The sequence below is a fragment of the Rhizobium sp. BR 314 genome (genome assembly GCF_047445805.1).
Taxonomy (GTDB): domain Bacteria; phylum Pseudomonadota; class Alphaproteobacteria; order Rhizobiales; family Rhizobiaceae; genus Rhizobium; species Rhizobium lusitanum_B.
The window spans coordinates 288,357-346,027 of sequence record NZ_JARWLA010000005.1; the positions used below are offsets into that span (position 1 = coordinate 288,357).

Genomic DNA, 57,671 nt, shown 5'->3' on the forward strand with positions numbered 1-57,671 from the left:
TGCCAACTCCCCATTTCTGCTTGTTAAATATATAACTTGATTAATCGCGCGTTCATTTTGAAGCCGCTATTGAGAAGCGTTAACGGTTTCCACTATCTCATGTCTGAACACAGCTATTTTCCCTACAAGCCTATGAAGAGCCCGAACATGCAACTCTAGCGCCGTCAGCGCATTTTGTTTGGTTAGGATACTCAGTCGGATATGAATTCAACAGAAGAGCAGATGCCATGGTGTCTCAGAATTTAGCGGGCGGTTCGACCGCACAGGCCAAGTCGCCCCTTTCGGATCCGGATTTCGGAATCCGAGCCACTCTTTTGTCGAATGATCAGTTGCGAGCAAAGGCCGCTGGATTTGCGGAGAGCCGGCAGCTTGACGTCACGAGCTTTGAAAATTTCGATTTTTTTCAACGGCATCGCGAGAACGAAGGCGAGATCCTCCGGGTCTATAAATCCGCAGCGGCAGATGTCGATGCAGGCGAAAGCATCACTCCGGCAACGGAATGGCTGCTCGACAACCATTACATCGTCGAGGAGGCGATCCAGGAAGTCCGTCGTGACTTCCCGAGGAAGTTCTATCGCGAGCTGCGCACCATCAAGCTGAACGGGGTCGATATTCCCCGCACCCTGGCGCTCGCCTGGCTCTATATGGCCCATGCCCACAGCAATATCAGCAATCCCGGCATGGCGGCGGTGACGGAAGGTTTTCAGGACGTTCAGACCCTGCATATCGGCGAGCTTTGGGCTATGCCGTCGCTCGTTCGCTACGTGCTGATCGACAATCTCAGGCGCGTTGCAACGCGGATCGACAAGAGCCGCGAGATGCGCGGCATCGCCAACGACGCCGCCGGTAAGGCAATTGCGCTCGGCGACGCCAAATCGGTCGAATTCCTTGAGACGTTGGCGGCGAATCTCGGCGATTCGACCTTCGTTACCCAGCTGCACTATCGCCTGCGCAACGCCCTTGAGCCGACGGAGGCCGCGCTCGGCTGGCTGGAAGCAAAGCTCGCCGCAAATGGCGCCGACGCTGAAACCGTCATGTCCATCGAGCAGAGCCGGCTTGCGGCCGCCAATACGCTGATGGGCAGCATCATCAAGAGCCTCAGGGAGATCAACGATACCGATTGGTCTACCTGGGTCGAAGAGGTCAGCAAGATCGACAAGCTTCTGTGGAAGCAGACCGATTATGCCGAACTCGACTCCGGCTCGCGCAATTCCTATCGCCGCCAGATCGAAAAGCTGGCAAAGCGCAGCGAGAAGACCGAACTTGATATCGCCGAAGCAGCGATCAAGCTCGCCGAGCGCGCTAGCGCCGGTGGCAAGGACGCGTCGGCTGCCGCCACCAATGTCGGCTATTTTCTGGTTGGCGCAGGGCGCCCCGCGCTCGAGGCGGAGATTGGCTTCCGCAAGCCGCTCGGCGTGCGGTTCATGCGGGCGATGCGCCGGTTGAACTGGCTCGCGATCGCCGTACCTGTCCTGGCCCTCACGCTGCTAGCGCTCGTCGCTGTCGGCGCTGTTTTCGTCAGCACGGGAATTCCTCTTTTTGCGACGATCGTTCTGCTGCTGGCATTCGCGCTTCCGGCCTCGGAAGGTGCCACAGGCCTCTTCAACTTTTTCGCCACCTTCTTCATCGCTCCCGATCGCCTGATCGGCTACGAATTCAAGAAGGGCTTGCCGGCTGAGGCTCGCACGCTCGTGACGATTCCAAGCCTCATCGGCAAGCGCGAGCATGTGGATGAACTGCTCCGCAATCTCGAAGTTCACTATCTCGCTAATCCGCGCGGCGAAGTTTACTACGCGCTGCTCACCGACTGGCCCGATAGTCAGGAAGAGCAGAATGCGCGCGATCTCGAAGTTCTCGATTACGCACGTCGACAGATGGCCAATCTGGATGCGCGCTACGCCGAGAACGGCAAGCAACGCTTCTACCTCCTGCACCGTCGTCGCCTTTATAATGAGGCCGAAGGTGCCTGGATGGGCTGGGAGCGCAAGCGCGGCAAGCTGCATGAGCTGAACATGCTGCTGCGCGGCGATCCGAATACCACCTTCCTTCCCGGCGCCGACACCGTGCCGCAGGACGTGAAATACGTCATGACCTTGGACAGTGATACGCGCATTATTCGCGACACCGTGACCAAGCTTGTCGGCAAGCTTCATCATCCCATCAACCGCCCGGTCTTCAATGAGAAGAGCCAGCGCGTGGTCGACGGCTACAGCGTCCTGCAGCCGCGCGTCACACCGTCGCTGACAACGGGCAAGGATGCATCCGCCTTCCAGCGCATCTTCTCGGTCAATCGCGGTCTCGACCCTTATGTCTTCGCCGTCTCCGACGTCTATCAGGACATCACGGGCGAAGGCACCTTCACGGGCAAAGGTCTCTATCACGTCGACGCTTTCGAAGCCTCGCTCAAGGGCAGGATCGCGGAAAACTCGGTGCTGAGCCATGATTTGCTCGAAGGCTCAATGGCGCGCTGCGCCCTGGTAACCGACTGCGAGCTCGTCGAGGATTTCCCGATCCGCTACGAAGTGGAAGTCTCGCGGCAGCATCGCTGGGCCCGAGGCGACTGGCAGCTGCTTCCCTATATTTTCGATCCGAAGCGTGGCGTGACGGCGCTCGGCCGCTGGAAGATGGCCGACAATCTTCGTCGTTCCCTGACGCCGATCGCCTGGTTCCTGGCGTCCGCCCTCGGCTGGTACTGGATGAGCCCGCTCGGCGCGCTGCTCTGGCAGATCGTGTTGATCTTCAGCCTGTTTGTGGCGCCGACATTGTCGTTGATCAACGGCATCATCCCGCGCACGAGCGACATCATCCTGGGCGCGCATCTGCATATGGTCTGGACCGATATCCAGAATGCGAACGCCCAGGTCGCGTTGCGCGTCGTCTTCATTGCCGACAGCGCATGCGTCATGGCCGATGCCATCCTTCGCTCGCTCTATCGTCTTTTCGTCAGCCACAAGCTGATGCTGCAATGGCGCACCGCCGCAAGCGCCCAGGCTTCGGCGCAGACCACCGTCCTTGGCCACTACAAGGTCATGTGGCGCGCTCCAGTGCTTGCCATCCTTGCGTTGCTCTTCGCCATGTATTCCGGCGACAGCGCCTATCTGGTCGGCGTACCCTTCGTCATTCTCTGGGTGCTTTCGCCCATGATCGCCTGGATCGTCAGCCAGACGGCGGAGACCGAAGACCGACTGGTCGTTCCCGACAAGGTCAGAAGCGAGCTTCGCAAGATCGCGCGGCGGACCTGGCGCTACTTCGACAATTTCGTCGTGCCCGGCCAGCATTACCTGCCGCCCGATAACGTCCAGCAGACGCCGCATGCGGTCGTCGCCATGCGTACTTCGCCGACGAATATCGGCGTCTATCTCCTGTCGGTGATTTCGGCGCGCCAGTTCGGCTGGATTTCGTTCGAGGAGGCGGTCAAGCGCATCGAACAGACGATCGACACCACCGAGAAGCTTGAAAAATATCGCGGCCACCTGTTCAACTGGTATCACACGGATACTCTGAAGCCGCTCGGCCGCAAATACGTCTCGTCGGTCGATAGCGGCAACCTCGCCGGCCACCTGATCGCGGTGGGTTCCGCCTGCCGTAGTTGGGCACAGTCGCCTACGGCTCAGCTTCACGGCAGTCTCGATGGTATCGGCGACATTGTCGGCATTCTCCGCGAAGTCCTTGCCGAACTTGCGGATGACAACAAGACGAGCCGCGACCTTCGGGATCGCGTCGACGAACGGATTGCCGCTCTCGAAAACACGCTCGCCAGTACCAAGCAGAAGAAGGAATTCTCGCTGGCCGCCATCGAGCGGCTGGTAGAGGATGCCCGTGAGATCGGCAAAGCTGCCGGCAATCTCGACCAGGAGGTCAAGACCGCCCGGAGTGAGGAAGTCGTTTATTGGGCCGGCAGGCTCGTTGCGACCTGCGAGCTTCATCTGGTCGACAATGCGCTCGATCAGGCGAAGATCGATGGCATCTCCGAAAGACTGATCGCGGTCGGCGCTCGCGCTCGCGACATCGCCTTCGCCATGGACTTCAGCTTCCTGTTCCGTCCGGAGCGTCGCCTGCTGTCGATCGGCTTCCGGGTCGAAACCGAAGAGGTCGACGCCGCCTGCTACGATTTGCTGGCATCCGAAGCGCGCCTGACCAGCCTCTTTGCCGTCGCCAAGGGCGACCTGCCGACCGAGCACTGGTACAAGCTTGGACGTCACGTCGTTCCGGTGGGACCGCGCGGTGCGCTGGTCTCCTGGTCGGGCTCGATGTTCGAATATCTCATGCCGCCGCTTGTCATGCAGGAGCGTCAGGGCGGTATCCTCAATCAGACCAACAATCTGATCGTCCAGGAGCAGATGAACTACGCCAAGCGCCTCGGCGTCGGCATCCCCTGGGGTATCTCGGAAGCGGCCTTCAATGCCCGCGACCACCAGATGAACTATCAATACAGCAATTTCGGCGTGCCGACACTCGGTCTGAAGCGCGGCCTTGGCCAGAATGCCGTTATCGCGCCCTATGCTTCACTGCTCGCAAGCCAGTACAATCCAGTGGCCGCACTCGAGAACCTCGACAAGCTTAGAGCTGTTGGCGCACTCGGCATGTACGGCTTCCACGATGCCGTCGATTTCACGCCGAGCCGCGTGCCCGAAGGCAAGAAGTGCGCGGTCGTCTACAACTACTACGCCCACCACCATGGCATGTCGATCGCAGCCGTCGCCAACGTCGCTTTCGACGGGCTGCTGCGCGAGCTCTTCCATGCCGACCCGGTGATCGAGGCGGCCGAGCTGCTGCTGCAGGAAAAGGCGCCGCGCGACATCCCGGTCATGGCCTCCAAACACGAGACGGATGCTCCGGCAACCATTCAAGGCGATCTGATGCGTCCCGAAGTGCGTCGCGTCGAGGATCCCGCATCGCGCGAGCGGGAATTACTGCTGCTGTCCAACGGTCGTTATTCGACGATGCTGACCGCGACCGGCGCCGGCTATACGCGCTGGAACAACCTGTCCATCAACCGGTGGCGTGCCGATCCGACCGAAGATCGTTGGGGCTCCTTCGTCTTCCTGCGGGACACGGCATCGCACGAATGGTGGTCCGCCACCGCTGAGCCGCGCTCCATCGCAAACGAGCACGTTCGCGTCACCTTCAGCGACGACAAGGCCGAGTTCGTCAAGACCGTCGGTGAATTGACGAGCGAAATGGAAGTCTTCATCGCGAGCGATCACGATGCGGAAGGCCGTCGCCTGACGATCACCAATTCCGGTACGGAAGACCGGGTGATCGAAGTCACCTCCTATATGGAGCCGGTTGCCACGCTCGATATCGTCGATACCGGGCATCCTGTCTTCGCCCGCATGTTCGTGCATACCGAGATTGCTAGCCGCGGCGACGCCATCTTCGTCGAGCGCCGAAAGCGCGGCGTCACCGATCCGGAAGTTGCGATCGCGCAGCTTGTCGTCGACGGCAGCGGTGGCGACGGCCCGACCCAGTTCGAAACCGACCGCATGCGCTTCCTCGGAAGAGGTCGCACGCTGACGGAAGCTGCCGCCTTCGACGAAGGCGCCACGCTCTCGGGCACGGACGGTTTCACCATGGATGCCTGCGTCTCGCTGCGCCGCGTCGTGCGCATTCCGGCGGGCAAGAAGGTCAGCCTGGTCTTTTGGACCATCGCGGCCGGAAATAGGGCGGAACTCGAGACGGCGGTGGAGCACTATCGTCAGCCCGACAGCTTTGCCCAGGGCCTCGTTCAGGCCTGGACGCGCACCCAGAAGCAGCTGCGTCAGATCGGTGTCAACTCGAAGGAAGCGGCGGCCTATCAGCGCTTTGCGCGCTATATCGTCTATCCCGAGATGTCGCTGCGTGCGGACAAGCAGACGGTTCGTGCCGGCCTGCGGTCTCAGTCGGTTCTTTGGGGAGCAACGCTCTCCGGCGACGCGCCGATCATGACCTTGCGCATTACCGACGAGCTTGGCACCGATCTCGTCAAGGAGCTGCTGCGCGCGCAGGGCTTCCTGCAATCGCGCGGCGTCGAGGTCGATCTCGTGATCTTCAACGAGCGTACCGGCGAGGACGCCTCGGAGATGCAACGTACGATCGACCAACTTTGCGATGGCGCGCGCCATGCAAGCGAGGCGGCCGGCATTCAGCGCAACATCTATGTGATCCGCAAGGATATGACCGCTCCGGAAGTCTATGATGCCATCATCGCGACCTCGCGCATCGTGCTGCGTGGCCGGGACGGCAGCCTGAACGATCAGCTGGAACGGGCCCGCTCCGTTGCAGGATCGCCGGCGCTGCTTGGCCAGTGGGGCGATTCCACGCTCGTGCCGAGGATGACGCGCAGCAAGGCTGCGCCGACGAATGGCGACGGCAGCGATCTGATGTTCTGGAACGGCTATGGCGGCTTTGCAGCCGATGGCAGCGAGTACGTCGTGCGCCTTTCGGGCGGAGAACAGACGCCGCATCCGTGGGTCAACATCATGGCCAATGAGAACTTCGGTTTCCATGTCTCGGCCGAAGGTGCGGCCTTCACCTGGAGCCAGAACTCCCGTGACCATCAGCTGACGCCCTGGACCAACGACATGGTCATCAACAGGCCTGGCGAAGCTTTCTATATCAAGGACCTCGATCGCGGTTCGATCATCGTTCCCTATGCTGCCCTGGCTCAGACTTCGGATACGAACTTCGAGGTTCGCCACGGCCTGGGCTATTCGGTCTTCTCCACGACCCAGGACGAAATCTCGCTGGAAGTCACCCAGACGCTCCATATGCAGAAGTCGGTCAAGCTGACGCAGCTGCGCATTCGCAACACCGCAAGCGAAGCACGCAAGCTTCGTCTCTACGGCTATGCCGAATGGATTCTCGGCAACAACCCGACCAAGAGCAAACCATACATCGTCTCCGAATTCGATCGGGAGAGCGGTGTGATCTTCGCGAACAATCCGTTCAGCGTCGATTTCGGCGGGCGCGTGGCGTCGTTTGCGGCGAGCGAAAAGCCCTCAAGTGTTTCCGGCAGCCGCCGCGAATTCATCGGCCGCCACGGAACGATCCAGCAGCCTCGCAAGGTTTCCGCGGGCTCGCGTCTCTCTGACGTGATCGAACTTGATGGCGATCCGGCAGCAGCCATGGCCTTCGATCTGACGATCGAGCCGGGCGAGGAGCGCGCCATCTACTTCTATATGGGCGATGCCGGCTCGCGCGAGGAATCGGCAGCGCTCATGGCCGACATCCGCTCTGTCAGCTTCGAGGAAGTGCTCGGCAAGACCAAGGGCTACTGGAAGACGTTCACGGGCAAGGCACGCGTCTCGACCCCGGATCAGCGCTTCGACTTCATGGTCAACAACTGGCTGCCTTATCAGACGCTTAGCTGCCGCATCATGGCGCGCACCGCCTTCTACCAGTCGAGCGGCGCCTGGGGCCTGCGCGATCAGCTGCAGGATTCTCTGGCCTTCCTCCTGCATTCGCCTGACATTGCCCGCAAGCAAATCCTCAACACCGGCCGTCGCCAGTTTGCCAAGGGCGACTTCCAGCACTGGTGGCTGGCAGACAGCGGCGCCGGCGTCAGGACGAACATTTCGGACGATCCGGTCTGGCTCGCCTACGCGGTCGAGCAATATTGCACGGCGACGGGCGATACGGCGATCTTCGACGAAATGCTGCCCTTCGTCGAAGGGGCAGAGCTTAGCCCGGGCCAGTACGACGCATTCCTCGTGCCGCGTGTCTCCGCCGAGAACGCATCGCTCTATGAGCATGCTGCCCTTGGCCTTGATCTGGCAATCAAGCGCACCGGCGTAAAGGGCCTGCCGCTGATGATGAGCGGCGACTGGTGCGACAAGATGGACCGCGTCGGCATCGATGGCCGTGGCGAAAGCGTGTGGCTCGGCTGGTTCTTGGCGGGCGCCCTGCGCCGGTTCATCGGCTATGCCGAGGCGCGTGGCGACACGCAGCGCGTCAGCCGCTGGTCGGAACATCTGACCAAGCTGAAGGAAGCGCTCGAAACCTCCGGCTGGGATGGTGATTACTACCGCCGCGGCTATTTCGACAACGGCGCGCCGCTCGGCTCCAGCCAGTCCGATCAGGCAAAGATCGACTCCATCGCCCAGTCGTGGAGCGTTCTGTCGGGCGAGGGCAATCCGGAGCGCAGCGAGATGGCGATGAACGCCGTCCTCGAAAAGCTCGCGGACAAGGAAGACGGGTTCATCCGCTTGCTGACGCCTCCCTTTACCAACCCGGCCAACGACCCCGGTGCCATCAAGGCATATCCTCCGGGCGTTCGCGAAAATGGCGGTCAGTACACCCACGCCGCGGTGTGGACAACGCTCGCCTTTGCGCGCATGGGCCGCTCGGAAGATGCATGGCGCTGCTTCGAGATGCTCAACCCGATCAATCACTCGCTCGATAAGTCTGCGGCGGATGTCTACCGCGTTGAGCCCTATGTGATTGCCGGCGACGTCTATGGCGAAGGCGCCCTCAAGGGTCGTGGCGGCTGGAGCTGGTACACCGGCTCGGGCGGTTGGCTCTATCGCACGGCGATCGAGGGCATCCTCGGTGTGCGCGTCGAGAACGGTCATCTCCATGTGAAGCCGGCGCTGCCGGCAAAGTGGGATAATTTCTCGGCGGATCTCGACTTGCCAAGCGGAAAGTACCAGGTGTCCGTCTCTAAGGACGCTGCCGGAGATCGCTATGCTGTGACTGTTAACGGCGTTGCGCTCGACTATCTTAACGAGGGGTATCGGCTCGGCGGGCACTAACGCATGTCGAGCAAAAGCGCACAGCGGTTCTTGAAGGGATCGTAGCGCACTTTAACAAAACACTACGCAAAAGGCCGCCAGGCTTTAGTCTGGCGGCCTTTTGCGTTAGAGGGCGGCAAATCGACGAACACAGCAATTGCGAATGAGCGTGATTGCTCGCCACCGGCCTCCCGCTGTTCACATGTCACGGCGTCATGCCGAAGCGCGAGGCGAAGAGCGATTTCAGCCGTGTGACATCCTGCGGCGCGATTGAGGCGTCGGTCAGCGATATCCAGCCGTCTATGTAGTGCTGCGGTGCATAGATATGCCCGTAGCCAACCGGTGAGGTGGTGGCGATCATCATGTCGAAAAGCAGCTGCAGCATCGTCACCACGGGTATCCAGGTGAGCTGAGGCGAAACATCCGGTCCACGCGGCGCCTTCATCCATTCAGGCTCGCGGAAGGCGGACGATGCGTCGAAGAAGACGACCGGGTCGCTGGCGTACTGGAGATAGATCACGCGAAGAGGCCCCCAGGGCGCGGCGTATTGCTCTGGCGGATGCTCTTGATTGGCAAACCGGATTACCGATCCGTTGCGGAATTTCGGCAACCATTCCGGCGTGCCGGGATTTCGTGCCGCGGTCGCCGCCATCCACCGGGCGCTGCGGAAGGGAGGTCCGCTCCACAAGGCGCCATTCACCGGGTCGCCGATGACATTGTAGATATCGAGCGATAGTTGCGAATTCAGCGCTCCAAGGCTTAATCCATGCAGATAGAGCTTCGGGCGCTTGTCGTGTGGGAGTTTTGACCAGTAGCCATAAACGGCATCGAAGAGGTCGACGGCCGTTTCCTCGCCTTCCCGTGGTTCGAATAGAAGCGACATCCAGCTCGTGAGGTATGAATATTGAACGGCGACGCTGGCGACATCGCCCTGTTGCAGATATTCCAGCGTGTCCATGGCTGCGGGGTATATCCAGCCTGTCCCGGTCGGTACGATCACGACCAGAAGCGAGCGCTCGAAAGCTCCCTGCCGTATCAACTCCTTCAGGGCAAGAGCAGCACGCTCCTTGCTCGTTTCGGCATTGTTCAGTCCGACATAGATGCGAAGCGGCTCCTGTGATTTGGTGTTCCAGAAGCTGGAGATTTCATTCGCCGTCGGGCCGGATACGATGAAGTGCCGCCCTTGCCGGCCGAGGCCTTGCCATTCGACGAGCGAGGCGTAGCTGCCGGTTTTCGTCGCCTCCTGCGGGCTTGGCTGATCAGTTTCCATCAGTGCGTCTGCCTGCTGAAAGGAGGCATCCGCCGCGTCAAGCGCAAGGCGAAGCAATATTCCCTGGCCGATCGACCAGAACAACGCGATAGCCAATAAGGACCCCATGACTTTTGACAGCCGACTTGGCACCATACGCGAAAGCCATTTTGAAAAGATCAGGCAGACCAGGCGAAACAAGCGTCCCAAGATTAGTGCCGCCAGAAAGGTCACAGCGGCCACTGCCGCAAGCCAATAGGGCTCTGCGGTGGCGATCGGCGGCATTTTCCACAAAAGACGGATCGAGTTTTGCCAGAATGTGGCATGCCAGAGCGCGGCAAGGCAGAGGGCGAGACATGCCATCCCTATTGCCCATCGCACCGGTTTCAACGAACTGTCCGGGGCGGGCAGCTGAAGGTAGAACCAAAGCCAGGTCAGCGCGGTGCCGATCATATAGCCGATGCCCGCACTGATGCCGGAGAGTGCACCCTGGACGAGATAGGAGCGCGGCATGAGGCTTGGCGTCAGCGATGCTGCGAAAAACACAAGCCCCATGACCATGCCGAGGAGCGAAAGGGAGTAGAATATCTCCTTGTCCAGACGACGCATGGCGTTCCTTTGCGCTACGTTACAAATATGCGGGCAGCAATTGCCTGACGGATGGGCGCGGCTGTGGGGGATGCTACGCAATCATGCCGGGAATGCCAAGAAATGTCGGCGACAAGATCGGGCAGCCGATGGTTTACATACGTTCGCCGGGCAGCTCGCTCGCCTGTCTTACCCAAGTGACAAATTGGGTTTCATCGATGATGTCGCCTTCGCGGATATTGAGGTAGCGCGTATCTTGGGCTTTGGATTCACCGGGTGGGATCGGTTGCAGCGATGCTCCGCGAAAGAAGGCGATCTTGATGTATTTTGCAAAGCAATGAATGCCGAGGAACCAGCCATCATCTTCGATGCCGTAGAGTGGTGAATTCCATTTCACCGCTTTTCGGACATTGGGAACGGTTTGCTTGATCAAGGCGTCGAGCTTTCGGCCGACCTCGCTCTTCCAACCTGGCATGGCAGCGATATAGGCCTGCACCGGTTCATCGCCATACCCCTTGGCGATTTGCGGGTTGCCGCCCGACAGCAACTTTGGCTCCGCCATAGTCGAACCCGGTTCTGACTTTGTCGCCGGTTTGGAAGTTTTGTTCGTCATTGCATTTCCCCGCAGTCGCCATCCGGTCTATTGTGTCAGGCATATTTGGTATTTGATCCCCGTCGTTCCAGAGATGCAACATGCTTTCTGATCGGCGGGGCGCTCGACCCGGGTGATGCCGGGGCGTCGTGCGCGAGATGGAGTTTGAAATTGAGCACCGCGTTCATGAAGGAAGAAAGTGCGGAAACGGCAGCGGAAACCCTGCTGCCCGACCGGACCATTTCTGAGCATCCGAACCTCGTAACCGAGGCGGGGTTGAAGGCGCTGGAGCAGCAGCTTCAGCAGGCGCGGGAAGCCTACGAGGCGACCACCGGAATTGAGGATGTCAACGAGCGTCGCCGGCAGGGCGCTATCCCGTTGCGCGATGTGCGCTATCTCGTCGAACGTGTTCGGACTGCCGAGATCATGCCCGCTCCGGCGTCTTCTGACCTTGTCGCCTTCGGAAGCACGGTCACCTATAGCCGCGAAGACGGGCGGGTGCAGCGATATCGTATCGTTGGTGAGGACGAGGCGAATCCGAAGGCCGGATCGATATCCTATGTCTCCCCCGTGGCACGGCTCCTGATGGGCAAGGCCGTTGGCGATTTCGTCAGCCTCGGCAATGAGGAACTGGAGATCACTGCGATCGAATAGGCTTCCGTCGCAAAGCCTTTCGTACGGAGCGAGGCAAGAGGGAGAAGGGCGGCCGAGTGGATGGTTCGGCCATCCATGGAGGCTTGCGCACTTCATCGAACTGCGAACGCCCTACCCCATTGTTGTTGCACATTCCGGGCGTAGAACCGCCGCTCCTTTCTGGATTTGCTTAGGCCCCGGTTCCGCGCAGAGGGGTCTGATAGACCACAATTCGGGCGTGATACGGGATGCGCTCATAGAGGTCGATTGCGTCCTGATTGATCAATCTGACGCAGCCGGAAGAGGTTGCCTTGCCGATCGATCTCCAGTCGGGTGTGCCGTGCAGGCGGTAGAGCGTGTCCTTGCCATCCTGGAAAATATAGAGCGCGCGGGCGCCGAGCGGATTCTTCAATCCAGGCGCCATGCCGCCATTGGCGACGGAGAATTTTGCAAGGCCGGGCTGACGGGCAATCATGTCGGTCGGCGGCTTCCAGCGCGGCCAATGCTGACGCCAGTGAATGGTGCCTTCACCCTTCCAGGCGAAGCCTTCGCGTCCGATCCCCACGCCGTAACGCAATGCCTTGCCGCCGGGCTGTACGAGGTAGAGGAAGCGCGACGCCGTGTCGACGACGACAGTGCCGGCCGGCTCGCCGGTGGGGTCGACGACCTGCTGGCGATAATATTTCGGATCGATCTTCTCATAGGGGATGGCGGGAATGGTGAATCCGCCATCCTGGAGTTGAGCGTATCGGGTGGCAACTTCCGGTGAGGTCGCGGGGGCGGGCGCAGGAGCAACGACTTCCGGCTCGACCACCGGTTTGATCGTTGGCAACGGCGTTTTAAGCTGCGCCTGATCGCCGGGACCTGTCTGCGGCACGGTGGAGCAGCCGGCCAGCGTTGCTGATGCGGCCAGCGAACCAAAAATGAAAGTTCGGCGGGAAAGGGTAGATGAAATGCGGCTCATGAGAATCGTGATGACTTGTTAACAAATAAGGCGGAGGGGTGAATTTCGCTCGACCGGTAGGTTCGATTTGTGGCTGGATTAGACCGGCAGGAGATGGAATAGCAAGTCGCGGACAACTTTTACGCAGCGTGTGACATTGTTAACACTTGTGCGATGCGTGGGATCTTCGCCCCTTTGTTGAAAGCTGAGCCTTATCCCATGATAATCGGTCGGATCTCTGCTTGCGCACCATTTCGGATGTCGACATGTAATGTATCTGCAATCTTTGGCATGTCAGTGGGGAAAGGGATGGCAGGACGCTGTCTCTTTTAGGGGAAGCGATTGCGGATCTTGCTACTTGAGGACGAGCCTGAAATGGCTCAGGCTTTGCTTGAGGCGCTACGGCGTCGCGACGTGCTGGCCGATCATGTCCGCACAATCGCGGATGCCGACGCGATGGCTCGTGTCGGCACCTATGACGTTCTGGTGCTGGACCGCCGCCTACCTGACGGCGAAGGCCTGGATCTCGTCGCCGCACTTCGTCAGCGCAAGCATCCGGTGCCGATTCTCGTTTTGACTGCGCTCGGTAGTGTCGATCATCGCGTCGATGGCCTCGACAGCGGTGCCGATGATTACCTCGCCAAGCCTTTCGCGATCGAGGAATTGCTCGCCCGGCTGCGGGCGCTCCAGCGGCGTGGTCCCACCATTTCCGACAAGTATCTCGATTTCCACAATCTGAGCGTCGATCCCCGCAGCAATGAAGTCTCTATAGCAGGTTCGATAATCGAATTTCCGAGACGGGAATATCTGGTACTGGAGGCATTGATGCGTCGCCCAAACCGGATCGTGACAAGATCGAATTTGATCGAAGCGGTCTATGCGTTGGAAGACGAAATCGGATCGAACGCTCTGGATGCGCATATCTCGCGAATTCGAAAGAAGCTTGTTCAGGCTGGAGCCGAGGTTGAGATAAGGGCCGTACGAAATATCGGCTACCTTGTCCGGGCTAAGGCATGAAAATAGAGCGCAGTCGCTCCTTGCGATGGGGCCTCATAAAGCGCCTGATTCCGTTGCAGGCGTTTCTTCTCGTCCTCTTCGTCGTCCTTCTCGTCGGCTGGGTCTGGATCATCAACCCGGAGCTGGAAGACACCAACGAACAAGCCGTTCGCATCGTTGCAGAGCATGTGACAAGAGATGCCGATGGTCGGCTACAGATGATTGACTCGGCTGCGCTCAAGGAGTTGAAGCGTCGGTCTCCCGATCTATGGTTCATCATCCGCGATGCTGACGGAGCTATATATCAGTATGGAGAGGCACCCGCGTTCCAGCTGAAGGAAGTTTTTCCTCGAGGCGTCGATCATGCAAGGCTGGAGGTCGGCAACGGGACCCATGCCGCGCTGGAAAACCGGGATACGTCGATTGGCAAACTTCAGTTTGTGGCAGCGACCGAACGCGGCTTTCCCAACGAAGGCCTTAACGTATGGATCAATATTCGTGTCGAGGTCGCGAAGGATGCTAACGGGCAGACCCCTTGGCTGAGCGTCTTACCGGCGATGGGGTTTGTCATTCTCATTGCCGTCGTTCCCATGCTGGCGCTCACCGGCGTGGCGACCTTGCTCGTAACGCCGCGAGCGGTTGGTCGCTCGCTGAGCGGCCTTGTTGAAACGGCAAGGCAAGCGCAGACGATCGACTTTGAGACCCGCGCGGCTAGGCTCGATCGCTCGAAGGTGCCAAATGAGATCATCCCCCTGGTGGATGCATTCAATCATGCTCTTGCCAAGCTGGATGAAGGCTATAACCGCCACAATCGCTTCCTGGCCGATGCAGCCCACGAGCTGAGGACGCCCATTGCGATCGCGCGAACGCGAGCCGATCTGCTTCCGGAGGCTGAAGTCAGCCAGCAGCTTCGCGGCGATATCGATCGTCTCTCGCGCGTGGCCCATCAGCTTCTGGAGATGCAGGCCATCGGCGCGGTCGAGCTGCGTGCGGAACGCGTGGACCTGAACATGCTGGTCGAGAACATCGCCGCCGACCTCGCCCCAATCGCTATGGATGCCGGCTACGAGTTCGATTTCGAGCCCAGCTCGAAGGAGGCCGCCTTTGTCGTTCAGACATCGACGATCGAGATGGCTGTCGTGAACCTCATTCGAAACGCCATCGATCATTCCGGCGGCAAGGGTGCAATCGTCGTCCGGGTCGGCGCGGCGGGCACCATCGATGTCTGCGACGAAGGTCCCGGCATTCCGCCACATGAGCGCGATCGCGTTTTCGAGCCATTCCGCCGCATCAACGCCAGCTCGTCGGGAGCTGGTCTGGGGTTGAACCTGGTCAAAAGAGCAGCCGAAATTCACGGCGGAAGAGTTTTGTTCTTTGATACCACTGCAGGTTTTTGCGTGCGGCTGGAGATCGGCTCGATCGCTCCGTCGCTAATTGCGGAAATAGACCGGCGAAGCGGCAAGATCAAGCGCTGAGCCTCCGAAGGGCGAAGGACCGGGCGCCGCAATCAGTCTTGGGAAATGCGGTTGCGTGATCCCGATTTTCATTGGAATGGTTTCGGCAGGGGATATTGTTGACCTCGAACATGATTCAGGTCGCGGAGGGCGTTGATGACAGCCATGGCTCAGGTCGATTGTCCCGTTTTGCCCGCTTGATGTAGATCCTCATGCTTTTCATCCCGCTTCCCTTTGTCGTCGCCATACTGCTCCTCATCCTTTTTGCCGTCGTGGCGAAGGGAAGCGACCAGACTTCCTTGAGGGAGGTCCCGCGCAACCTGCCGTTTCTGGCACTTATATTGATCAGTGCCTTTCAGAGTTTCCTGGGTGGTCTGCGTTGGGGATATGGCATTGACGCCGTCATATACGTGATGCCGATCACTGCTGCGCTCATCCCGCCGCTGGCGTATCTGGGGGTGCGCAGACTGACGCGCAAAAGCGCCGAGATACCTCTGTGGCGAATGGGATTGCATGTGCTTCCGGCAGTCGCGGTCGTTCTTCTGATGGCGACGTCGCGTTATGCCATCGATGTTGTGCTTCCCCTGATCTTCATCGGCTATGCCATCGCGATCCTCCTGCTGATGCGCGCGGGAACGGATGCGCTGAGGATGACATCCTTCGAAAGCACGTCACCGGTTTTTCGCGCTCTCGTTTTCGCGGCCTTCACCTTGCTCCTGTCGGCCCTGCTCGACATTTTCGTCGCTCTCGATTTCGCCTGGACGCAGGGAAGGCACGCCATTGCCCTGATCACCTTTGGCAATCTGGCTGCATTGGTCATCCTATCCATTGCAGGTGCCGTCGCCAGCCGCGGGCGCAGCTTTCCGGACGTTGCCGAGCCGGCGCCGCAATTCGATACGACCGGCGACAAGGACACCTTAGCGGCGATAGAGTCCCTACTGGAGGCAAAACGCGTCTACCGAGATCCAGACCTCAATCTGGATCGTCTCGCTCGCAAGGCCGGTGTCCCGGCCCGGCAGATTTCGGCGGCAATCAACCGCGCGACTGCCAAGAACGTCTCGCAATATGTCAACGAGTTTCGGGTGGCAGAGGCATGCAGCCTGCTCGAGGGAACGAAGAAGCCGGTGACGGATATTATATTCGACGTGGGCTTCCAGACGAAATCCAACTTCAACCGCGAGTTCCGTCGCGTCACCGATATGACCCCGGTGCAATGGCGTGAGCGGAAGCAGAACAGCGCCTGATACAGCGTGGAAGGTGCTGTATCGCGATCGAGTACGCCCAAAAACGCGTTTGAGGTCGAGTTGGCAGCTTGATCGGCCATGTTGCCGACATGAACACGATCACCGAACACGACCGCAAACTTGCCGAAACGCTCAAGTCGCTTTCTGTCGCGCCAGCTGCTGGTACCGCTTCATTCGAACCGCCGCGAAAAGTTGTGCGGCGGTTCGCTCTCGTCTCGACTGCATTTGCTTTGATCGCAGTTCCTCTCGCTGGTCTTTCCCTATGGCCGAACTTGGTAAGCAGCGTTGGGGGTATGGTGGTCCAATCGCAAGGGCCGGACACTCTCCCCCAGGAGGCGCAGGCCAAAAGCACGCCGACAATCGCGGCGGGCCGCGCCGGCGCACAGTCTGGACAGCCGGTTGCCGCAGCAAATGCCCGTGAAATCACCGGGTCCGGCTACGTCGTCGCGCCACGCTCGACCGCGGTCTTTTCGAAATATGAAGGCAGGGTAATCGGCATTCCGGTCGAAGCGGGGGATCGTGTCGAAGCCGGGCAGGTCCTAGTTACGCTCGATGATGCGAGCGCCCGCTTTGCGCTCGAGCAGGCAGGCGCAGCAAAAGTTTCCGCCGATCTCGCTCTCTCAGCCAGGGTCATCGAACTCACGCAGGCGGACACCTCGCTGCGGCGTATTGAGTTGCTTGCATCGCGTGAGGCAGCGTCCAAGAAGGATCTTGAGGCGGCCCGAACGACCTGGAAAAGCGCGTCGAACGCGGTGGAACAGGCCCGTCAGGACATCAATCGGGCCGACATTGCCATCCGGATAGCCCGGGAACAGCTGGATGAACTGACGGTGCGAGCGCCGTTTGCCGGCACCGTTGCAAAACTTGGCGCGCATGTTGGTGATACCGTGCTGGCACGCGTCGACAGCGTTCGGGAAAATCAGAGCCTCCTCACCCTCATCGACACAGGCAGCATGGTGATCGATGCCGATGTGGCAGAGACGAATATTGCCGCCGTTCATCCCGGCATGCGCGGGGAGGCCGTGCTCGACGGATTCCCGGAAAGCCCCTTCGCTATCGACATCAGCAGGATCGCGCCTGTCGCCTCGGCCGAAAAGGGCACGATCACACTTCGCTTCTCACTGGTCGCGCCGCCGGCGGGAATTCGTCCGAACATGGCAGCGCGCATCCGCATCGCTGCATCTAACTCCCAGCAATCATCCGGAGACACCAGCCAATGACCGAAAGTGCCAGGCAAGAACCATATATCGCTCTGAGCTCCGTGCATAAAGCGTACCGCATCGGCGGTGAAGAGCTCCCCATCTTCAGCGGTCTCGATTTGACCATTCCGAAGGGTGACTTCGTCGCGATCATGGGGCCATCCGGATCCGGCAAATCGACGCTTCTCAACATGCTGGCGGGTATCGACCGCCCCGACAGCGGCGAATTGCGCATCGGCAGCGCCCGGCTCGATCAGATGGGAGAGGCGGCGCGCTCCTCCTGGCGCGCGCATAACATGGGCATTGTTTTCCAGTTCTATAATTTGTTGCCCATGCTCAACGCGGCCGAGAATGTCGAATTGCCGCTTCTGCTCAAACCGATTTCCGCCAGGGAACGGCGTGCCCGGGTCGAGAAGGTTCTGGATCTTGTTGGGCTCGGGGGGCGAGGCAAGCAATATCCGGCCTCGATGTCCGGCGGTCAGCAACAGCGTGTCGGCATTGCGCGGGCCATCATCGCCGATCCGGATCTGCTGCTTTGCGACGAACCGACCGGAGACCTCGACAGGAAGTCCGCCGATGAGGTGCTCGACATGCTCGGCTTCCTCAATCGTGAGATGGGCAAGACCATCGTCATGGTTACGCACGATCCGCAAGCCGCCCTTCGTGCCCGCCACGAGTTGCATCTCGATAAGGGGCATTTCGTTGAAGAGAGGAGGGTCGCCTGATGCGCTTCTTGGGTCTTGCCAGAAAGAATGCGTGGCGCAAGCCGCTGCGTACGGTGCTGCTGATCTTCTGTATTTCCGTGGCTTTCCTGATTTACGGCTTGACGGCGAGTTTCACGAACGGCTCGCAGGGATCGGCCGGCGCCAGTGAAAATATTCTCGGCGTCATGAATGCCGCGGGACGCAACCAGTCGCTGCCGATGGCTTACATGTGGCGCATCGCCTCAGTGCCCGCCGTGTCGTCCGTCGCCTATGTGGCGCGCTTGCGCGGCTTTGTCGGCACGGAAAAGAATGTCATTGCCGTCAGCGCCGTCGAGCCGCAGCTGCTTGCCGAAGTCAACGGCAAGCAGCTTGCTGTGACGCCAGATCTGGTCAAGGCACTCTCCGTCAGCCGCGACCGGGTGCTTGTCGGCAGGGCGTTGATGGAGGCTCAGGGCTGGACGGTTGGCCAGCGCCTCACCCTGACCTCGTTCCAAACCGCAGCGAAAGATGGCACTCGCGACTGGCGTTTCGAAATTGCCGGCGTTTTCGACGGCGAGACGGAAAGCGCCGATACCTATTTCATCATTGCCCGCTACGACTACATCAACGCCCTTCGCGAGCGGAACGCCGACACCGTGGACGTTTTCATCGTACGGCCGCGGGCGGACATCTCCTCAAGTGAGTTGGCCGTCCGGATCGATGCCCTTTTCGCCAACTCCGCAGTGCCGACGCGCACGCAGTCGGAGAAGCAATTTCTTGAGGCTTTCCTGCGCCAGTATGCTGACATCGGTCTGATCATAAACCTCGTCGTCGGTGCGGCTTTCGCGACCTTGTTGATGATCGTCATCAACACCATGGTTTTCGCTGTCCGCGAGCGCAGGTTTGAAATCGGTGTGCTGAAGACGCTTGGCTTCTCGCGTCGGCGGATTCTGGGGCTCGTTCTCAGCGAGACGATGCTGATCTTCGTCATCGGGGGCTTTGTCGGGCTTTTTCTGGCGAAGCTTGCCTCTATTGCGGCCGGGCCGGTTCTCGGCTTGGTCTTTACGGCTGCAGTGCTTGCAAAGGCGGTCTGCCTCATTGTGCTCCTTGGAGTCGCAACAGGATTGCTGCCGGCGATCAATGCCATGCGCGCGCCCGTCACCAAAGCACTCAGAGCGAGGTAGTCCCATGCAGTCCAGTATCAAGCAAATACTCGTAATGACGCGGGCCAGCATTTTCAGTCTGCCACGTCGTCTGGCCATTTCGATTTCCATGGCTTTGTCCATTGCGCTTGTCGTCGGCATTCTCGTCGGCTTTCTGTCCATGGCTGCCGGCTTCGAGGCGGCCTTGAGAAACGCCGGCTCGCCCAACATCGCCGTTATTCTTGGCGGTGGGACCAATCAGGAAATGGGCTCCGATATTCCCGCAGACGCCATCCGGACGTTGGAGGCGATGCAAGGTGACGTCGGGGCTGTGCGCGATGAGGCGGGCAATCTGGATTATTCCCGTGAAATCGTCGTTCCTGTCGAAGTTCGGCAAGAGGGCGCCGAGTTTTCCAAGATGCTGGCTTTGCGTGCCATGGATTCGACGGGGCCATCGTTGCGAGGCGGCGTTACCCTTTCAGCCGGTCGATTCCCCCGCGTCGGATCGCGTGAAATCATCGTCGGGGATCGCATCGCAACGGAGTTCAGCTCCCTCGCGCTCGGACAGCAGATAAGACTAGGTCCGGTCGCATGGACGGTGGTCGGCCGCTTTTCCGCACGCGGGAGTGCATTCGAATCCGAAATATGGGCCGATCTCGATGCGGCTCGTTCTGCATTCGATCGGTTGGGCGAAGTTCAGAGCATAAGGCTGAAGCTTGTCGAACCTGGCTCGATCAGGCAGCTCCAGAAAGCACTCGGCGGCATCACGGCGACACCCCTGGTGGCAGTATCTGAAGCCGATCTCTACTCCGCTCAGTCCTCCGCCACGGCCGGGCTCATTCGCATGTTCGGTTGGCCGATCGCCTTGCTGATGGCGCTTGGCGCGACAGCAGGAGCGCTCAACACGATGATGAGCTCGGTCTCGGACAGAACCGTCGAGATTGCCACGGTGCGAGCTCTCGGGTTCACCAGGCTTTCCGCCTTCGTCGCGACCTGGGCTGAAGCAGTCCTGCTTTCAGCAATCGGGGCTGCGATCGGCGTTGCCGTTTCGTGGCTCCTCTTCAACGGCTGGCAAGCGAGCACGATCGGCGCAAACAATGCCAGCCTTGCATTTCAACTGACCGTCGACGACCGGGTGATTGTCATTGCCAGTCTGTTGGGCCTGGTCATCGGTGTCGTCGGTGGCGCACTGCCTGCTCTATCCGCCGCACGTCTCCCCCTCACGGCTGCGCTGCGCTCTCGCGGGTAATCCGGTCATCCCGATGCAACCCTGGAGTAACTCGAAAGTAAGTTTTCTTGGCCAAGCTATCCCCATCTCGCCTGTGGGGACCGCAGGAGGCAGCCGCGGACGGGAAGCGCCATGCCATCGATCGATATCATCGTTCCAAAAGCTGCTCCTCGCATGTGGCAGAAGATCATTGTCCAGCGGCTTCAAGCTGCCGCATACGATATCTCAGTTTCGCATGGCGCCGAAGCGGCCGGCTGGCCCGCGACGGTCAATGCCGCCTTGAGGCTAGAGCGTCGCATCTTCCGTAGGCGTGATCCCGGGCTCGGCTCTCGGGTGCCCGAGATTCCCGTCAGCTTTCGCAATGATGCGGCTGACTTGAGGCTGGATCTTGCCGGCAACGCCCCATCTTCGGAAATCCCCACCATCACGCTTCGGTTCGATGGTTCTCCGTTTGACATCGCCGTGCCAACGGCGGTCGCTTCCGGTGCCTTGCCTGCCATCGAGGCCGTGCTTGATGGCAGGTCCGTCATGGGAAGGGCCCTGCCAATGGTCGACAGGCGCGAGTCTACGGCGCTCAGCGTGGAGGACGTTCTTGCCCGTGCCATCACCCTTGCTGTTTCGGTTGTTCGGGCTCTTGTCGAGCATCGGCTACCCATGGGTGGTCCTCGACCGGATTCGGCTTCGAATGTAACCGAGACTGATAGGGGTTTTGCCTCTGCCTATCTGGCCCGCGCCCTGCCTCGCCTCGGCGCAGAGACCATGCGTCGGCTGCGTTTCCGACACGCGCATTGGCGCGTCGGCTATCGGTTTGTCGATGGGCCTGGGGTGGCGGCGACATGCGCGCTTGGAAACGGCTGGTCTGTCCTGCCGGATGCAGGTGATCACTTCTACGCGGATCCCTTTGCCTTCCGATGGCACGACCGATATTTTCTGTTCGTTGAGGATTATCCGCATGCAACGCGAAAGGCCGTTATTTCGGTCGTGGCCTTTGATTCCGACGGGAAACCTCAGGAGCCGCGTTGCGTATTGGAGGAGCCGTATCACCTCTCCTATCCGCAGGTTTTCGAGCACGATGGCGCGATCTGGATGCTCCCCGAGGCCAGTGCGAGCGAGAAGCTGACACTCTACCGCTCCGTTGATTTTCCCGACCGCTGGTTGCCGGAAGCCGTGCTCATCCATGGCGAGATTTCCGACGCGACATTGCTGGAGCACGGCGGGCGGCTTTGGCTCTTTGCCACCAGCCGCGACGGTTATGGCAGCACCTCCGATACGCTGGTGGTCTTCCATGCTGAAAGGCTTGCTGGCCCGTGGAAGCCGCATCCTCTGAACCCCGTCCTCATCGATCGTCGCATGGCGCGGCCGGGTGGTGCGTTCATCCGGGATGAAAGCAACCGCATCTTCCTGCCGGTGCAGGATGGCACGCTTGGTTATGGCGGCGGGCTCGGTCTTTCCGAATTGCTTGAATTGGACGAGCAGACCATTCGATTGACTGCACCTCGGCCAATCGATGCGCTTGGCGACTGGCCCTATCCGAAAATCCACACCCTCAATCGTTCAAGCCGACTGGAAGTGATCGATGGGATTGCGGCCGTGCGAAAATGACTGAGGCGAGAGCAGCGCTTCATAGCCTGCGCACATTCTCGCCGGCGAGTATTGCTCCTTCAGTCGCTGCCCGGCGGCGGCAAGGCTGGCCGCAAGCTCCGGCTTTGCGATGATCTCGGCAAGCCCTTTCACCATGCCATCGGTGCCGGCTTCGACGAACAGCGCCGCCGGCTCGCCATCCTCCGTTGTCAGCACTTCCTGCATGACCGGCAGATTGCTTGTGACGACAGGCAATCCGGAGATGGCTGCCTCCACAGCGGCAAGACCGAAGGTTTCGGTGGTAGAAGCAAAGGCATACGCGTCGCCGGCCGCGAGAAACTCGAAAATGCGGCTGGGCGGAACCTCGCCGACGAGGTGCAGCCTGTCCTTTGCGCCATGGCTCTCCGCCAGGGCGACGATGGCATCCCATTCCGGTCCCGTTCCCGCGATTGCGAGATGAATGCCGGGCAGTCGCGCCAGCGCCCCCACAAGGGCGATCTGGTTCTTCGAAGGCGCCATTCGCCCGGATGAAACGGCGAGCCAGACATCTTGGGGGAGGCCGAGGGCAGCACGGGCAGCCGTCTTCTCCATCCGGTGCGATGGTGCGGGAACACCGTGGTCAATCCGCGAAGTCCGCCGCCGATATGCTTCGGGGAACGTCGCAAATTGTGTCTCGGTCCAGCGCGAGTTGACGACATTCGCATGATAGAGGCCTAGGGTGCCCATCAGTTTGTCGATCTTAGTGAGGATGCCGCGCACCCCTCTGGTTTGCGGTGCTCCGCTCTGGTTCGCGATGATCATGCTTGTTCCGGCGAGACGCGCGCCGATAGTGCCGAAGACATTGCCGTAGTGCTGGAAGGTGATAACTGCGTTCGGGCGCTCAGCCCGCAGATAGCGGGCGAGGCCGATAGCCGCTCTCATTTGGCCAGGCAAGCCGCGCGGCGGTTCGGTGAGGATGAAGTCCGCATGAGGGTCGCGGTCATAGACATCCGTCTTCCGATACATGAACACCGTGCGGATCTGGTGGCCGCGGGCGCGCAAGCCCTCGCCCACCATGTCGGAGATCCGCTGTGCACCCCCTGCCTCCGCCTGGGTCTGTACCTGGACGATCTTCATGTGCGGCCCTTCAAGAAGGAGCGAGCGGCAAGCGCGTCTTCACCGGCGAAGAAGCCGAGGATTGATGGGTTGATCCCGATGCTGCGCCGGGCGATGAAGACGGCGGTGACGCACCAGACGATGATGGTGCCGGCTATGCTCAAGGCGGCGCCGATCGGTCCGAGCAGATAGGTCAGAACCGCCGTCGCGCATAGCCCAAGCACGTTGACCACCACGAGCAGCTTGAAGAGCTGATGTTGCAGGCCAGTCAGTTGCATGAGGATTTCGGTCGGACCGCAGGCCGTTCCCACGGTTGCGCCAATACCGAAGATGATGAGCGTCAGCTGCATGGTCGGTGTAGCGTAGGCCGGATTAAAGACCGACAGGATCAGGTTTCCGAAGAGGACGAAGACGACCAGCACGGAGAGTGCGATGATGAAGCCGGCGAGGGCGGCAAGGCTCGTGATGCGCTGGACATGCGGCCGGTCACCATTGTGGAACGCGCCTGATATTTGCGGGGCAAGCGCTTGATTGATGCCGTTTAAGGCCAGCACCACGAGGCGCATGGTCCGGTCGGCGACGAAAATCGCACCGGCTGCTTCCGGGCCGAGAATTGCCGCCACCAGCAGCGTGCTTGCCTGGCTCAGAGCCGGAGGCAGTGCGGTGACGCCCCAGAGGCCGAGTGTAACGGTCTTGAACTCCCGCTTCTGCTCCTGGCTCAATGGGCCGCGTTTCATGCGGATCGTATCGCGAAACAGGACGATGGTCTGAGGTGCGATCGAAAGAAGCAGCAGACCGGCCGTCAGGTATGTTGCCGCAACCGCGCTCATTTTGACTTGCATGAAATGGGCCAGCACGAAGACCGGAATGGAGATCGCCCGCCATATGACATCGCGCGGAAGCAGGGCGAAGATGAGGGCGTTTTTGGCGCGCAAGGCACAGGCGACGAATTCCGACCAGCCAAGGGCAAAGGCGAGGATGCTGGCCGCTATGCAGATCGATCGCCATTCCGGCATATCAGCGCTGGCCAAAGGCAGAAACGCGATCGCCACGATGACGAGGCTGAAGCCAACGAGCCCTGCCAGGGCGACAAGGATGGAACGCGCCATCATGCCGTTTGCGGAGTGCAGGTCGCCGCTTCCCGCATATTGCGGCCAGAACCGCAAGACTGCGCTGTGTTGACCGATCAGCGAGAAGAAGGAGGTAAGGCTCGCTCCGGCATAGGCGGCGCTGTAGAGGCCGAATTGCCGCCCGTCCGTCGTCATGGCAACAGCCACGAACATCAGGAACGACAAACCCGCGCTCACGAGCTTAATGATGCTGGCGACGGCACCGCTCTTTGCGAGCGCGCCCATCGACAAGCGCAGGTTGTCCGCGGGAGAGGAATCTCCGGCCGGTAAAGCCTCGCCGCTGCTCGTCTTGTCGCCCAATGTGGTGATCCTGCGCCGATCGGCCTCAGCCTTAAGGCCTGAAAGTCCAAGAATAGAATGTATCTCTAATATCGTAAGTTCTTATGGTCGTGCCACAGCGAACTCGGAACATGGTTACTTGCGAAGACCGGTCCCGATCACACGCTGTGGTGTAAACTCAACGGATGATTAATATTATTCACTAATACTGCATTTAGTGATGTGCGATGCGCCGAAAGCCGCCGCCGAGAGGGACTAGATGAAGCCGTTTAGCATTGACGAGCGCACGCTTCCACCGCTGTTCGATGTCGGCGCCGTATGGACAATCCTCTGGCAACGCAAGATGACTGTGTTGGCGAGCACATGCCTGGTAGTACTGCTGACCGTCGCATATCTTGCCGTCGCCAAGCCGAGCTATACGGCAACAGCCTCGATCATGATCGACCCACGCGATTCCCATGCCACCAACTTAAACAGCGTGCTGCCTGGAATAGGCAACGACAGTGCGGCGATCGCAAGCCAGGTCTTCGTCATCGAATCCCGCGATCTGCTGATGAAGGTCTTCGAAAGCGAGAGGATTGAAAGCGATCCGGAATTTTCGGGTGGTGGCCTTCTGTCACTTATCGGGCTGGGAGGCAAGGCTCCCACAAAGGATGAGATCTTCAAGCGATTTCAGCGCAATGTTACTGTCGAGCGGGCAGGGCTGACTTACGTTATCGATATCAACTTCGTATCCAGATACTCTGACAAGGCGGCCCGGATCGCCAATGCCATCGTCAGCCGCTACAAGTCCGGCCTTTCGGGCGAGCGCGAAACAGCCAACAACGACGTGAACTCGATCCTTTCGGATAAGATCGGCGGCCTCCAGAAAAACGTCAGCGATTCCGAACATGAAGTTGCCGAATTTAAGGTCACACACAAGATTCTTGATGCTTCCGCCGGAGGCACGCTGCAATCGCAGATCGACAAGCTTACTGATCAGTTGATCGCCGCACGCAGCGACGCCGATCAAGCCAAAGACAAGTATAGTCAGGCGGTTGCCGCCGGCACATCGCCAGCCGGGCTTGCCAAGCTATCGGAAATCCTTTCCTCCGAAGCAACCGTGAAGCTGCGCGAAAACTACAATCAGCGCGCCTCGGATCTTGCCAATTATGAAGCCATGTACCAGCCGCGCCATCCGATGATCAAAAGGCTTCGGTCCGAGCTCGACAGGATGCAGGGGCTGATGGCCGTTGAGGCGCAACGTATCACGCAGGAACTGAAGGCAAAATCCGATCTGGCTGCGCAGACTGTCGTCACGCTTCAGGCGAAGCTCGATGCGCTGCGTCAGCAGTTGGAAGGCTCCGATGTCGCGCAGGTCCGGCTACGGCGCCTGGAAGCAAGAGCACAGGCGGCACGAACCGTTCTGGACGATTTCCTGAAGCGCGCCGAGGAAACCTCACAGATGCAGGGCCTGCAGTTGCAGGAAGCGCGCGTGATAAGCTCTGCGGCGCCGCCGGTGCAGCCGACCTGGCCAAAACCCCTGCTGCTATTGCCAGTCAGCGCCTTGCTTGGTCTCATCATCGGATGCGGTCTCGCCCTGTTGCGCGGGCCGAAAGATAGGCTCGAGAAAGATCCAACTCCCCCGCTGCGCAGCAGGCTTCAGGAGGTGGAGCCGCAGAAAGAGAGCATACAGGAGAAGGGTCGTTCCGAATCGGCACCCATCAGCTTCGGGGAATACCATTTGCCGAGGGTAACCGGTGTTGGAGCATATTCGAGTATCCGCGCGATGCGGCGGCGCTTCTTCCAGGCCGGGAACGAAGCTTTCTCACGAGACGTGCTGCAACTGATGCGGCGCATCATTCATCACCTGACGGAACATCCGAAGCCTTATGTCCTGCTGATGTCCTCGCTTCATACCCCTCTTTCGGCAAGGCTCGCCGGCGCCATGGTGGGCATTGGTCTTCAGCAGGCCGAACAGAATGTACTTGTGGTCGAATTCGGCAATCAGCCGGGACTGGAAGCTCCGGCGCGAAGTGGCAACGGCGTCTTCGTCAGCGGTGCGAGCGGCCTTCATACCGTCGTCTATAACGTTGCCGCCGAGAAGAGTTCGATATCGCGGCAGCATCTGACGATCGACGACATATTGGCCGGCGCCGGGGCTTACGACTTCGTCGTTCTGATGGCTCCTTCTCTGGTTGGGGTTGATTGGGAACCGGCCCTTTTTGCCGAGGCGGATCTTATGCTTTTCGCACTTAGCCCCACGGAGGATATGTCCGAGGTCGACAACATGCTTCGCCGGCGCCTCGATACGGATCAGATCGGGCGAAGCGCGACGCTTGTGATTGCACGGGAACCGGCGGCGGCCGCAGAAAGCCAGATGGTGCAATCCATCCGGCCGACTGGCGATGGGGAACGGGGCGACAGGATCGCCGCGAGGCGGTGAACATGGCCTCCAGCCGCACATCAGTACCTATTTCGCGCAGACAGGCTCTTGCGCTTGCCGGCGGCTCGGTTGCTGCGGCTCTCTCCATTCCTAAATTGGCCGCGGCACAGGCAACGAACCGGCGAACGGTACCATCACGCGGGTTCAATTTGCCTGGTTGGGTCGACAGGAGTGACGGTATCGCGCCGAGTGAGGTGGTGCTTGAAAAGCTCCACGGTCTGGGCTTCGAGACGGTACGGCTACCTGTCAACGGCGACCTCATAGCGAAGGGAGACGCAAAGGCACTTCGTCTTATTCGGGAAGGCGTGGCTGATCTCGTCCGGCACGGCTTCGCCGTCATCGTGGACATGCATCCTTCGGAAAGCCTCCATGCCGCATTACGCCTTGATTTTGATGCCGGAGCGGAACGAGTGTCACAGGCATGGACCGCTCTTCGCTCCGTCATTGCTGATCTGCCGGCAGCTTCGGTCTATCCCGAGCTTTTGAACGAGCCGCCGCTGGAGAGCCAGGCATGGCTCGGCTTGCGCGATCACCTTGCGGAGATCGTCAGATCCAGATGCCCGCACCATACGCTCGTCTGGGGGCCTTCGCCTTCGCAAGGCATCTGGGAGATCGGCCAGACACCACCGCTTGCGGACGATAACCAAATCGCCGCCATTCATTTCTACGCACCGACGGCCTTCACCCACCAATGCGAAACCTGGGACGCCTCTCCGCTTGCGCGGGTTTCCAATCTGCCGTTTCCGGCGACGAAGGAAACGGCCGATGTCCAGGAGCGTATCAAGGCCCTTCGGACGGCGGGCGATGAACAGGCGGCAGCCCTCATCGAGGAGCAACTGTCGACACCTTGGACGGAAGCCGCAATATCAGCCGAATTTGCAGGGCTCAAACGTTGGTCCGAGGCCCACGAATGCCCGGTGATCATGAACGAGTTCGGCGTGCTGAACTTCTGTGTCGGTGCTGAAAGCCGTGTTGCATGGGTCCGGGCGGTGCGGCGTGCGGCGGAGGCCCATCAGGTCGGCTGGGTCCATTGGGAGCTGGATCACGGATTCGGCTTCATTCAAAACAGGCGGAGCGCCGATGGTTTCGACCCGCTGATGACGGCGGCGCTTCTCGGCAGCGATGGCGGAGGCTGAGATGAGCATTGCGGGCGGCCATACCGGTTTCGAAACAGGTCGTGTGAGATCGTTGCGCTCTGATGCCCTGTTTCATTTGCTCATTGCGCTGCTTGCAGTTGTTGCGTCGGTTTCCGCCTTCGCGGTGTGGACACCGTTCGGAGTAGCTGCGACCATTCTACTGACGCTGGTGCTGTCGGTCGCGTCGCCCGGCTGCATACCAGTGGTGATCGCTTGCTCCTTTCTCTACCAAAATCTCGTGGTCGCGTGGTTCACGCCTTTCGTGCCGGATCACAACACGTTCGACGCGTTGCGCGGGGCCAATTTCGTTATTCTGATGACGGCTTTCGGCATCTTCTTCGCAGCATCGTTCCAATATCGCGTCCGTACGTTGACCGAGTTGCGTCCCTGGCTGCTATTCAGCTTCACCCTGTGTGCGACAGTCTCCTTCTATTTTGCGCTCGGCGCCGTACACGGAGACCCGAAAGATGCCGTCATCTATTTCCGCAATACGCTCACGCCGCTTGCCTGCTTCCACATCGCAATCCTGGCGGCGAGCCTCTACCCGATCGATTTGCGCAAGGCCATCTTCTGGCTCTGCGTCGGCGCTATTGCCTATGGATATCTCGAGCAGATCTTCCGGATGGATTTCCTGAGCCTGTTCCATGGCGATCTCTACGTGCAGCGCGGCCTCAAGGCGCAGATCGAGTCGGGCATATGGGAAAAGAGGCTCAGGGAAACGGGCTTCGTGCTCCGCGGTCTCGAAGATACGATGATGACGACCTTCTTCAACATCAAGTTGCTGAGCGACTTGCTTCCGCCGATCTTCCGCAACGGCGGCCCGAATTTCCACCCGATCAGCTATGCTTATGGCCTCAGCATCATGTCCGCCTGGCTTCTCTTCAGGGGGCGTTGGGCGGTGCCTATCGTCGCGCTGCCGCTGTTGCTAGTCATCGGCTCCAAGGGCGCCACTTTCATGTTGCTCGTTGCGTTTGGCGCGCAATTGATGTTTCGTCCGTCGCGGGCAGAGCTGACGCTCTTGACCGTGGCCGTATTGGCTGTGGTCTGGACCGTCGCGGCCATCGTCTTTGGTGCGACGCATGGCGACTATCACGTTCTGGGCTTGATCGCCGGTGTTCGCGAATTCCTGCACAATCCCTTCGGACAGGGGCTGGGGATCGGCGGCAATCTGTCGAGCACTAGCCTTAATTTGGATTGGGATAGAGCCCAGGGCGAAGGCGTCGCATCGATCCCGGTCGAGAGCGCCATCGGCGTCATGCTCTATCAAATGGGGATCGGCAGCATTGTTTTCTTCGGCTTTTTGGTGGCGCTCGCGATGTCTGCGCGCCGCCAGCTCATCGCGACGGGCGATCCGGACTTCCTTTTCGCCTTTGTCGCCATCGTCACGATCACATCGAATGCCGTATTGCAGGAAGAGGCATTCTTTTCACCTCTCGCGCTCGGCTTCTGCCTTCTTCTGGTTGGCGTTTCGTTTGGTACGCGGTGGCGCGCGCTCGCGCTGGCGCGGGGCATACACGGTGTAGCGACAACGCAACCGCCTCGCTGAACTGCGCTCCAACAAATATTTGTTAATGATGATGTAGTAATATCCCTTATAGATTGGGCAATAGACCACAGTATCGGCACTACTCCGGAGTTTATCGTGGCTGTTTTAGGTGCTTATCCCCCCGGACTTACTTGCAGACCAATCGAAGACAGCGATTGGGATGGCATCATCGAATGCCTCGGCAGAAATTTCCCGACGCGGCCACGCAGCTACTGGGAACGGGCCGTCGCTCGCATGGAAAAGAGGCCCGTCGTTCCCGATCTACCGAAATACGGCTTTGTGCTGGATATGTCAGGGCGGATCGTCGGTGTCTTGCTGGCGCTCTACTTCCTGCATCACGGACAGGAGGGCGAGGAGATCCGCTGCAATCTCTCCAGCTGGTCCGTCGATCCGGAATACCGCGCCTTCGCCGGCAAGATGGTGATCGCGGTGCTGAGAAAGAAGAACGTTACCTACATCAACGTATCGCCGGCGCCGGGAACAGAAAAAGTCAACGAAGCGCTTGGCTTCCGCCGCTATTCGGAGGGGCAGCTCGGCTTTTTCCCATTGCTCGCTTCGGCGCGACGCGGTTACCGTGTGCTTGAAGCTCGCGCCGACCTGCCTGAGATGGCCATGCTTTCGCAGGGCGATCAAGATATTCTGCTCCAGCATGCGGCGCTTGATTGCTTGTCCGTGATCTGCGTTGGCGAGGGGAGGGCATTTCCTTTCGTCTTTATGACACGCCGTGTGTTCCACGGCATCGTTCCCTGTGGCCAGGTTATCTATTGCCGCTCGCTGGAAGAACTCAGCCAGTGCGCGGGGGTGCTCGGTCGCTACCTGCTGCGCAAGGGCGCGCTGCTTTGCGTAGTCGATGCCAACGGGCCTGTACCCGGCCTGATCGGCCGGTATTTTGCCGGAAGCGGCGCGAAATACTTCAAAGGTCCGAAGCCACCTCCGCTCGGCGATCTGACCTTTACCGAGGTGGTCATATTCGGCTTCTGAAGACAGTTCTCTTAGCTGTGCTTCGCTGCGCGTCAGACATTGCAGGCGTTTCTATTAAGCTGGCGAACGGGCGGGGGATTTCACATATCTCGCTGCATGACGATATAGTTTTGTTGCAAGCGCAGGGCTCAGCTTCTCAAGCGCATGCACTGCACGGCGCCGCAAGAAATGGATCTGACGGCGCGTGCGCCAGCGCAAATCGGTGTTGACTGCTAGGTTGCGGCGGTGCGAGGCCAATTGCAGCGCGATGGCATCGCTTTCCTGTTTTTGAGGATCATCGTAATAGGCGGCGATCTTGGCGCGATCGAAGGCGGTTTCGGCCATCCATTGCGGGATGTAGGCCGTGCACAGGCGCTCTACATCCGTCAGCAACCGGCTGACCCCAATCCCGGTTGCCGGACAGGAGGACTGAAAGGCATCCCCGATCAGGACGACGCCGTCTTGCCTGCAATTCTCGGCAATGGTGATGTCTGTGAGCCAGCTGTCGACTTTACCGACGATGTCGAAGTCACCGGCAGTCTCAATCAGGGACGGGAAGATAGCGGCAAGCGTGTCCTTCGGGTTCTCATGAAGCGACTTGATCCACGGGTCGCGCGGATCGCGGAAAACGAAGAGATTGGCGCGAGTGCCGCCAGGGACGGGGAACAGGTTCATGTGATCGATGCCATCAGAGGTCCCATGATAGGTGAGAGCCATGTGGCGGAGGCTCTTCGTTCCGACCGGGCGAAGATTGCAACCGAAGGCGAGCGAGCGCTTCTCGGCGACCGATCTGTGCGAGATTCCGAGGTCTCGGCGTAATATGTCACCCATACCGGTGGCGAGCACCAAAAGCTTCGCCGTCATCTCATCTTGCCCAAGGACTGCAATGTGCTGGCGCGTCGCGCCCGTTTGCACCCCATTCACCTGGCCGACGACGAAGTCTACATTTGCAGGCAAGGCGGCACGGAGGGCGGAAACGAGCCTACTGTAAAGGAAGCCAAACTGACGATCATTCGTCCGGTCCAGCATGCGTCCGTTGCGCATGTGGATGACCTCATCAAACGCAACAGCTGCGGCGGAGACAGGCCCGAGGAGGCGAAGCCGTTGCAGCGTATCGATCTGGCTACCGCTCATCTTTTCCACGCGGAATTCGTCGGGAACGATGCGATGGCGGTCGATCAATGTCACGCGATAGCCGGCGCGGCCAAGTATGGTGGCAGCGAGCGTTCCGGAGAGCCCTCCGCCGACGATGGCTATGTCCGTATCGGTTTCAGTGGCAAGTCGTTCAAAGGATTGCTTGATGGTCATTTCGAGAACCTCAGGATCGCGTAAATGGCATAGGGATTGGTCGTGAAGTACCGCCAGAAAAGTCTGCGCGGCTCCATCAGCACCCGCCAGCACCACTCGAAGCCGGCTTTCTGCACCCATATCGGCGCTCGTCTGGTTTTCTGCGCCAGATGATCGAAAAGACCACCGGATGTCTTGATGACGCCGACATTTGCAAGCCGCGCGGCAAAGTCGTGTACGAAGATCTGCTCACGCGGAACGCCAAGTCCGAGCCACAATATATCGGGGGCAAGCGCATTGATTTCGTCGAGTTTCCTTTCGAGTTCCTCCCCGGAGAGATAACCATGGCAATGGCCGGCAATGCGCAGGTTCGGATAGCTCTCGCGGGTGGTGGTCACGGCCTTTTGGTTCTCCGCTTCCGTCGCTCCCAGCAGATAGAAACTAATGCCTTCCTGCTCTGCGAGGGCGGCTACGTCATGGAACAGGTCCGTCGTTGCCACGCGCTCAGGCAGGCTCACGCTGCAGAGCCATCGCGAAGCCATGACAAGCGGTTGGCCATCGGCAAGGATCTGATCGGCCTCGCGGAAGAGCCTGGCAATCTTTTCGTCCGCATGAACACGTGCGACGACCTCGCCATTGGCGGAGGTGAAATAGTGCGGCCGATTATCGCTGCGGCGATGTCGTGCAACCTCGATCATAAGCGAAGCGGCACTGCGCCGGTCGACGACGGTGATGGGCAATCCCCCTATCAGTACGCTTGGGAAGGTGAGGGCCCCCTGTCGCAGCGGATAGGCTGATCCATATTGATTTGCATCTCCAGTTTGCATTTTGCCTTCCATGTTAGAAGCGGTTTCTGGGGAGGCATGGCCTTTGGCGAGTGCTTGATCGGCATCGAGGCGTAAAATCTCAATGCCATCAACGGTTGCGGAGGCGCTATTGCTGTGTTTTCGGAAGTTTGTATCAATATCGTCCACGACCATTACCTCTTGCTTGAGTAATGGGTATCTAATATTCGGACGGGAGTTAAGTTGTTTATTAGTATTTAGTTAATGTATAAACTTCTAACAAAAGAATCTGCGAATATACTGATGTTGCGGGCAATGCCCTCAGTAAGTAGTCTGGAAAATTATGAATTGAATACAAATACTTAAGTTTCAGCGTCGCGCGGCGCGGAAACAGCCTTGCGTACTGATGTGGTTTGGCTGCGCTTGCCGAGCAAGGTTAGGTTGCCGTGCTGCTGCTTTCAGCTATCAAGGCGCTGCGTGCTAGATTCAAACAGCGTGAGGTCCAAGCGTTGGCAGGAACGGGATAAACTATGCGAGGCCGGCCCTCGCTGATCCGACGATCGAGTGATCGATACAACCAAGGCGGCAATCTTGCCGCACCTGGGGCCACTCACCTCTGGAGTCTTCGTATCGTTCCTGCCTACCGTTTCACGCAACTCCAGATGCAACGCCGTTGCGCGTCTATGCGGGAACAGCGCCAGCTTTCGAAGCTTCGAAGGCGCAAATGCCGCGCGAAGGGAGTTTCCGTTTCACGAAGGATTTAGCAAAGCCTGCAATCCGGCAAGCTGATGGCGCCAGAAGACGGCGACGGCCTGCTGGATGGCTATCGGATTCTGATGCTCTTCAAGAATATCGGCGATCAAGTCGACTGCGCAGGCGAAAACCCTATGTAAAACAAATCTTGCGGGAGAGGAAAGAGCGCTGCCTCCTCCTCGTTTCTCCGTATGGGCGCAGGCCAGTCGTTCCATTTCATGGATCATCACGGTCCTCACACGCTCGAAACGCGTTCCGCGGGGCCGCGCAGGAGGATGAGGGCGGCCAGGCGATGCTCTATCCAGAACGCGAGCAGCGCACGAGTAGCATCGGAGCTGCTTGCAGTGGCACTCTCCCAAGCGTCCAGCCTTTGGAATTCCCTGAGGCGAGTGCGCAAGAGCCGCAGCAGTTGCGCGGCGATGGGGACCGTGACGATGGCGTTGAACAGGCTCTCCTTGTCGTCGAAGTATTTGTAGATGTTGCCGGTACTGATCCCTGCCCGCTCCGCCGCGTCGGCGAGCCTTGCGGCGACAAAGCCCTTTTCGGCAAAGACGGCGGCTCCAGCCTCCACGATGCGATAGCGCACGTCATCCTTCAGCTTTTGCGGCATGCCGTTACCTCGGGCAAAGCGATCAGATCGGCGAACTAGGGGGCGGCTTCCTCGAGCTGCAGCGCCAGCGAAAAGAGCATAGCGTCCCTTTCCCTGGCGGCGGCGAAGTGGCACCCGATGGGTAAGCCGGTTGAGGTGCGATGGAGGGGAACCGACATTGCCAGCCAGCCCACACGCGACGCGACAACCATATATCCCGCAAGCGTTGTGATGAACGCATCCGCTTCGTCCGATCCCTTATTGGGGCCGTGCAGGCCGAGCGGAAAGGCATGTCGATATTCGTGAGCGAAGCGTCGGCGTCCCGCTCGGCAAGATGAAGCGGTTCGGCCAACGATATGAGGAGTCCAGGGGAGGCGCCTTCCGCCCTGCGGGCCAAATCAAGCGTAAGGGGCCCCGGAAAATCGGCCAGCTTGACTTGTATGCGACTGAGTAGCATTTTATGCAGCAAAGGAGCTTGCCCTATGAGTGTCAAATCATCGATCTCCCTGACCGAACAGCAAGATGCTTTCGCTCGGTCGCTCGTGGAGACCGGACGTTACTCGAGCCTGAGCTCGGTTCTGCAACAGGGCCTGGAGCTCTTGCGCCAGAAGACCGAGGCGGAAGCGGCCGAAACGGACGCCCTTCGCGCCCTGATCAAGCGCCGATTGGAAGGCCCGAAAGTCTCGGCCGCCGATATGGAAGAGGGTATCGAGGATATGATTGAACGAAAGCGGCGAGCCTTGCGTGTGGACGGTTGAGTATTCCCGCGCCGCCTTCCGCGATTTCGACCTGATCTTCGATCACCTGCTGGCGGCCTATGGCGGCCTCGGAGATGCTTCGGAGGAAGCTTGGGCACGCGCGGCCGATCGAGTTCGCCAGCTTCGCATCGACATAGATCGATTGGTGGAGACGCCTTACATCGGCACGTTGCGGCCGGATATTCATCCCGGCATCCGCTTCCTGCGGCGCGATCGGGCCGCTATTTGGTTCCTACCGGATGAAGAGCGGCAGGTGATCGTCGTCGCCGCCATTTTCTTCGGTAGTCAGGATCATATCAGGCATATGCTGGCACGCATGCTGGAGGAATAGATGCCTGAAGCGGCTCGCAATCTCAAGGCGTCGCTTCCTTTGCATCAGCTTTTGATCCTGAATGTGCCTCTCAAAACCGCTGCGCACTCTCGCGAGGCATGTTCTCAGTTGGTCATGCTCGCCACAACGGTCGGCTTCTGGATGATGTCGACCCAACGGCCGGTATCGTTGGTCGCCTGCCGCTTCAGGTAATGATAGGGCGTTTGCGTCCAGTTTTTGACCTGATCGGTGAGGTTGTCGAGGATGAAGTCGCCCCGATCCGTGCGTACCGTGACGACGGCGTGACCTTCTCCGTCCGGCAGACGCACGACCGTGATCAACAGGTTGGCGGGCGATATGCCCTTCTTCATCAGTTCGCGACGCTTTTCGAGAGCATAATGTTCGCAATTGCCCATGCCGTCGTCCGGATAGTTCCAGTATTGCACCACGCCGTAGTGGTCGAAATCGCTGACCGGCTTGACCCATCTATTGACGGAGGTGTTGACCTCGACGATCTCCTCCCAGGTCTTCTGGTTGATACTGATGGGGCGCAGATCGCTCGGATGGATCGAACACTCGTCGGGGCGGCGCTGGCAGAAATCGTAGTGTCCGATTGGCTGTGAGGTGATCGAGCCTGTCGACATCACCGGGCTTGGTGCCGCCGAGGCCCCCATTTCCCAGGCAAGGACAGTTGTCGCAAAAATCAAAGCTGAAAGAATGCTCTTGGCTGCGGAAAGCAGGCTGGTCGGCCGGACGACACAAAACATACAAACGCCTTTGCCCAAAGGAACAGTGTTAACGAATCGTTAAATTTTGAGCTTTCCGAAGTCAATTTGACTCGTCGTGGAACGGCCGCAAATCTTAATAGATGGTTAACATCGGGAGCATGGCAATTCCTGCAGCCGGATAGAGGAATATCGACATAGCCTCTTGAGGTGCGGCCTCAGTTCGAAGGCAGCCTTCGGGCGGCGAACCATGCGATCATTGAGGTCGCAGTGCCCGCATTGAGTAGCGACGAGGAGTAGGCAAACCAGGACCTTGCAACACCCAGGCGCCGGGATCGACTACACGACGGGCTTAGCGTCAAAGGCGGTTCACTCCGGCGATCCTCGTAGGCATTGCTAGATCCGAACCTTGAAACAAGCTGAGGGGTCGTCAGTCTCGGACGTTTGGAATTTCCTTGCTGGCAGCCAATCTCTCGCCGCAATCGGCGAGCAAAAGCCCCGCTTCCAGCAGGTGCGGCCTGCCAGGAATGCAGGGCCGGGCGCGAAAGCGTTCCAATACGAGGAGCGAACCCCCTTTCGCGGGCCGGTCCTGTTTTCTTCATCAGGCAAATTCGGATGGCACTCAAGCGCTTCCGCTTTTTCTGGAATCGCTCCGCAGGAAGTCGTCCCGGCAAGGTAAGCGGTCGGCAATATCATCCTATCTTGCGGGGAGGCCGCAGGACCGCCCGATGAAATTACACAGACATCACCGACCTCAGAACGGCGTTGACAGAAGCCAGATGGCTTTTATATAACACGATATATAACTTGTTATATATCTGTGGAGCGCTGTTTTGGTTGAGGATATCGTCAAATCACTCGGTTTTCTTTGTCTGGGCAGCCGTCTTCGCCGTATTGGCGAACGCTTGCAGGCCGATACACAGCAAATCATGGAGGAGCTCGCCGTCTCCCTTCAGGCTGCGCAATATCCGTTTCTGGCAGCGCTCGACCGCGCAGGTCCGCTGACGGTCGGCGAACTTGCTCAGGCCGTCGGTATCGCGCAACCGGGCGCTACGCGCACCGTCTCCCAATTGCTGGAGATGGATTACGTTGACATAAGAACTTCGCCGGAAGACCAGCGCCGAAGGCTGGTTTCACTGACATCGAAGGGACAGGAACTGGTGGATTATTCTAGGCAATCGGTCTGGCCGCGCGTCGAGCAGGCTGTGGCCGAGCTTTGCGATGATTTCTCAGGGCCGATCCTGCAACACCTCGCCAATATCGAGGATGGGCTTGCCGCCATGCCGCTTGCCAAGCGGGCCAACCCGAACAAGGAGCGGAAATCATGAGCCATATTCTTGATCGCCCGGTCTGGAACGCCCTCCGAACCGTCCATGCTGCGCTGGCCGAGGGCGGCGACCAAGCTCTGCGCTATCCTCCCTCGATCGTGCCTTTCGCGGCTTCCGCCGATAGCTCCGCTGCAAGCCTCGAAGCTCTCGAGGATCTGCTTGCTTTGGGTGAGGCCGCCGCGCTTGTCGAGACTGGGCCGATCGACACTCCACCAGGATTGACGATCCTCTCCAACGCCAGGCTCGTGCAGATGATTGCTGAAAGGCCCTATCAGCGGATTGTTGACAGCCGTATCGTGCCGCTGACGGAGGCCGACGCTGAAGACATGCTTGCGCTTGCTGCCCTGACCAAACCGGGTCCATTCACGTTACGCGCCCAGAACCTGGGTGCCTTCTGGGGCATGAAGATCGATGGCCGACTGGTTGCAATGGCCGGCCAGCGTATGCGCCAAACCGGCTTTGCCGAACTCAGCGGCCTCTGCACTCACCCCGATTTCCAGGGGCGGGGCTTCGGCAAGCTGTTGTTCCGGTTCGTTGCAGGAGAAATCTCTGCAAGGGACGAAACCGCATATCTGCATGCCTATGCCGCAAACAGTTCGGCCATCTCGCTCTACAGCGCCCTCGGCTTTGGCCTGCGCGCCGAAATGAACTTCCGTATCGTCAGACATAGCCGCTGAAACGATATCTTCTTCTCAGCGAGATCGGTCGTTTCGGCGGCCTTTGTGCAATCAGTCTTCGACGTTCGGCAACAGGATCGTCAAAAGCCCGATCAGCGGCAGGAATGCGCAGAGTTCGAACACGAACTCGATGCTGGTCCGGTCGGCCAGGACGCCAAGGGCTGCAGCCCCGATGCCGCCCATGCCGAAGGCGAAGCCGAAGAACAGGCCCGAGACCATGCCGACGCGGCCGGGCATCAGCTCCTGCGCATAGACCACAATTGCCGAGAACGCCGAGGCGATGACGGTGCCGATGATGGCGCTGAGGATCACGGTGACCTCAAGGCTGGCATGGGGCAGCACAAGCGTGAACGGCAATATGCCGAGGATCGAGGCCCAGATAACCTTCTTGCGTCCGATGCGATCTCCCACCGGGCCACCGATCATGGTGCCGAAAGCGACCGCAGCGAAGAAGACGAACTGGCAGAGCTGCGCGGATCGTTCGGAAAGCCCGAACCGGTCCATCAGGTAGAAATTATAGTAGCTGGTGAAGCTCGCAAGATAGAAATATTTCGAGAAGATCAATGCGATCAGCACAGCGATTGCGATGCCGACGCGGATGCGCGACAGAGAGAGCGCCTTGTGCTTCTTGCCGGATTTGGCCGGCGCGCGAAGACTTTGCCCGTTCATTTGATACCAGCGCCCGAGGCCGCTCAGGATGAGAATGCCGAGGAATGCGAGGATGGCAAGGAAAGCCATGCCCCGCTGCCCGTGCGGCAGGATGAAGAACGCCGCCAGCAAGGGGCCGAGCGACGTGCCGAAATTGCCGCCGACCTGAAACACGGATTGCGCAAATCCATGCTTGCCGCCGGACGCCAGCCGCGCGATGCGCGACGCCTCCGGATGGAAGATCGAGGAACCGAACCCGAGAAGGACTGCGCCCAGCACCAGAACCCAATAGTTAGGCGCAAAGCCGAGCGTCACCATGCCGGCGCAGCTGCAGGCCATGCCGAAGGGAAGCGAGTAGGGCTGCGGCTTGCCGTCGGTGTACCATCCGACGAACGGCTGCAGGATCGAGGCCGTTACTTGATAAACGAATGTGAGTATGCCGAGCTGGGCGAAGCTCAGTGCGAAGCCCGCTTTCAGCACCGGATAGCTCGCCGGCAGCAGGGATTGCGTCACGTCGTTGATGAAGTGGCCGAGACTGGCAACGAAGAGGATCGGGTATATCGTAGTCGCCGCGCGGGGCGCGTTCATGACCTGGCTCATGGCACTCGCTTTCAATTTGTTATCCGCGCTGATATTGAAAGAACAGATCGCCCGCTACCGCGATTAGGCGCAATTATTACGAGACTGGGCCAAAATGGTCAGGAACAGCCGGATTGATCCTTTCATCGATGTCGAGCGGCCGCTTGTCGCACTCGGCAATGAGTATAAGGATGGGCACCGTGTCGAGCCGCATCAGCATCGCCGTGCGCAATTGCTTTATGGCTATTCGGGCGTGGTTCTGGCGACCACCCCGAATGGTACCCTCGTCATGCCGCCTGAGCGAGGCATGTGGATTCCTCCCGGCATTACGCATAGTGTCCGCATGCTCGGTGATGTCAGTATGCGCAGCATCTACATCGAGCCCCAGGCCATCGATACGATACCGGATCACTGCCAGGTGGTTGAGATATCGCCGCTGCTTCGCGCTTTGATTGCGGAAGCCGTCGACATTCCTGTCGAGTATGATCGGACGGACCGGTCGGGGGCGTTGATGGCGTTGCTTCTCCACGAACTGGCGCGATTGAAGCCGCTGCCGCTTTCCCTGCCATTGCCGCGGAGCCCTGTGCTGGTGCAGCGATGCCAGGATTTCCTTCTGCACCCCACTGCGCATGATACGATCGACCACTGGGCGAGAGATCTAAGCATGAGCCGCCGCGCGTTTACACGGATGTTTCGCCTGGAAACGGGCTTGAGTTTCGTTGAATGGCGGCAACAGGCTTGTCTGCACGCTGCATTGCCGCGGCTTGTCGCTGGTACACCGGTCACCACGATTGCCCTGGATCTGGGCTACCGGAACCCTGCCGCTTTTACATCGATGTTCAAACGAGCTTTCGGCTACGCGCCGCGCGAAATCGCCCGCAGGCAAGCATTGCAGGAGACGCAGCGGGACGACCGTCGCTGAACCGCATCACTGTTGCTGAAGCGCAAGCCTCAGGCCAAGGGCGACATAAATCGTTCCGACGATCTTCCCCTGCCACCGGCCAACTCTACGGTTTTGGCGCAGCCAGCCGCCGATCGAGCCGGCTCCAACGGCCAGCAGCGACGTGACAGAGATACTGAGGCCGACGAAGATGGCACCCAGCACAGCAAACTGCGCGATGACCGATCCGTTCTCCGGGTGAATGAACTGCGGCAGGAAAGCCAGAAAGAACAGGGCGGTCTTGGGATTGAGTATTTCGGTGAAGAATCCCTGCCGAAATGCACGGATCGGCGTGATTGCCTGCGCAGCCGGCATCTCCAAGCTCTCGGCTTTTTCTACAAACGCCTTGAAGCCGAGGTAGATCAGATAGATAACGCCCGCATATTTGACGATCTCGAATGCCAGTGCCGATGTTGCCAGTAGCGCTGATAGCCCGAACGTCGCCATCATCGTGTGGAAGAGATCGCCAGCGGCAATCCCCAGCCCTGTTGCAAGCCCCGTGCGCCTACCGCCGCTAACGGCTCGTGCCAATGTTAGTAGAGTGGCCGGCCCTGGAATGATCATCAGCCCCAGTACGACTGCAGTATAGGTTGTCAAAACACCGAGGCTGATCATCGATTTTCCTTTCGGCATCGCGCCGATAAAGGGTGACGCTCCTGCATAGGTTACTGGCGAATGCAGGAGCTCGCAAGAAGCGGCCGATGGTTGGATCAATTCGGTTTGGGGCATGCCTTCTGCGCCGGACTTCCCTCGAACCGATCTTCAAACCAGGCCGGCAGTGCCGCGGCGGCGATAGGGACGATTGTTTCATGATCCAATCCCTGGCTTTCCCTGTAGTCGACCGGGACTCCCTGCTGGCACAGGTCGGCCGCGACCTTGCGGGTCAATTGCACCGGCACCGCGTCGTCCTTGTCGCCCTGGAAAAAGACGAAAGGCACATTCTTGACCGGCAGGAAGGCATCGTTCTTTTCGAGCAGTTCTCGCCAGGGCTTGCCGGGCTTCAATCCTTCCTGATTTGCAAAGAGCGTGGTCGGTTTGCCCTGCGTCTTGTCGGCGATCGTCCAGCAGCCGGCGCTGAGGTTTTCCAGCATTTCGAGGCCGTCGACGGAGAGCACGTCGCGCAATTTCAGCTCGGGATGGCCGACATGTAGCCCGACCATGCGCGAGATGTAATAGCCGCCGGTAATGGTCGTCGTCAGGTCATATTCGGTCAGATCCCAATGCCGGGACGCCGGAGCAATTTCGCCCACGCCGAGCAGCTGGAGTTCAGGCGCATAGCTTTCCTGCAGATGGGCAAGCCACAGGGAGGTCTGGCCGCCTTGCGACCAGCCATAGGCGGTGAATTTCGGTCCGACATTTGCTCCCGGAAACGTCTGGGCAAATCTAACGGCGTCCAGCGACGCTTGCGCCTGCGCGGTCCCATTCAGATAAGCTGTTGCGCCAGGCGTGCCGAGGCCCTGATAGTCGCTCGTCACGACCGCAAAACCCTTCTTCAGCAGATCTTCTATCGCCGGGATGCGAACTCCCCATTTGTCCACCAGGCTTCGCCGCGATGGCGCGCAGCTATCCTCCATGCCGGCGGTTTCATGATTCCAAAGGACGAGCTTACGCTGACCGGCCGGAGCCTGATCAGGCAGATAGATTTCGCCGGAAACATAAGTCAGTTTTTCGCCAACGCCGGCGGCCACATAAATGACGTCCCAGCCCTTCGATCCCTTAGGTGCGTCCAGACGCTGCTTAGCCCAATAGATCTCGCCGGGCTTGGCGCCATCGGGAACCTGGGTCGGTATCTCGTCCCAGAATGCCGATCCCTGCGGCACGTCCCTGTTGGCTGGCAAAAAACTCTGAGCGGATACATGGGTCGCTGTAAAATTCACGGATAGCAAAAGCAGTGCCGTTGCCAGCACCTTTCTGGATGAAAACTCCATTCCTTCCTCCCAAGGTATTTTGCGACAGTTGAACCGCCGCGTGCAGAAACCTAGGTGGCCGATGGGAAGTGGGACAAATGATATGTTTTGTGTTGGATATAAACGAATGGTTATGAAATGAGGCTGTTGCGCCGCAAAATATAACTGATTTCAAGGCGGACAAAGAACTTCGATCCCGCTTGAGGCTCTTCATCGTTGAGAGGAGTGCAAGGCGGGACCCAGTTGCTTTACGGCGTCGCAGTTCAGTGCGAACGGCTCCCGCCGACCGTGGGCTCGGCATCGGCGATCCAGCTGCGATGCGAACCAAGCGCAACGAGCAGTATGACCGATAGGAAGCAGCAGCCGGCGAGGATATAAAAGCCGACGTCACCATTGCCGGTGGTGGCATCGACATAGGCCTTAATCTGCGGTGAGGCGAAGCTGCCGAGATTACCGAGCGAGACGATGAAGGCAATGCCGCTAGCAGCGCCAACGCCACCCAGATAGCGGGTCGGCAGGCTCCAGAACACCGGCTGTGAAGAGGCAAGTCCCGGCACTGCGATGCAGGCGGCAATCACCATCACCCAGGGGTTCATGGTCAGACCGATGGTGGCAAGCGCCAGGGTGCCGATGGTCAGCATGGAAATGCAGACGATGCGATGATTGTCGTGCTTGTCGGCATAGACGGTGAAGATGCGCGTAGCTATGAGGGCGCAGAACCAGGGAAGGCCCAGCAGCATCCCGACCCAGGTATTGATGCCGCCGCCCATGGCCTGCGCCAATCTGGCAGGGAGGTAGAAGGTTATCGGGCCGACGCCGATCTGGATGAAGAGATAAATGCCGATGAAGGCGAGTACGCGCCAGTCCTTCAGAACGCTGAAGACGGAGTGCTTCACCTCGTAGAGTTTGCCACGCTCTTCCGCCTCGATGACAGCGGTCAGTGCGTTTTTCTCCTCATCTGTCAGCCATTTCGCCTCGCGCGGGCGGCTCGTCAGGAAGAAGAGTGCAAAAATGCCGACAACTGTCGCCGCCAGGCCTTCCACGGCAAACATCCATTGCCAGTTGGTGAGGCCGAGCACGTCATGATGGGTCAGCAGCCAGCCGGAGAGCGGTGCGCCGATCACCAGCGACAAGGGCACGCCCAGATAGAATAGGCCGGTAGCCCGCGCCCGCTGTTTGGCCGGGAACCAATAGGTGAGATAGAGCAGGACACCGGGATAGAAGCCTGCCTCGCAAACGCCCAGCAAGAAACGGACGATGTAATAGCTGGTCGCCGTATGGGCAAAGACCATACAGGCGGAGACGATCCCCCAGGTGATCATGATCCGGCTGAGCCAAAGACGCGCGCCGACGCGCTGCATGATCAGATTGCTCGGTACCTCGAATGTCGCATAGCCCAGATAGAGAATGCCGGCGCCGAAGGCGTAGGCTGCATCCGAAATGCCGGTATCGGCCTGATAGGCCGTCTTGGCGAAGCCGACATTGGAGCGATCGAGAAAATTCAGGATCAACATCAGGCCCAGAAAGGGCAGAAGGCGAATGGTCGCCTTGCGCACGGCGCTTTGCACCGCCGTATTATCGTCAGTCATTTCACTCCTCCCGAACGATGGTCTCCCGAGGCGGCAGATACCCCGCTCGATCTTGCCTCCGTCCTCGCCGGCTCTCTCGTTCCGGCTCACTCTCAGATGACCGGGGTGGCCATTTATGCATATACGCAGAATATATTCATGTATGAAGATGTCAATAGTCGCGCTGGGAAACCGCGTGAGCGGCGTCATGGCATGCATCCGTAGGGGCAAGAGCGGCTCGCATGGCCTGCCGCTCGCATGGTCTGTCGTCGATGGAAGCAAGTTGCCACGGTGGGGCTGGCGACCTATTGAAGAGTATCGCTGCAATTTCAGGGTAGGATCGTCGTAAATGCCATCTGTTACGCTTGCGCAGATGAGAGCCGTCGAGGCGTTGGCGCGCACGGGAAAGTTCTCGCGGGCAGCCGAAATTCTGGGGATCAGCCAGCCTTCGGTCTCCACGCAAATTCAATCCTTCGAGGATTTGTGCCGCACCCGCATCTTCATCCGCGACGGTCACAATGTCAGTGTCGCACCATCGGCGCTGGATCTGATCGCCAAGATCAGGGTGACGCTGAAATGCCTCGGTGAGGTCGACCGTGTAATAGCCGACACGACATCGCTGAACACCGGCACGATCTCGATCGGTTTCAGCGCCCATCGGCTCATCATGCCGATCCTGACGGCATTCGTCCGGCAATATCCCGCTCTGCGTCTGACGACGCGTGGCGGACCATCGTTGGAGCTTGCCGATGTGGTGCTGCGCGGTGAGTTGGATGTCGCCGCGATCTCCCAGGCCGCGCCGGACAGCCGCTTCTCGTCGCTTCTTCTGCATCAATCCCGTGTAGCGATCTACGGCCGCAAGGGAGACCCGATGCTGGAGAGGGGTCGATTGACGCTCGCCGATCTTGACGGCCAGGACATGGTGCTCTGGAACAAATCCTCCGGCACACGCTCGTTACTGGAGGCGGCCGCCGCCAAGGAGAGTGTACGGCTGAAGCCTGTTCTCGAGGTGGCGACACTCGATGTTGCCTACGCCGCCGCTGCCGCCGGTATCGGTTTGGCAATCTCCATCGAAGGCGAAGTCCGCTCCGACGATCATATCGATGTCGTCCCGCTCGTCGAACCGGAACTGGCAATCAGCCACTATCTCGTCACCTTACCGGAATGCCGCGACCACGCGGCGATCCAGGCATTCTTCGAGGTTGCGAAGGACCATGCGCTTGAGATGGACGGTGTTCTGCCGTTTAATTGATGCAAATTATAGCTAAACCATATGATTCTGCATAATTTATAATTTTGTCATATGATTTCGCTATGTTCTGCCCTATAAGCCGCAGCCTGAACTGAGGCAGGCTGAGAAAGGGTAGAATGATGGCGGGTGGATATGATCTCGCGGTTGTCGGCGCCGGCATTGTCGGCCTGGGCGCTGCGTTGGCAGCCGTGCAGCAGGGCAAGAAAGTTGTTGTCATCGAGCGCAATGCCAAGGCTATTGGCGCATCCATCCGCAATTTCGGCTTCATTACCGTTTCAGGGCAGAAAGCGGGTGCGCATTGGGAGCGCGCCATGCGGGCCCGCGACGTCTGGGCCGAAATTGTCGATGAAGCGGGTATTGCGGTCGTGCATCGTGGTCTGGTCATGCCGGCACGTCGCTCGGAAGCCGCCGCCGTGGTTGAAGCCTTTCTCGAAAACCCGATGGGGGAGAGGTGCCGCCTTGTAACGAAAGCCGAAGCGGGCGAAATCGTGCCGAGCCTGCGCCTTGGTGACGTTCAGTCGGTCCTTTACAGCCCACATGAACTGCGCGTCGAATCTTCGGAAGCGCTGCCGAAGCTTGCCGCCTGGCTTGAAGCCAGGCACAAGGTCGACTTTCATTGGAATACGGCGGTGCGTTCGATTGATGGAACGCGGATCGAAACGAGCCACGGGCCGATCGAGGTGGAGGCGGTTGTCGTGTGCCCCGGCGATGACTTTTCCACACTCTTCCCGGATGTGATCGGCAAGCACGCGCTCACCATCTGCACGCTGCAGATGTTGCGTGTCGCACCGAACAGAGCTAGCCGATTTGGCGCTGCTGTCATGTCGGACATGAGTTTTGCGCGCTATGAAGGCTTCTCCGCCCTGCCGGAAGCCGAAGCGCTTGGAAGGCGACTGGATAACGAAGAGCCCGAAAGCCGCGCCGCCGGCATTCACCTCATTGCGGTTCAATCGGCCGATGGTTCGCTTGTCGTCGGCGACAGTCACGTCTATGGCAACGCGCAGCAACCGTTTGCCAGCGACCGGTTCGATCAGCTCATTCTCGATGAATTCGATCGTGTGTTCGACCTTCCGGAGCGTCATGTCGTCAATCGCTGGATCGGCACCTACGCCTCTTCCAAGGAACGGACGGTGCTTGTGGAGCGCCCTGCCGATCATATTCGCTTGGTCATGGTGACGGGCGGCACAGGCGCGTCGACCGGTTTCGCGCTCGGTGAGCAGGTTATCGACGATCTTTATGGTTCAACGTCGCGTTCATGGGAGATAGGCCAATGAGCCAACTTAAAGCCGTGGTATTCGACTGGGCGGGAACCGTTATCGATTTCGGATCCTTCGCTCCCATGGGTGTCTTCGTCGAGGCTTTCGGCCGCTTCGGCATCGAGGTCACCATTTCAGAGGCGCGAGAGCCGATGGGCCGCCCGAAATGGGACCATATCGATGCGATGCTGAAGCAGCCTCGTATTCGTGACCTATGGACCGCACGTCACGGCAAGGCGCCGACGGCCGCAGATGTCGATGCCGTCTACGAAGTCTTTGTTCCGATGAACGAGGAGGTGGTGCATAAATTTGCCGATCTGGTGCCTGGCACCAAGGAAGTGGTGGGCACATTGCGCCAGCGCGGATTGAAGATCGGCTCGACGACGGGCTATACCCGCTCGATCATGGCGCGCGTTCTGCCGCTTGCAAAAGAGCAGGGCTATGAGGTCGATAATCTCGTCTGCGCCGGCGATCTGCCGCATGGCCGGCCGACGCCGATGAATATGTACAAGTGCTTTCTGGATCTCGATGTCTGGCCTGCAAGCGCTGTTATCAAGGTCGACGACACCGGCGTCGGCATTGACGAAGGCGTCGCGGCCGGCTGCTGGACGGTCGGTGTCGCCTTGAGCGGCAACGAAGCGGGCCTTACGCTGGAGGAGGTCGCTGCCATGGCGCCCGAGGCGCTTGCAGCGGTTCGCGAGCGAGCGTCCGCGGAGCTCAAGAAGCACGGCGCTCATTACATCGTCGATACAGTTGCCGATTTGCTGCCGGTTATTGACGATATCGAGCGCCGGTTGGCGGCCCGGGAGCGTCCTTGATCGTATCCGCTCCGGCTGCTTCCCGCCGTAACGTGTCCTAACGGACGCACCGGATAGGGATCATTCGCCGGCGGGGTTGAAGCTGACGTCCTCTGCTGTTGGCGTCGGATGAAGCTGTATCTTTCTGCTCCGAAACGGCCGGAGCAGAAACTCCTTGAAATTCTGCGGCTCGCGGACGTTCGGCAGACCGACATCAGGCCATTCGTCGGCCTTCGGATAATATGCCGTTCCGAACAATATATCCCAGATCGCCGATCCGCTGCCGAAGTTCCGATTGAAATGCTGCCGCTCGACGGAGTGATGGATGCGATGAAAGCGGTTGTCGGGAAACAGATATCGCACCCAACCGAGGTGCAGGCGTGTCGAGCTGTGCTCGAAATAGCCCTGCCAGCGCACGAGGAAAACCCAGATCCACGGCACATATCCCTGCTCGAAACTGAAGAGAAGCGAGACCGGGATGATCAGGAAAGGGATCCGGAATATCTCCTCGCTGAAGTGATGGTTGCTGTTGAAGGCGCTCATCTCTTCCAGCGAATGGTGTTCGGCGTGAAAGCGCCAGAAGAACCTGTTGCTGTGTTGAAGCCGATGAAACCAATAATAGAAAAACTCGCTGGCCTGTAGCACGATCAGGGAAGCGACGATCCCGCCGAAGGCCTTCAGCAGCCAGACGTCGGAAAACTCCGATAGGAATCTCAGGTCGATGTGGAACACCGGCCTGATGCCGATTTCCTCCCACAATCTGTAGAACAGCGTGAGGCTGACTTTCGTAATGACGATGTTGGCGACGCAGAAAGCAGCGCCGCGGATGTGGGACATATAGGTATATTTGGACTTTGGGAAAATAAACTCAGCGGCAAGCAATATCAGCGCGACAGGAAGAATTTTCCCCGCGTATTCTTCGATAAAAGCCTGGATTTGATATATTATATCGGTATTCAATTGGCGATCCGGCAAAAACACAAATTACCTCGCCCTCTCTACATTAGGGCCGATCTCGCTTCAATTTAAAGGTTAAAATTTGGTTAAGGCCTGAGCTTGCCGGTCGGTTCTCCGACACGCTGGCCTTGCTGGTTTCCAGGGGCGGCCTATCGTAACGGGAGGGGCGCGATACGACAGAGCTGACGCGGATCGAACCTGCTTGAAGGCGAGATTCTCGGCGGTTACGCGCATGCCCGAGCGCCCTCTCGCCGTGCTTTCATGGCCGTCACGCAAAGTTTTGATGACCGCCGCGTGAAACTTATTGACAAGCGACAATTCATTCTGACAAATGTCAATAATGGCTGGCAATATTCAAATTGCCGACCTGCCGCGGGGGCGGCGGATCTGAATGAGGTGCTAAAGCATCTCATCGCGTGGGAGGGAAAAGACGTGTCGCCATCTAGACTGGATCGCCAGACGCTCTTTCTGGCGTTGATAAATTGTGCTGTTCTCGTTGCCGGCGGAATGCTGGCCGGTGCGACATTTTTGGATAGCTACAATCTGCAGTCCATGGCGTCTCAAGTGCCTGAGCTGGGGCTACTTGCCTTGGGTGTTATGCTGGCCATGATTTCCGGTAATGGCGGTATCGATCTCTCCGGTATTGCGCTGGCGAATCTTGCTGGCATCATTGCATTTCTCATAACTCGTCAGTTTATTCCGGTTTCCGAGAGTCCGCTTCTATTTGCCTGGGCTTTTGCTGGCTTATCATTGGTCGTCGGCATCGCAGGCGGATTAATGAACGGAATTGTCATTGCGTATGCGCGCTTAACGCCGCTGATTGCGACATTGGGCACGCAGCTCTTGTTCACAGGTATAGCGGTTTTCTTAACCAACGGCTCGGCGATCAGCATGGGCTATATCGAACCGCTCGATAATTTTGGAAACATGCCTGTCCTCGGAATTCCGATGTGCTTTGCCTTGTTTCTCGCGATTGCTGCCGTTCTTGCATTTCTTTTGAAATACACGCCATTCGGTGTGAAGCTGATGCTGCTTGGAAGCAATGCAAAAGCTGCGCGGTATGGCGGCATCAATGAAAAGCGAATGCTGCTTATTACCTATACGCTTTGTGGTGTACTTGCATCTGTTGCCGGTATTATCATCGCAGCACGTAACTCATCAGTGAAGTGGGATTATGGTGGTTCGTATGTTCTGATCGCCATTCTGATTGCTGTTCTCGGTGGAGTGAAGCCGGAAGGTGGCTATGGAAAGGTGATCTGCGTGTTGCTCGCTGCAACGGCACTGCAAATTCTCTCGAGCCTCTTCAATTTCATGAATATCTCGAACTTCTTCCGCGATCTCGCCTGGGGTGTCCTGCTGCTGGCCTTGCTGGCATCGGTACGGGTCCATCTCGGCTACTGGCTGCAGCCGAAACGACGATAGCGGCATCTATTGCCGACCTTGAACCTGGCGGTCTTGGCAGTCGGTCAAATCAATCATCAAAGCGCAATTTGCTTGTATCAAAGGAGGAAACATATGAGCAGAATTTCGAAACTCGCAGCTTGCACGGTGCTGGCGGCCGCGGTCAGTGCAGGTGTGGCAATTGCCAAAGACAAGCCGTCCATCGTGACGGTGGTCAAGGTCACCGGGGAAAACTGGTTCATTCGCATGAATGAAGGCGTCGATAACTACGGCAAGGACAATGCCAGTGTCAGCACCAGCCAGATTGGCCCGGGCAAGGCAGACGCCGCCCAGCAGACACGCCTGGTCGAGGACCTCGTTGCAAAGAATGTTTCGGCAATCGCCGTTGTTCCGATGGACCCGTCCGCACTGGAAGGCGTTTTGCGACGTGCATCCCAGCGCGGCATCAAGGTCATCACGCATGAGGGTGACAGCCTGGTAAACACGGATGTCGATATCGAAGCCTTCGACAACAAGGCCTTCGGTGCGCGCATCAACGAGAAACTCTCGGAATGCATGGGCAAATCGGGCAAGTGGACGACCTTCGTTGGGTCGCTCGGCAGCCTGACGCATAATCAGTGGGTCGATGCGGCGGCCGAGAACGCCAAGAAAAATCCGGGCATGGAGCTCGTCTCAGCGAAGAACGAGTCCTTCAACGATGCCAATCGCGCCTATGAAAAGGCCAAGGAAATCCTGCGCAAGTACCCTGACATCAAGGGCTTCCAGGGATCGTCGGCCATCGACGTCATCGGCATCGGCCGTGCCGTCGAGGAAGCGGGCCTGCAGGGCAAGACCTGCGTTTACGGCCTCGGCCTGCCGAAGGATACCGGACCCTATCTGGAAAGCGGTGCCGTCAACCAGATCTTCTTCTGGGATCCGAAGGACGCCGGCTATGTCATGAACAAGGTCGCGGACATGGTTCTGAAGGGCGAAGAGATCAAGGACGGCGCGAACCTCGGCGTGCCGGGTTATGAGAAGATGACCGTCATCAAGGGACCGGGCAAGGGTATCGTCATTCAGGGTCAGGCCTGGGTGGATGCCGACAAGTCCAACTACAAGAAGTTCCCGTTCTGATAGAGAGAGCATAACTCGTCAGGCCGTCTTCCGGGGGGGCGTGCACCACCACCGCCTCCGGAAGAAAAGGACTGAGAGCTTCAGGAATTGATCATGAGCACGACCGATGCCCTGCCTAATGCCCCGCCGCCGTTTCTCGAGGCCCGAAACGTCAGGAAATCCTTTGGCGGCGTCAAGGCGTTGAAGGACGTCAGCCTCGTCGTCGAGGCCGGACAGATCTACCACCTGATGGGTGAGAATGGCTGTGGCAAGAGCACGCTCATCAAGATCCTTTCGGGCGCGCAGCTTGCCGATGAAGGACAAATTCTGATCGATGGCCAACCAACCGGCGAACAAGCCGGCGATTTGGGCGCGATCGGTGCATTGCGCGCCGGCATTGAGACGGTTTATCAGGACCTGTCGCTTCTTCCCAATCTCTCGGTTGCAGAGAATGTCGCATTCACGGAACAGCTCGTCGAAGCCTCGGGCCGCCTGGCTCGCAGACTAGATGTCGCGGCGCTTCATGAAACGGCACGCCGTGCCCTTGCTGAAGTGCATCTGCCGACCGACCGCGCCTTCCTGACGCGCCGCACCGATACCTTGCCGCTTGCCACGCGCCAGCTGATCGCAATTGCCCGGACCGTCGCTTCGGAGGCGCGGCTGGTCATCATGGATGAGCCGACGACGTCGCTTACGCGCCAGGAGGTGGAAAATCTGCTGAAGGTCGTCGAAAGAATGCGCGGCAAGGGCGTGGCCGTGCTTTTCGTCACGCACAAGCTCGACGAATGCAAGTCACTCGGTGGCCGGGCGATTATCATGCGGGACGGCCTGAAGGTGGCCGAACTCGATGTCGCCGCTCACAGCAAGGCGGAATTCAGCCGCTGGATGACCGGCCGCGAGATCAGCGAGACCAGGTATCGCACCGATCCGAAATTGAGTGAGGTGATGCTTGATGTCGAGAAACTCGATGGTGGCCATGCATTCCAAGATGTTTCACTCAGCTTGAAAAAAGGCGAGATATTGGGTGTTACCGGGCTGCTCGACTCCGGCCGGAACGAGCTGGCGCTGGCGCTCGCCGGGGTCAAGCCGGCGTTGAGCGGCAGGATCCGTCTGAACGGTGAGGAAATTTCGCCGCGGTCGACCGCCGAGGCGATCCAGCACGGCATCGGCTATGTGCCGGAAGACAGGCTCACCGAAGGCTTGTTTCTGGAAAAGCCGATACAGGACAACATCACGCTCCCCATCCTCGACCGCTTGCGCAACGCATTCGGGATGATCAGTCCCCGCAGGGCGCGTAAGCGCGCGGAGGAAAGCGTCAGCGATCTCCAGATCGTCGCGCCCGACGTTACCATTCCGGTCCAGTCGCTTTCCGGCGGAAATCAGCAGCGTGTCCTGATCGGCCGCTGGCTGACGATCAATCCCAAGCTGCTCATCCTGCACGGTCCGACCGTTGGCGTGGATGTCGGATCGAAGGATACGATCTTCCGCATCATTCAGCGGCTGGCTGACGATGGTATGGGCGTCATCATCATCAGCGACGATCTGCCGGAGCTGCTTCAGAACTGCGATCGCATTCTCGTCATGCGTCAGGGCCGCGTCGTGGCAGCCCACAAAGCTGATGGGCTGACTGAAGACGTAATCTATCAATCCATGGCCAGCACTTCGAAGGAGATCGCGCAATGAGCGAGATCGCATCCGCGACCAATTTCAGCCGGCAGCGCAAAGGGTTGAGGCCTCGCCTGTGGGATTTGATGGGGCGCCGGCCGGAGCTCTTCACACTGCTTCTAACCGTCGCTACCTGCCTTATCGTGATCGCGGCCAATCCCGATTTTCTTCAGATGAGCAATGTTGTCGACATTCTGCGGGCTTCGGTGGTGCGCGGGCTGTTTGCCATGGGCGTGCTGGTGGTTCTGGCCTCAGGCGGGATCGACGTTTCGTTTACGGCGATTGCGGCTTTTGTGATGTACGTGCTGACCATGCTCGTCACGGACTGGTTTCCGGAAACGCCGATGACGATCGTGCTCATACTTGCGGCTCTCGGGGGCGCGGCTTTCGGCGCGCTCAACGGTGTTCTGGTACAGAAGCTGCAGGCGCCGTCGCTGATTGTCACCATCGGCACGCAATATGTCATCCGCAGCTTTCTGCTGACCTTTGTCGGCACGGCATTGTTTATGAATATTCCATCCGCGATGGATGCTTTCGGTAAAGCCTCGCTCTTTACACATCATGCATCGAATGGCGTCGTATCCGTGCTGCCTGCCTCCGTCCTGGTTCTGATTGCGGCCGCCCTTGTGACATGGTTCATTCTCGAGCGGACCCTCATGGGACGCGCCATCTTCGCCGTTGGCGGTAATCCGTCGATCGCTGAGCGTCTTGGCATCAATCTCTTTCGCGTGCGGATCTTCGTATTTGCTTATGCCGGTTTGCTCGCGGGTATCGCCGGCGTGATTCATGTCTCGAGCAACCGTCTCGCCAATCCTTTCGATCTTGCCGGTATGGAGCTTGAAATCATTGCCGCCGTCGTGCTGGGTGGCGCGCGCATCACCGGTGGCTCCGGGTCGGTGATAGGGACGCTGTTGGGAGTGCTCCTCATAACGCTGGTCAGCAACGTGTTGATCTTCGTCGGCATTCCAAGCACGTTGCAGCTCGCCATCATCGGCATCTTCATCCTGCTGGCTGGGGCGACATTCGCCCTGCGCGAGCGCAGCTAGTTAAACATCTGTCGTGCAGCGTCACATAAGTTGGCGCGCCATAGCTAAGTGCAGTTCTTTGGGAGGTTTCCATGTCTCATGATGTATCGGTCGTCGGGCTCTATATTCTTGACGTGCTTGGTCGGCCGGTCGATGCCATTCCGCCGGGCGGCAATGTCGAGTTCATCGACGAAATCAGGCTGACTGTTGCGGGCACGGCGGGTGGAACCGTTGTGGATCTCGCTAAGCTTGGTCTGAACTGCCTCGCTGTCGGCGCCGTTGGCGATGATGAGAAAGCCGATTTCGTGCTCGCGACACTTCAGCGCTTCGGCATCGATACCGCGCAGATGCAGCGGCTGAAGGGCGTGCCGACGTCGTCGACCATTCTCAATATCCGCCGCAACGGCGATCGTCCCGCGCTTCATGCCCGTGGCGCATCCGATCATTTCGAGATTGCCGATAGTGCCCTCGATGCGGTGCTGGCGCCGCCGATCATTCACCTGGGCGGTACAGGGTTGCTGGCAAAGCTCGATGGCGAGCCAAGTCGCAAGTTGCTTGCCGAGGCCAAGGCGCGGGGGCGTACGACGACATTCGACCTGCTGGGAGCGAATGACGGCACGCTCGATCTGATCGCGCCTCTATTTCCGCATATCGACTATTTCATGCCCTCTATCGAAGAAGCGCGCCAGATTTCGGGGGCGTCGGATGTTGAGGGCGCCAGCCGCTTCTTCCTGGATCGCGGCGTCAAGCATTGCGTCTTCACGCTTGGCGGCGACGGCGTATGCTTTGCCGATGCTTCCGGCGAGATCGTACGGCAGCCGGCGTTCCAGATCGAGGTGGTGGACACAACGGGATGCGGCGACGCATTCGACGCTGGTTTCATCACCGCATTGCATCGCAAGATGGACCTGAAAACCGCTTTGAACTTCGCGCAGGCATCGGCCGCGCTTGTTGCGACGGGTCTGGGCTCGGATGCAGGCATCCGCTCGTTCGAAGATACGCTGGAGTTCATGAATACGGCGCCCATCAAGCGCTGATCGAAGGCGGTGCGGGCCGAGTCTTCCGGCCCGGCCTTTTCATTCGGCCAGCAGCTGCTCTGCGACCTCTATGTCGGTCACGAGATGAGTCGCATATCCGCCGGCGAGAACGGCACGGATCGCGTCCACCTTCTGTGCGGCACCTGCGACGCAGAGCCTGCGCGGTAGGCTGCGCAGCCCATCCAGCTCTATACCGATGACGCGCTTGTCGAAATCACGAACGATTTGCTTGCCATGCTGATCGAGGAAGCGGCAGATCAGCACCGCAACCGCGCCTTCCTGTGCATAGGCGTCGATCTCTTCGTCGCTGGTCACATCGGCAAGGCGCATCGTGCTTTCAGCGGCAAGGCCGCCGACGCCGAAGACGATCATGTCGGCCTTGCCGATCCGCTCGAACTGGCGCTTGAGCACCGGTTCGCCCATCAAGGCATCGCGAAGTTCAGGTGTGCTCAGCACGGTAGGCGCCATCATGTTGACGCTGGCGGCACCCATGTTACGGGCCATGATCGATGCGCAAAGCTCTGCGGAAAATTCGCGAGTGCCGCTTGACGATCCCGTCACCTGAACCACGGAAAGTCCCTCCAGCGGCCGGGGCAAGGCAATCGCGTCCGCAATCGCCAGAACGGTGCGTCCCCACGAAACGCAGATCGTATCCCCGGGCGAAACCATGCGCTCGATCAGCCGCGCTCCGCCCGCTCCCAGTGCCTTCAGGCGCGCATCCGGCTCGGCGGACTTCTCGGTCGGTATGACAAGCGCTTCTGTCAGGCCGAACTTGGCCGCCAGTTTGCGGGCAATATTGGTACGGGCAACGATCTCCGGATTCATCAGGATCCTGACGACGCCCTTCTGCCGTGCCTCCTGGAGATAGTTGACGATGGTGGCGCGTGAAACACCAATCATCGCGGCGATCTCATTCTGGGTGAGCTGGTTCTCGTAATAGAGCCAGGCCGCCCAGACGATGGCGTCGTCGAACTCTGCTGGGATGGCATGCGTAGACGGCGTCAAATCGTCCGAGGTCATACTCTATTCCTGATGTCTGCGATGTGCCTGAGTTGCACAGAAAAAGCTTTTAATCAACAAGTCGCTCATTGATGTTGACGAATGTCAATCAATGGTGTCAATTGTTTCAGACGCGAGGGGAAACCTCTGGAAGTCTTTGTTATACCACAGGAAAATTAGGATTTTCTGTGAATGTATCCTCATGTCTGCGTGCGGCGGCCGCAGCTTGTCAGCTAAGGAAATGGCAGATGAAATCTAAATGGTCAGAAGCGGACTTCGCTACGATTGTCGGCGCCTATGAGAAAGCCGGGATCAGTCGCGATGTTGCCATCCGCACCTACACAACGCGCCTGCTTGGCTCTGAGCCCAAACTCGTGCTGCATGGCGGCGGCAATACCTCGGTCAAGACGACGTTGGTCGATCATGACGGCAGCGCCGTTGAGGTGCTTTGTGTAAAGGGGAGCGGCTGGGATATGGGCAAGATCGAGCCTGCCGGCTTGCCGGCGCTGCATCTTGAACCGTTGAAAGCCATGGTGAGGTACGAGTCCCTCTCGGACGACGACATGGTAATGTTGCAGCGTCGGCTCTTGCTTGATCCGGCGTCACCCAATCCGTCTGTCGAGGCGATCCTTCACGCCATTCTGCCTTTCAAGCATGTCGACCATACGCATGCGAATGCCATTGTGGCGCTGACCAACCAGCCCCGCGGCGAGGAGATCATTCGAGAGCTTTTCCCGGAAATGATCATCGTGCCCTATGTCATGCCCGGCTTCGATCTGTCGAAGGCCTGCTTAAAGGCATTTTCCGCTCGGCCGGATGCGCCGGGAATGATCTTGCTGAAGCATGGTATCTTCACTTGGTCGGATGATCCGCGCGAAGCCTATGAGAATATGATTGCGGCGATCGACCGGGCCGAGAAGCGTATCGCGGAAGGGCGGCCCCGCCCCTTCGGAACGGCAAGCGCCGGGCAGCCGGGCACGAACCTCGCGTCTGTTTCGGACATCGCCCCCATCCTGCGCGGTGCGATAGCGCTTCCCGGCAAGGGGGAGGGGCGTCCGCGTCGCTTTGTGATCGAGCATCGTTCGAACGATGATATTCTCGATTTCTGCGGTGCCCCCAATGTGGCCGATCTCGTTCGTCGCGGAAATGCGACGCCGGAGCATGTCATCCACATCAAGCGCTACGGCATTGCCCTTCCGCCGCCGAGGGCGGACGATATCGAAGGCTGGGTCGCAACGGTCAAGGCAGCAGTGGCCTCCTATGCCGCAGACTACAAAGCCTATTTCGAGCGCAACAACGCACGCGTCGGCGGCGGTAAGACGATGCTCGACCCCATGCCGCGCGTTTTCTATGTGGACGGTATCGGTCTGTTCGCCGCAGCTGCGACGCAGAAGTCGGCACGCATTTGCGCCGATGTTGCTGAAGCGACCATCGAGGTCATTCGTGGCGCCGAGGGTATTGACCGTTTCGAGGCGCTTTCGGAAGAAGATCTGTTCGATATCGAATATTGGTCTCTGGAGCAGGTGAAGCTTAGCAAGCAGACGGAGAAGCCGTTGACGCGGCAGGTGGCGGCGGTGACGGGCGGCGCAGGCGGCCTTGGCCTTGCCATAGGCGCGCTTCTGAAAAGCCAGGGTGCTGAAGTTGCCTTGATCGATATCGATGGCGAACGGGTCGCAGCTGAGGCCAAACGCTTGGGCGCATTCGCTGTCGCGTGCGATTTGACGGATCCTTCAGCGGCGGAAAGCGCACTTGCCCGGATAGCCGCAGAGTTCGGCGGCGTCGATATCCTGGTGTCAAATGCCGGCGCCGCTTTCCAGGGCGCGTTGACGGCGGTGGACGACGCCTTGTTCAAAGCAGCTTTCGACCTAAACTTCTGGAGCCACCATTATATCGCCCGTGCGGCGGTCAAGGTGATGCAGCGTCAGGGCACGGGCGGGTCGCTCGTCTTCAACGTCAGCAAACAGGCCGTCAACCCAGGGCCGGACTTTGGCCCGTATGGGACGTCGAAAGCGGCGCTGATGGCGCTGATGCGGCAATATGCACTGGAACATTCCGGCGACGGCATCACGGCCAATGCAGTCAATCCGGACCGGATAAGGACCCGGCTGATGACGGATGAAATGGTCGAGGAACGAGCGCGGGCGCGGGGTGTGACACCTGACGTCTATATGCGCGGCAACCTTTTGAAGCGCGAGGTGTCATCGGAAGATGTTGCCGAGGCCGTGCTGCATCTTGTGCAGGCAAGGACGTCCACCGGGGCAGTGGTCACCGTCGACGGTGGCAATGTCGCGGCAATGATGCGCTGATATCGCTGAAGGCCGCGTACAAGTGATGCAGGCGAGCCGCCGGGCACGATTACGCGGCGGCTCACAATGATGATATTTGACGGCGAATACTCGCCGATCATTCGCGTGAGTTCAGGCGCCCGAAAGGCTCTTTATCGAGCCGTCGGACCAAACCGTCCGTCCACCCCGGATCGTGCTGCGCAGGCGCGGCACCCGACCGCGTTCCGCAATCACGAG

The 57,671-nt window shown here is 59.2% G+C and carries 45 protein-coding genes (1 of these 45 only partly in view); 28 read left to right on the forward strand and 17 right to left on the reverse strand.

Translation table 11 applies throughout. The features are described 5' to 3' along the window. Window positions 1-227 precede the first annotated feature (227 nt). Complete coding sequence (locus tag QD461_RS10015) at window positions 228-8,732, forward strand: GH36-type glycosyl hydrolase domain-containing protein (RefSeq protein ID WP_414087598.1); 8,505 nt, start codon at window positions 228-230, stop codon at window positions 8,730-8,732. Window positions 8,733-8,916: 184 nt separating this feature from the next. On the opposite strand, the gene QD461_RS10020 is transcribed toward QD461_RS10015, so the two are convergent. Beyond that, a complete protein-coding gene (locus QD461_RS10020) occupies window positions 8,917-10,569 on the reverse strand; it encodes an alpha/beta hydrolase (protein ID WP_414087599.1) in 1,653 nt (550 codons plus the stop codon). Between the two features lie 133 nt (window positions 10,570-10,702). Further along, complete coding sequence (locus QD461_RS10025; protein WP_414087600.1) at window positions 10,703-11,161, reverse strand: DUF1801 domain-containing protein; 459 nt, start codon at window positions 11,159-11,161, stop codon at window positions 10,703-10,705. Between the two features lie 150 nt (window positions 11,162-11,311). On the opposite strand from QD461_RS10025, the gene greA reads away from it, so the two are divergent. Then, window positions 11,312-11,794 (forward strand): transcription elongation factor GreA, encoded by a 483-nt coding sequence (greA, locus tag QD461_RS10030; protein WP_414087601.1) that lies wholly within the window; start codon window positions 11,312-11,314, stop codon window positions 11,792-11,794. A gap of 169 nt (window positions 11,795-11,963) precedes the next feature. Here the strand turns inward: greA and QD461_RS10035 are convergent, their stop codons facing one another. Next, the gene (locus QD461_RS10035) at window positions 11,964-12,737 is read right to left on the reverse strand and encodes a L,D-transpeptidase (RefSeq protein WP_414087602.1); all 774 of its coding nucleotides are present in this window, start codon (window positions 12,735-12,737) and stop codon (window positions 11,964-11,966) included. Window positions 12,738-13,058: 321 nt separating this feature from the next. On the opposite strand from QD461_RS10035, the gene QD461_RS10040 reads away from it, so the two are divergent. From QD461_RS10040 to QD461_RS10075, 8 genes are all read left to right on the forward strand, one after another. Beyond that, window positions 13,059-13,733 (forward strand): response regulator transcription factor, encoded by a 675-nt coding sequence (locus QD461_RS10040; RefSeq protein WP_414087603.1) that lies wholly within the window; start codon window positions 13,059-13,061, stop codon window positions 13,731-13,733. Beyond that, a complete protein-coding gene (locus QD461_RS10045; RefSeq protein ID WP_414087604.1) occupies window positions 13,730-15,187 on the forward strand; it encodes a sensor histidine kinase in 1,458 nt (485 codons plus the stop codon). The genes QD461_RS10040 and QD461_RS10045 overlap by 4 nt, the downstream gene beginning before the upstream one ends. 191 nt (window positions 15,188-15,378) lie before the next feature. After that, complete coding sequence (locus QD461_RS10050; protein ID WP_414087605.1) at window positions 15,379-16,410, forward strand: helix-turn-helix domain-containing protein; 1,032 nt, start codon at window positions 15,379-15,381, stop codon at window positions 16,408-16,410. 89 nt (window positions 16,411-16,499) lie between these two features. Then, window positions 16,500-17,630, forward strand: a complete 1,131-nt coding sequence (locus QD461_RS10055) for an efflux RND transporter periplasmic adaptor subunit (protein ID WP_414087606.1) — start codon at window positions 16,500-16,502, stop codon at window positions 17,628-17,630. Beyond that, on the forward strand, window positions 17,627-18,334 hold the full coding sequence (locus QD461_RS10060) for an ABC transporter ATP-binding protein (protein WP_414087607.1): 708 nt from the start codon (window positions 17,627-17,629) through the stop codon (window positions 18,332-18,334). Before QD461_RS10055 ends, QD461_RS10060 begins: the two co-directional genes overlap by 4 nt. Then, window positions 18,334-19,476, forward strand: coding sequence for an ABC transporter permease (locus QD461_RS10065; protein WP_414087608.1), 1,143 nt, complete (start codon window positions 18,334-18,336; stop codon window positions 19,474-19,476). The genes QD461_RS10060 and QD461_RS10065 overlap by 1 nt, the downstream gene beginning before the upstream one ends. A gap of 4 nt (window positions 19,477-19,480) precedes the next feature. Then, window positions 19,481-20,683 carry an ABC transporter permease gene (locus QD461_RS10070; protein ID WP_414087609.1) on the forward strand — a complete coding sequence of 401 codons (1,203 nt, stop codon included), beginning with the start codon at window positions 19,481-19,483 and terminating at the stop codon, window positions 20,681-20,683. Between the two features lie 111 nt (window positions 20,684-20,794). Continuing rightward, window positions 20,795-22,264 carry a hypothetical protein gene (locus QD461_RS10075; protein WP_414087610.1) on the forward strand — a complete coding sequence of 490 codons (1,470 nt, stop codon included), beginning with the start codon at window positions 20,795-20,797 and terminating at the stop codon, window positions 22,262-22,264. Here QD461_RS10075 and QD461_RS10080 read toward each other — a convergent pair. After that, complete coding sequence (locus QD461_RS10080) at window positions 22,217-23,359, reverse strand: glycosyltransferase family 4 protein (protein ID WP_414087611.1); 1,143 nt, start codon at window positions 23,357-23,359, stop codon at window positions 22,217-22,219. The genes QD461_RS10075 and QD461_RS10080 overlap by 48 nt on opposite strands. Then, window positions 23,356-24,768: a lipopolysaccharide biosynthesis protein gene (locus QD461_RS10085; protein ID WP_414087612.1), complete on the reverse strand. Its 1,413-nt coding sequence runs from the start codon at window positions 24,766-24,768 to the stop codon at window positions 23,356-23,358. Before QD461_RS10085 ends, QD461_RS10080 begins: the two co-directional genes overlap by 4 nt. Window positions 24,769-25,006: 238 nt before the next feature. On the opposite strand from QD461_RS10085, the gene QD461_RS10090 reads away from it, so the two are divergent. The 4 genes from QD461_RS10090 (at window position 25,007) to QD461_RS10105 (ending at window position 30,835) form a co-directional block, all read left to right on the forward strand. Continuing rightward, entirely contained in the window at window positions 25,007-27,172 is a 2,166-nt protein-coding gene (locus tag QD461_RS10090; RefSeq protein ID WP_414087613.1) for a GumC family protein, read from the forward strand. A 2-nt stretch (window positions 27,173-27,174) separates the two neighbouring features. Then, the gene (locus tag QD461_RS10095) at window positions 27,175-28,308 is read left to right on the forward strand and encodes a glycoside hydrolase family 5 protein (protein ID WP_414087614.1); all 1,134 of its coding nucleotides are present in this window, start codon (window positions 27,175-27,177) and stop codon (window positions 28,306-28,308) included. A gap of 1 nt (window position 28,309) precedes the next feature. Next, the gene (locus QD461_RS10100; protein WP_414087615.1) at window positions 28,310-29,854 is read left to right on the forward strand and encodes a hypothetical protein; all 1,545 of its coding nucleotides are present in this window, start codon (window positions 28,310-28,312) and stop codon (window positions 29,852-29,854) included. Between the two features lie 96 nt (window positions 29,855-29,950). After that, complete coding sequence (locus QD461_RS10105) at window positions 29,951-30,835, forward strand: hypothetical protein (protein ID WP_414087616.1); 885 nt, start codon at window positions 29,951-29,953, stop codon at window positions 30,833-30,835. Between the two features lie 54 nt (window positions 30,836-30,889). On the opposite strand, the gene QD461_RS10110 is transcribed toward QD461_RS10105, so the two are convergent. The 4 genes from QD461_RS10110 to QD461_RS10125 all read right to left on the reverse strand — a co-directional run bounded on the left by QD461_RS10110 (window position 30,890) and on the right by QD461_RS10125 (window position 34,249). Continuing rightward, on the reverse strand, window positions 30,890-32,122 hold the full coding sequence (locus QD461_RS10110) for an FAD-dependent oxidoreductase (protein ID WP_414087617.1): 1,233 nt from the start codon (window positions 32,120-32,122) through the stop codon (window positions 30,890-30,892). After that, a complete protein-coding gene (locus QD461_RS10115; RefSeq protein WP_414087618.1) occupies window positions 32,119-32,928 on the reverse strand; it encodes a WecB/TagA/CpsF family glycosyltransferase in 810 nt (269 codons plus the stop codon). The genes QD461_RS10110 and QD461_RS10115 overlap by 4 nt, the downstream gene beginning before the upstream one ends. A gap of 707 nt (window positions 32,929-33,635) precedes the next feature. Further along, window positions 33,636-33,866 (reverse strand): hypothetical protein, encoded by a 231-nt coding sequence (locus QD461_RS10120; RefSeq protein WP_414087619.1) that lies wholly within the window; start codon window positions 33,864-33,866, stop codon window positions 33,636-33,638. Between the two features lie 8 nt (window positions 33,867-33,874). Next, entirely contained in the window at window positions 33,875-34,249 is a 375-nt protein-coding gene (locus QD461_RS10125) for a TetR/AcrR family transcriptional regulator (RefSeq protein ID WP_414087620.1), read from the reverse strand. A 461-nt stretch (window positions 34,250-34,710) separates the two neighbouring features. Between QD461_RS10125 and QD461_RS10130 the strand changes: the two genes are divergently transcribed. After that, window positions 34,711-34,986 (forward strand): type II toxin-antitoxin system ParD family antitoxin, encoded by a 276-nt coding sequence (locus QD461_RS10130; protein WP_414087621.1) that lies wholly within the window; start codon window positions 34,711-34,713, stop codon window positions 34,984-34,986. Then, the gene (locus tag QD461_RS10135) at window positions 34,973-35,317 is read left to right on the forward strand and encodes a type II toxin-antitoxin system RelE/ParE family toxin (RefSeq protein WP_414087622.1); all 345 of its coding nucleotides are present in this window, start codon (window positions 34,973-34,975) and stop codon (window positions 35,315-35,317) included. The genes QD461_RS10130 and QD461_RS10135 overlap by 14 nt, the downstream gene beginning before the upstream one ends. 104 nt (window positions 35,318-35,421) lie before the next feature. Here the strand turns inward: QD461_RS10135 and QD461_RS10140 are convergent, their stop codons facing one another. After that, on the reverse strand, window positions 35,422-36,063 hold the full coding sequence (locus QD461_RS10140; protein ID WP_414087623.1) for a transglutaminase-like cysteine peptidase: 642 nt from the start codon (window positions 36,061-36,063) through the stop codon (window positions 35,422-35,424). Window positions 36,064-36,854: 791 nt separating this feature from the next. Here QD461_RS10140 and QD461_RS10145 point away from each other — a divergent pair. Together QD461_RS10145 and QD461_RS10150 are read left to right on the forward strand one after the other, a co-directional pair. After that, the gene (locus QD461_RS10145) at window positions 36,855-37,349 is read left to right on the forward strand and encodes a MarR family winged helix-turn-helix transcriptional regulator (protein ID WP_414087624.1); all 495 of its coding nucleotides are present in this window, start codon (window positions 36,855-36,857) and stop codon (window positions 37,347-37,349) included. Beyond that, complete coding sequence (locus QD461_RS10150) at window positions 37,346-38,026, forward strand: GNAT family N-acetyltransferase (protein ID WP_414087625.1); 681 nt, start codon at window positions 37,346-37,348, stop codon at window positions 38,024-38,026. The genes QD461_RS10145 and QD461_RS10150 overlap by 4 nt, the downstream gene beginning before the upstream one ends. A 51-nt stretch (window positions 38,027-38,077) precedes the next feature. On the opposite strand, the gene QD461_RS10155 is transcribed toward QD461_RS10150, so the two are convergent. After that, a complete protein-coding gene (locus tag QD461_RS10155) occupies window positions 38,078-39,289 on the reverse strand; it encodes an MFS transporter (RefSeq protein WP_414087626.1) in 1,212 nt (403 codons plus the stop codon). A gap of 79 nt (window positions 39,290-39,368) precedes the next feature. Between QD461_RS10155 and QD461_RS10160 the strand changes: the two genes are divergently transcribed. Continuing rightward, entirely contained in the window at window positions 39,369-40,175 is an 807-nt protein-coding gene (locus tag QD461_RS10160; protein WP_414087627.1) for an AraC family transcriptional regulator, read from the forward strand. 6 nt (window positions 40,176-40,181) lie between these two features. On the opposite strand, the gene QD461_RS10165 is transcribed toward QD461_RS10160, so the two are convergent. From QD461_RS10165 to QD461_RS10175, 3 genes are all read right to left on the reverse strand, one after another. Next, window positions 40,182-40,808 carry a LysE family translocator gene (locus QD461_RS10165; RefSeq protein WP_414087628.1) on the reverse strand — a complete coding sequence of 209 codons (627 nt, stop codon included), beginning with the start codon at window positions 40,806-40,808 and terminating at the stop codon, window positions 40,182-40,184. A gap of 95 nt (window positions 40,809-40,903) precedes the next feature. Next, window positions 40,904-42,121, reverse strand: a complete 1,218-nt coding sequence (locus QD461_RS10170; protein ID WP_414087629.1) for a lipase family protein — start codon at window positions 42,119-42,121, stop codon at window positions 40,904-40,906. A 242-nt stretch (window positions 42,122-42,363) separates the two neighbouring features. Beyond that, window positions 42,364-43,689, reverse strand: coding sequence for an MFS transporter (locus QD461_RS10175; RefSeq protein ID WP_414087630.1), 1,326 nt, complete (start codon window positions 43,687-43,689; stop codon window positions 42,364-42,366). A gap of 328 nt (window positions 43,690-44,017) precedes the next feature. Here QD461_RS10175 and QD461_RS10180 point away from each other — a divergent pair, with 328 nt between their 5' ends. The 3 genes from QD461_RS10180 to phnX all read left to right on the forward strand — a co-directional run bounded on the left by QD461_RS10180 (window position 44,018) and on the right by phnX (window position 46,994). Next, on the forward strand, window positions 44,018-44,920 hold the full coding sequence (locus QD461_RS10180; protein ID WP_414087631.1) for a LysR family transcriptional regulator: 903 nt from the start codon (window positions 44,018-44,020) through the stop codon (window positions 44,918-44,920). A gap of 116 nt (window positions 44,921-45,036) precedes the next feature. Continuing rightward, entirely contained in the window at window positions 45,037-46,194 is a 1,158-nt protein-coding gene (locus QD461_RS10185) for a TIGR03364 family FAD-dependent oxidoreductase (protein ID WP_414087632.1), read from the forward strand. Continuing rightward, window positions 46,191-46,994 (forward strand): phosphonoacetaldehyde hydrolase, encoded by an 804-nt coding sequence (gene phnX / locus QD461_RS10190; RefSeq protein WP_414087633.1) that lies wholly within the window; start codon window positions 46,191-46,193, stop codon window positions 46,992-46,994. The genes QD461_RS10185 and phnX overlap by 4 nt, the downstream gene beginning before the upstream one ends. Window positions 46,995-47,054: 60 nt before the next feature. Here the strand turns inward: phnX and QD461_RS10195 are convergent, their stop codons facing one another. Then, window positions 47,055-47,810, reverse strand: coding sequence for a sterol desaturase family protein (locus tag QD461_RS10195; RefSeq protein WP_414087634.1), 756 nt, complete (start codon window positions 47,808-47,810; stop codon window positions 47,055-47,057). Window positions 47,811-48,362: 552 nt separating this feature from the next. Here QD461_RS10195 and QD461_RS10200 point away from each other — a divergent pair. From QD461_RS10200 to QD461_RS10220, 5 genes are all read left to right on the forward strand, one after another. Continuing rightward, window positions 48,363-49,352, forward strand: coding sequence for an ABC transporter permease (locus QD461_RS10200; RefSeq protein ID WP_414087659.1), 990 nt, complete (start codon window positions 48,363-48,365; stop codon window positions 49,350-49,352). 93 nt (window positions 49,353-49,445) lie between these two features. Continuing rightward, window positions 49,446-50,444 carry an autoinducer 2 ABC transporter substrate-binding protein gene (locus QD461_RS10205; RefSeq protein ID WP_414087635.1) on the forward strand — a complete coding sequence of 333 codons (999 nt, stop codon included), beginning with the start codon at window positions 49,446-49,448 and terminating at the stop codon, window positions 50,442-50,444. Between the two features lie 93 nt (window positions 50,445-50,537). Further along, window positions 50,538-52,106, forward strand: a complete 1,569-nt coding sequence (locus QD461_RS10210) for a sugar ABC transporter ATP-binding protein (RefSeq protein WP_414087636.1) — start codon at window positions 50,538-50,540, stop codon at window positions 52,104-52,106. Next, window positions 52,103-53,134: an ABC transporter permease gene (locus tag QD461_RS10215; RefSeq protein ID WP_414087637.1), complete on the forward strand. Its 1,032-nt coding sequence runs from the start codon at window positions 52,103-52,105 to the stop codon at window positions 53,132-53,134. The genes QD461_RS10210 and QD461_RS10215 overlap by 4 nt, the downstream gene beginning before the upstream one ends. 71 nt (window positions 53,135-53,205) lie before the next feature. Further along, window positions 53,206-54,150: a carbohydrate kinase family protein gene (locus QD461_RS10220; RefSeq protein ID WP_414087638.1), complete on the forward strand. Its 945-nt coding sequence runs from the start codon at window positions 53,206-53,208 to the stop codon at window positions 54,148-54,150. A 39-nt stretch (window positions 54,151-54,189) separates the two neighbouring features. Here QD461_RS10220 and QD461_RS10225 read toward each other — a convergent pair whose 3' ends face one another. Then, window positions 54,190-55,170: a sugar-binding transcriptional regulator gene (locus QD461_RS10225; protein ID WP_414087639.1), complete on the reverse strand. Its 981-nt coding sequence runs from the start codon at window positions 55,168-55,170 to the stop codon at window positions 54,190-54,192. A 227-nt stretch (window positions 55,171-55,397) separates the two neighbouring features. On the opposite strand from QD461_RS10225, the gene QD461_RS10230 reads away from it, so the two are divergent. Further along, window positions 55,398-57,455: a bifunctional aldolase/short-chain dehydrogenase gene (locus QD461_RS10230; RefSeq protein ID WP_414087640.1), complete on the forward strand. Its 2,058-nt coding sequence runs from the start codon at window positions 55,398-55,400 to the stop codon at window positions 57,453-57,455. A gap of 111 nt (window positions 57,456-57,566) precedes the next feature. Here QD461_RS10230 and QD461_RS10235 read toward each other — a convergent pair whose 3' ends face one another. Beyond that, window positions 57,567-57,671, reverse strand: the 3' portion of a protein-coding gene (locus QD461_RS10235) for an alpha-D-ribose 1-methylphosphonate 5-triphosphate diphosphatase (protein ID WP_414087641.1). It continues 1,059 nt past the right edge of the window; the window shows 105 of its 1,164 coding nt (coding positions 1,060-1,164); its start codon lies beyond the right edge, outside the window; its stop codon occupies window positions 57,567-57,569.

Bases quoted from the DNA above. Each gene is read 5' to 3' on its own strand.
- QD461_RS10015 (WP_414087598.1), top strand. From the start codon at position 228: ATGGTGTCTCAGAATTTAGCGGGCGGTTCGACCGCACAGGCCAAGTCG.
- QD461_RS10020 (WP_414087599.1), bottom strand. From the start codon at position 10,569: ATGCGTCGTCTGGACAAGGAGATATTCTACTCCCTTTCGCTCCTCGGC.
- QD461_RS10025 (WP_414087600.1), bottom strand. From the start codon at position 11,161: ATGACGAACAAAACTTCCAAACCGGCGACAAAGTCAGAACCGGGTTCG.
- QD461_RS10035 (WP_414087602.1), bottom strand. From the start codon at position 12,737: ATGAGCCGCATTTCATCTACCCTTTCCCGCCGAACTTTCATTTTTGGT.
- QD461_RS10045 (WP_414087604.1), top strand. From the start codon at position 13,730: ATGAAAATAGAGCGCAGTCGCTCCTTGCGATGGGGCCTCATAAAGCGC.
- QD461_RS10050 (WP_414087605.1), top strand. From the start codon at position 15,379: ATGCTTTTCATCCCGCTTCCCTTTGTCGTCGCCATACTGCTCCTCATC.
- QD461_RS10055 (WP_414087606.1), top strand. From the start codon at position 16,500: ATGAACACGATCACCGAACACGACCGCAAACTTGCCGAAACGCTCAAG.
- QD461_RS10060 (WP_414087607.1), top strand. From the start codon at position 17,627: ATGACCGAAAGTGCCAGGCAAGAACCATATATCGCTCTGAGCTCCGTG.
- QD461_RS10065 (WP_414087608.1), top strand. From the start codon at position 18,334: ATGCGCTTCTTGGGTCTTGCCAGAAAGAATGCGTGGCGCAAGCCGCTG.
- QD461_RS10070 (WP_414087609.1), top strand. From the start codon at position 19,481: ATGCAGTCCAGTATCAAGCAAATACTCGTAATGACGCGGGCCAGCATT.
- QD461_RS10075 (WP_414087610.1), top strand. From the start codon at position 20,795: ATGCCATCGATCGATATCATCGTTCCAAAAGCTGCTCCTCGCATGTGG.
- QD461_RS10080 (WP_414087611.1), bottom strand. From the start codon at position 23,359: ATGAAGATCGTCCAGGTACAGACCCAGGCGGAGGCAGGGGGTGCACAG.
- QD461_RS10090 (WP_414087613.1), top strand. From the start codon at position 25,007: ATGAAGCCGTTTAGCATTGACGAGCGCACGCTTCCACCGCTGTTCGAT.
- QD461_RS10095 (WP_414087614.1), top strand. From the start codon at position 27,175: ATGGCCTCCAGCCGCACATCAGTACCTATTTCGCGCAGACAGGCTCTT.
- QD461_RS10100 (WP_414087615.1), top strand. From the start codon at position 28,310: ATGAGCATTGCGGGCGGCCATACCGGTTTCGAAACAGGTCGTGTGAGA.
- QD461_RS10110 (WP_414087617.1), bottom strand. From the start codon at position 32,122: ATGACCATCAAGCAATCCTTTGAACGACTTGCCACTGAAACCGATACG.
- QD461_RS10115 (WP_414087618.1), bottom strand. From the start codon at position 32,928: ATGCAAACTGGAGATGCAAATCAATATGGATCAGCCTATCCGCTGCGA.
- QD461_RS10120 (WP_414087619.1), bottom strand. From the start codon at position 33,866: ATGATCCATGAAATGGAACGACTGGCCTGCGCCCATACGGAGAAACGA.
- QD461_RS10125 (WP_414087620.1), bottom strand. From the start codon at position 34,249: ATGCCGCAAAAGCTGAAGGATGACGTGCGCTATCGCATCGTGGAGGCT.
- QD461_RS10130 (WP_414087621.1), top strand. From the start codon at position 34,711: ATGAGTGTCAAATCATCGATCTCCCTGACCGAACAGCAAGATGCTTTC.
- QD461_RS10140 (WP_414087623.1), bottom strand. From the start codon at position 36,063: ATGTTTTGTGTCGTCCGGCCGACCAGCCTGCTTTCCGCAGCCAAGAGC.
- QD461_RS10150 (WP_414087625.1), top strand. From the start codon at position 37,346: ATGAGCCATATTCTTGATCGCCCGGTCTGGAACGCCCTCCGAACCGTC.
- QD461_RS10160 (WP_414087627.1), top strand. From the start codon at position 39,369: ATGGTCAGGAACAGCCGGATTGATCCTTTCATCGATGTCGAGCGGCCG.
- QD461_RS10165 (WP_414087628.1), bottom strand. From the start codon at position 40,808: ATGATCAGCCTCGGTGTTTTGACAACCTATACTGCAGTCGTACTGGGG.
- QD461_RS10170 (WP_414087629.1), bottom strand. From the start codon at position 42,121: ATGGAGTTTTCATCCAGAAAGGTGCTGGCAACGGCACTGCTTTTGCTA.
- QD461_RS10175 (WP_414087630.1), bottom strand. From the start codon at position 43,689: ATGACTGACGATAATACGGCGGTGCAAAGCGCCGTGCGCAAGGCGACC.
- QD461_RS10180 (WP_414087631.1), top strand. From the start codon at position 44,018: ATGCCATCTGTTACGCTTGCGCAGATGAGAGCCGTCGAGGCGTTGGCG.
- QD461_RS10185 (WP_414087632.1), top strand. From the start codon at position 45,037: ATGATGGCGGGTGGATATGATCTCGCGGTTGTCGGCGCCGGCATTGTC.
- phnX (WP_414087633.1), top strand. From the start codon at position 46,191: ATGAGCCAACTTAAAGCCGTGGTATTCGACTGGGCGGGAACCGTTATC.
- QD461_RS10195 (WP_414087634.1), bottom strand. From the start codon at position 47,810: ATGTCCCACATCCGCGGCGCTGCTTTCTGCGTCGCCAACATCGTCATT.
- QD461_RS10205 (WP_414087635.1), top strand. From the start codon at position 49,446: ATGAGCAGAATTTCGAAACTCGCAGCTTGCACGGTGCTGGCGGCCGCG.
- QD461_RS10210 (WP_414087636.1), top strand. From the start codon at position 50,538: ATGAGCACGACCGATGCCCTGCCTAATGCCCCGCCGCCGTTTCTCGAG.
- QD461_RS10215 (WP_414087637.1), top strand. From the start codon at position 52,103: ATGAGCGAGATCGCATCCGCGACCAATTTCAGCCGGCAGCGCAAAGGG.
- QD461_RS10220 (WP_414087638.1), top strand. From the start codon at position 53,206: ATGTCTCATGATGTATCGGTCGTCGGGCTCTATATTCTTGACGTGCTT.
- QD461_RS10225 (WP_414087639.1), bottom strand. From the start codon at position 55,170: ATGACCTCGGACGATTTGACGCCGTCTACGCATGCCATCCCAGCAGAG.
- QD461_RS10230 (WP_414087640.1), top strand. From the start codon at position 55,398: ATGAAATCTAAATGGTCAGAAGCGGACTTCGCTACGATTGTCGGCGCC.